General features: G+C 37.2%; 58 protein-coding genes (1 of these 58 running past the window's edge). 43 read left to right on the top strand and 15 right to left on the bottom strand.

Features of this window, described 5'->3' with window-relative positions:
• The coding region (locus tag ICG50_RS11740; RefSeq protein WP_187661091.1) for a hypothetical protein at nt 1–3183 on the bottom strand (3183 nt) is incomplete at its 3' end.
• 160 nt (nt 3184–3343) lie between these two features.
• On the opposite strand from ICG50_RS11740, the gene folE reads away from it, so the two are divergent.
• From folE to ICG50_RS11765, 5 genes are all read left to right on the top strand, one after another.
• Nucleotides 3344–4015, top strand: a complete 672-nt coding sequence (gene folE, locus ICG50_RS11745) for a GTP cyclohydrolase I FolE (protein WP_187661092.1) — start codon at nt 3344–3346, stop codon at nt 4013–4015.
• Nucleotides 4016–4072: 57 nt separating this feature from the next.
• On the top strand, nt 4073–5554 hold the full coding sequence (gene cysS, locus ICG50_RS11750; RefSeq protein ID WP_187661093.1) for a cysteine--tRNA ligase: 1482 nt from the start codon (nt 4073–4075) through the stop codon (nt 5552–5554).
• A complete protein-coding gene (gene yidD / locus ICG50_RS11755) occupies nt 5555–5797 on the top strand; it encodes a membrane protein insertion efficiency factor YidD (RefSeq protein ID WP_187661094.1) in 243 nt (80 codons plus the stop codon).
• Nucleotides 5798–5876: 79 nt separating this feature from the next.
• Nucleotides 5877–6812 (top strand): prolipoprotein diacylglyceryl transferase, encoded by a 936-nt coding sequence (lgt, locus tag ICG50_RS11760; protein WP_187661095.1) that lies wholly within the window; start codon nt 5877–5879, stop codon nt 6810–6812.
• A gap of 98 nt (nt 6813–6910) precedes the next feature.
• Nucleotides 6911–7336, top strand: coding sequence for a hypothetical protein (locus ICG50_RS11765; RefSeq protein ID WP_187661096.1), 426 nt, complete (start codon nt 6911–6913; stop codon nt 7334–7336).
• Nucleotides 7337–7418: 82 nt separating this feature from the next.
• Here ICG50_RS11765 and ICG50_RS11770 read toward each other — a convergent pair whose 3' ends face one another.
• Together ICG50_RS11770 and ICG50_RS11775 are read right to left on the bottom strand one after the other, a co-directional pair.
• The gene (locus tag ICG50_RS11770; protein ID WP_187661097.1) at nt 7419–8462 is read right to left on the bottom strand and encodes an RluA family pseudouridine synthase; all 1044 of its coding nucleotides are present in this window, start codon (nt 8460–8462) and stop codon (nt 7419–7421) included.
• Entirely contained in the window at nt 8455–9072 is a 618-nt protein-coding gene (locus ICG50_RS11775; RefSeq protein ID WP_187661098.1) for a PASTA domain-containing protein, read from the bottom strand. The genes ICG50_RS11770 and ICG50_RS11775 overlap by 8 nt, the downstream gene beginning before the upstream one ends.
• Nucleotides 9073–9304: 232 nt before the next feature.
• On the opposite strand from ICG50_RS11775, the gene ICG50_RS11780 reads away from it, so the two are divergent.
• The 3 genes from ICG50_RS11780 (at nt 9305) to ICG50_RS11790 (ending at nt 12417) form a co-directional block, all read left to right on the top strand.
• Nucleotides 9305–10279: a D-alanine--D-alanine ligase gene (locus ICG50_RS11780; protein ID WP_187661099.1), complete on the top strand. Its 975-nt coding sequence runs from the start codon at nt 9305–9307 to the stop codon at nt 10277–10279.
• 6 nt (nt 10280–10285) lie between these two features.
• Nucleotides 10286–10747 carry a pantetheine-phosphate adenylyltransferase gene (gene coaD / locus ICG50_RS11785; protein WP_187661100.1) on the top strand — a complete coding sequence of 154 codons (462 nt, stop codon included), beginning with the start codon at nt 10286–10288 and terminating at the stop codon, nt 10745–10747.
• A 146-nt stretch (nt 10748–10893) separates the two neighbouring features.
• Entirely contained in the window at nt 10894–12417 is a 1524-nt protein-coding gene (locus tag ICG50_RS11790; RefSeq protein ID WP_187661101.1) for a carboxypeptidase-like regulatory domain-containing protein, read from the top strand.
• A gap of 24 nt (nt 12418–12441) precedes the next feature.
• Here ICG50_RS11790 and ICG50_RS11795 read toward each other — a convergent pair whose 3' ends face one another.
• Nucleotides 12442–13785 carry a DEAD/DEAH box helicase gene (locus ICG50_RS11795; RefSeq protein WP_187661102.1) on the bottom strand — a complete coding sequence of 448 codons (1344 nt, stop codon included), beginning with the start codon at nt 13783–13785 and terminating at the stop codon, nt 12442–12444.
• 95 nt (nt 13786–13880) lie between these two features.
• Complete coding sequence (locus tag ICG50_RS11800) at nt 13881–14483, bottom strand: NUDIX hydrolase (protein WP_187661103.1); 603 nt, start codon at nt 14481–14483, stop codon at nt 13881–13883.
• Between the two features lie 7 nt (nt 14484–14490).
• On the opposite strand from ICG50_RS11800, the gene pyrE reads away from it, so the two are divergent.
• Both pyrE and ICG50_RS11810 read left to right on the top strand, forming a co-directional pair.
• The gene (pyrE, locus tag ICG50_RS11805; RefSeq protein WP_187661104.1) at nt 14491–15132 is read left to right on the top strand and encodes an orotate phosphoribosyltransferase; all 642 of its coding nucleotides are present in this window, start codon (nt 14491–14493) and stop codon (nt 15130–15132) included.
• A 56-nt stretch (nt 15133–15188) separates the two neighbouring features.
• Complete coding sequence (locus ICG50_RS11810) at nt 15189–15581, top strand: SRPBCC family protein (protein ID WP_187661105.1); 393 nt, start codon at nt 15189–15191, stop codon at nt 15579–15581.
• Nucleotides 15582–15843: 262 nt separating this feature from the next.
• Here the strand turns inward: ICG50_RS11810 and ICG50_RS11815 are convergent, their stop codons facing one another.
• Complete coding sequence (locus ICG50_RS11815; protein ID WP_187661106.1) at nt 15844–17769, bottom strand: LTA synthase family protein; 1926 nt, start codon at nt 17767–17769, stop codon at nt 15844–15846.
• A gap of 119 nt (nt 17770–17888) precedes the next feature.
• Here ICG50_RS11815 and ICG50_RS11820 point away from each other — a divergent pair, with 119 nt between their 5' ends.
• The 8 genes from ICG50_RS11820 to ICG50_RS11855 all read left to right on the top strand — a co-directional run bounded on the left by ICG50_RS11820 (nt 17889) and on the right by ICG50_RS11855 (nt 24077).
• The gene (locus ICG50_RS11820; protein ID WP_187661107.1) at nt 17889–19661 is read left to right on the top strand and encodes an AMP-dependent synthetase/ligase; all 1773 of its coding nucleotides are present in this window, start codon (nt 17889–17891) and stop codon (nt 19659–19661) included.
• A 17-nt stretch (nt 19662–19678) separates the two neighbouring features.
• Nucleotides 19679–20737, top strand: a complete 1059-nt coding sequence (locus tag ICG50_RS11825) for a proline iminopeptidase-family hydrolase (RefSeq protein WP_187661108.1) — start codon at nt 19679–19681, stop codon at nt 20735–20737.
• Between the two features lie 123 nt (nt 20738–20860).
• On the top strand, nt 20861–21256 hold the full coding sequence (locus ICG50_RS11830; protein WP_187661109.1) for a hypothetical protein: 396 nt from the start codon (nt 20861–20863) through the stop codon (nt 21254–21256).
• A gap of 210 nt (nt 21257–21466) precedes the next feature.
• On the top strand, nt 21467–21661 hold the full coding sequence (locus ICG50_RS11835) for a hypothetical protein (protein ID WP_187661110.1): 195 nt from the start codon (nt 21467–21469) through the stop codon (nt 21659–21661).
• 48 nt (nt 21662–21709) lie between these two features.
• On the top strand, nt 21710–22021 hold the full coding sequence (locus ICG50_RS11840; protein ID WP_222940205.1) for a hypothetical protein: 312 nt from the start codon (nt 21710–21712) through the stop codon (nt 22019–22021).
• A gap of 106 nt (nt 22022–22127) precedes the next feature.
• Nucleotides 22128–22895 (top strand): DUF4382 domain-containing protein, encoded by a 768-nt coding sequence (locus ICG50_RS11845; protein WP_187661112.1) that lies wholly within the window; start codon nt 22128–22130, stop codon nt 22893–22895.
• 475 nt (nt 22896–23370) lie between these two features.
• Complete coding sequence (locus ICG50_RS11850; RefSeq protein ID WP_187661113.1) at nt 23371–23808, top strand: low affinity iron permease family protein; 438 nt, start codon at nt 23371–23373, stop codon at nt 23806–23808.
• A 116-nt stretch (nt 23809–23924) separates the two neighbouring features.
• The gene (locus ICG50_RS11855; protein WP_187661114.1) at nt 23925–24077 is read left to right on the top strand and encodes a lmo0937 family membrane protein; all 153 of its coding nucleotides are present in this window, start codon (nt 23925–23927) and stop codon (nt 24075–24077) included.
• An 82-nt stretch (nt 24078–24159) separates the two neighbouring features.
• On the opposite strand, the gene ICG50_RS11860 is transcribed toward ICG50_RS11855, so the two are convergent.
• Nucleotides 24160–25965, bottom strand: a complete 1806-nt coding sequence (locus ICG50_RS11860; protein WP_187661115.1) for a serine hydrolase — start codon at nt 25963–25965, stop codon at nt 24160–24162.
• Between the two features lie 153 nt (nt 25966–26118).
• Between ICG50_RS11860 and ICG50_RS11865 the strand changes: the two genes are divergently transcribed.
• Nucleotides 26119–26736, top strand: a complete 618-nt coding sequence (locus ICG50_RS11865; RefSeq protein WP_187661116.1) for a peptidylprolyl isomerase — start codon at nt 26119–26121, stop codon at nt 26734–26736.
• Between the two features lie 17 nt (nt 26737–26753).
• Here ICG50_RS11865 and hutH read toward each other — a convergent pair whose 3' ends face one another.
• Nucleotides 26754–28256: a histidine ammonia-lyase gene (hutH, locus tag ICG50_RS11870; RefSeq protein WP_187661117.1), complete on the bottom strand. Its 1503-nt coding sequence runs from the start codon at nt 28254–28256 to the stop codon at nt 26754–26756.
• 395 nt (nt 28257–28651) lie between these two features.
• Here hutH and thrA point away from each other — a divergent pair, with 395 nt between their 5' ends.
• The 5 genes from thrA (at nt 28652) to ICG50_RS11895 (ending at nt 35445) form a co-directional block, all read left to right on the top strand.
• Nucleotides 28652–31099: a bifunctional aspartate kinase/homoserine dehydrogenase I gene (thrA, locus tag ICG50_RS11875; protein WP_187661118.1), complete on the top strand. Its 2448-nt coding sequence runs from the start codon at nt 28652–28654 to the stop codon at nt 31097–31099.
• Nucleotides 31100–31181: 82 nt separating this feature from the next.
• The gene (locus ICG50_RS11880; RefSeq protein WP_187661119.1) at nt 31182–32108 is read left to right on the top strand and encodes a homoserine kinase; all 927 of its coding nucleotides are present in this window, start codon (nt 31182–31184) and stop codon (nt 32106–32108) included.
• A gap of 19 nt (nt 32109–32127) precedes the next feature.
• Nucleotides 32128–33414, top strand: a complete 1287-nt coding sequence (gene thrC / locus ICG50_RS11885) for a threonine synthase (protein WP_187661120.1) — start codon at nt 32128–32130, stop codon at nt 33412–33414.
• Between the two features lie 8 nt (nt 33415–33422).
• A complete protein-coding gene (locus ICG50_RS11890) occupies nt 33423–34187 on the top strand; it encodes a hypothetical protein (RefSeq protein ID WP_187661121.1) in 765 nt (254 codons plus the stop codon).
• Between the two features lie 73 nt (nt 34188–34260).
• A complete protein-coding gene (locus tag ICG50_RS11895) occupies nt 34261–35445 on the top strand; it encodes a hypothetical protein (protein WP_187661122.1) in 1185 nt (394 codons plus the stop codon).
• A gap of 44 nt (nt 35446–35489) precedes the next feature.
• Here ICG50_RS11895 and ytxJ read toward each other — a convergent pair whose 3' ends face one another.
• A complete protein-coding gene (gene ytxJ, locus ICG50_RS11900) occupies nt 35490–35876 on the bottom strand; it encodes a bacillithiol system redox-active protein YtxJ (protein ID WP_187661123.1) in 387 nt (128 codons plus the stop codon).
• A gap of 206 nt (nt 35877–36082) precedes the next feature.
• Between ytxJ and clpB the strand changes: the two genes are divergently transcribed.
• The 5 genes from clpB to ICG50_RS11925 all read left to right on the top strand — a co-directional run bounded on the left by clpB (nt 36083) and on the right by ICG50_RS11925 (nt 41678).
• Nucleotides 36083–38692, top strand: a complete 2610-nt coding sequence (gene clpB / locus ICG50_RS11905; protein ID WP_187661124.1) for an ATP-dependent chaperone ClpB — start codon at nt 36083–36085, stop codon at nt 38690–38692.
• Between the two features lie 644 nt (nt 38693–39336).
• A complete protein-coding gene (locus ICG50_RS11910) occupies nt 39337–39996 on the top strand; it encodes an endonuclease/exonuclease/phosphatase family protein (RefSeq protein ID WP_187661125.1) in 660 nt (219 codons plus the stop codon).
• Nucleotides 39997–40157: 161 nt separating this feature from the next.
• Complete coding sequence (locus ICG50_RS11915; RefSeq protein WP_187661126.1) at nt 40158–40508, top strand: hypothetical protein; 351 nt, start codon at nt 40158–40160, stop codon at nt 40506–40508.
• Nucleotides 40509–40672: 164 nt separating this feature from the next.
• A complete protein-coding gene (locus ICG50_RS11920) occupies nt 40673–41020 on the top strand; it encodes a hypothetical protein (protein WP_187661127.1) in 348 nt (115 codons plus the stop codon).
• Nucleotides 41021–41099: 79 nt separating this feature from the next.
• Nucleotides 41100–41678, top strand: coding sequence for a nucleoside monophosphate kinase (locus tag ICG50_RS11925; protein ID WP_187661128.1), 579 nt, complete (start codon nt 41100–41102; stop codon nt 41676–41678).
• 74 nt (nt 41679–41752) lie between these two features.
• Here the strand turns inward: ICG50_RS11925 and ICG50_RS11930 are convergent, their stop codons facing one another.
• Nucleotides 41753–42175, bottom strand: a complete 423-nt coding sequence (locus ICG50_RS11930; protein WP_187661129.1) for a hypothetical protein — start codon at nt 42173–42175, stop codon at nt 41753–41755.
• Between the two features lie 212 nt (nt 42176–42387).
• Here ICG50_RS11930 and ICG50_RS11935 point away from each other — a divergent pair, with 212 nt between their 5' ends.
• The 14 genes from ICG50_RS11935 to ICG50_RS12000 all read left to right on the top strand — a co-directional run bounded on the left by ICG50_RS11935 (nt 42388) and on the right by ICG50_RS12000 (nt 54238).
• Nucleotides 42388–43113: a DUF4382 domain-containing protein gene (locus tag ICG50_RS11935; protein ID WP_187661130.1), complete on the top strand. Its 726-nt coding sequence runs from the start codon at nt 42388–42390 to the stop codon at nt 43111–43113.
• Nucleotides 43114–43386: 273 nt separating this feature from the next.
• Nucleotides 43387–45117: a sensor histidine kinase gene (locus tag ICG50_RS11940; protein WP_187661131.1), complete on the top strand. Its 1731-nt coding sequence runs from the start codon at nt 43387–43389 to the stop codon at nt 45115–45117.
• Between the two features lie 24 nt (nt 45118–45141).
• Complete coding sequence (locus tag ICG50_RS11945) at nt 45142–45780, top strand: response regulator transcription factor (RefSeq protein WP_187661132.1); 639 nt, start codon at nt 45142–45144, stop codon at nt 45778–45780.
• Between the two features lie 340 nt (nt 45781–46120).
• Nucleotides 46121–46453 (top strand): DUF4870 domain-containing protein, encoded by a 333-nt coding sequence (locus ICG50_RS11950; RefSeq protein ID WP_187661133.1) that lies wholly within the window; start codon nt 46121–46123, stop codon nt 46451–46453.
• Between the two features lie 85 nt (nt 46454–46538).
• Nucleotides 46539–46880, top strand: coding sequence for a hypothetical protein (locus ICG50_RS11955; RefSeq protein ID WP_187661134.1), 342 nt, complete (start codon nt 46539–46541; stop codon nt 46878–46880).
• Nucleotides 46881–47034: 154 nt separating this feature from the next.
• On the top strand, nt 47035–47451 hold the full coding sequence (locus ICG50_RS11960) for a DUF5004 domain-containing protein (RefSeq protein ID WP_187661135.1): 417 nt from the start codon (nt 47035–47037) through the stop codon (nt 47449–47451).
• A 76-nt stretch (nt 47452–47527) separates the two neighbouring features.
• Nucleotides 47528–48376, top strand: coding sequence for a L,D-transpeptidase (locus ICG50_RS11965; RefSeq protein WP_187661136.1), 849 nt, complete (start codon nt 47528–47530; stop codon nt 48374–48376).
• Nucleotides 48377–48482: 106 nt separating this feature from the next.
• Nucleotides 48483–48959 carry a response regulator transcription factor gene (locus tag ICG50_RS11970; protein WP_341432483.1) on the top strand — a complete coding sequence of 159 codons (477 nt, stop codon included), beginning with the start codon at nt 48483–48485 and terminating at the stop codon, nt 48957–48959.
• Nucleotides 48960–49040: 81 nt separating this feature from the next.
• Nucleotides 49041–49568 carry a DUF4199 domain-containing protein gene (locus tag ICG50_RS11975; protein ID WP_187661137.1) on the top strand — a complete coding sequence of 176 codons (528 nt, stop codon included), beginning with the start codon at nt 49041–49043 and terminating at the stop codon, nt 49566–49568.
• Nucleotides 49568–50026, top strand: coding sequence for a DinB family protein (locus ICG50_RS11980; protein WP_187661138.1), 459 nt, complete (start codon nt 49568–49570; stop codon nt 50024–50026). The genes ICG50_RS11975 and ICG50_RS11980 overlap by 1 nt, the downstream gene beginning before the upstream one ends.
• Before the next feature lies 1 nt (nt 50027).
• The gene (locus tag ICG50_RS11985; RefSeq protein WP_187661139.1) at nt 50028–50408 is read left to right on the top strand and encodes a DUF1801 domain-containing protein; all 381 of its coding nucleotides are present in this window, start codon (nt 50028–50030) and stop codon (nt 50406–50408) included.
• A gap of 102 nt (nt 50409–50510) precedes the next feature.
• Nucleotides 50511–52001: a glycoside hydrolase family 32 protein gene (locus ICG50_RS11990; RefSeq protein ID WP_187661140.1), complete on the top strand. Its 1491-nt coding sequence runs from the start codon at nt 50511–50513 to the stop codon at nt 51999–52001.
• Between the two features lie 22 nt (nt 52002–52023).
• Entirely contained in the window at nt 52024–53352 is a 1329-nt protein-coding gene (locus ICG50_RS11995; RefSeq protein ID WP_187661141.1) for a sugar porter family MFS transporter, read from the top strand.
• A 1-nt stretch (nt 53353) separates the two neighbouring features.
• Nucleotides 53354–54238, top strand: coding sequence for a carbohydrate kinase family protein (locus ICG50_RS12000; protein ID WP_187661142.1), 885 nt, complete (start codon nt 53354–53356; stop codon nt 54236–54238).
• On the opposite strand, the gene ICG50_RS12005 is transcribed toward ICG50_RS12000, so the two are convergent.
• The 5 genes in view from ICG50_RS12005 to ICG50_RS12025 are tightly spaced (at most 49 nt apart) and all read right to left on the bottom strand, a layout consistent with a single transcriptional unit that may run on beyond the window.
• Nucleotides 54225–54725 (bottom strand): 4'-phosphopantetheinyl transferase family protein, encoded by a 501-nt coding sequence (locus tag ICG50_RS12005; protein ID WP_187661143.1) that lies wholly within the window; start codon nt 54723–54725, stop codon nt 54225–54227. The two genes, ICG50_RS12000 and ICG50_RS12005, sit on opposite strands and share 14 nt — an antisense overlap.
• Nucleotides 54722–54976 carry an acyl carrier protein gene (locus ICG50_RS12010; protein ID WP_187661144.1) on the bottom strand — a complete coding sequence of 85 codons (255 nt, stop codon included), beginning with the start codon at nt 54974–54976 and terminating at the stop codon, nt 54722–54724. The genes ICG50_RS12005 and ICG50_RS12010 overlap by 4 nt, the downstream gene beginning before the upstream one ends.
• Nucleotides 54969–56246, bottom strand: coding sequence for a beta-ketoacyl-[acyl-carrier-protein] synthase family protein (locus ICG50_RS12015; protein WP_187661145.1), 1278 nt, complete (start codon nt 56244–56246; stop codon nt 54969–54971). Before ICG50_RS12015 ends, ICG50_RS12010 begins: the two co-directional genes overlap by 8 nt.
• Nucleotides 56247–56295: 49 nt before the next feature.
• Nucleotides 56296–56724 carry a 3-hydroxyacyl-ACP dehydratase FabZ family protein gene (locus ICG50_RS12020; RefSeq protein WP_187661146.1) on the bottom strand — a complete coding sequence of 143 codons (429 nt, stop codon included), beginning with the start codon at nt 56722–56724 and terminating at the stop codon, nt 56296–56298.
• 3 nt (nt 56725–56727) lie between these two features.
• Nucleotides 56728–57671: the 3' portion of a type III polyketide synthase gene (locus tag ICG50_RS12025; RefSeq protein WP_187661147.1), read on the bottom strand. Its footprint extends 109 nt past the window's final position; only the last 944 of its 1053 coding nucleotides appear in the window; its start codon lies off the right edge, out of view; it ends in the stop codon at nt 56728–56730.

The following is a 57671-nucleotide window of genomic DNA, read 5'->3' on the forward strand; positions in this document are numbered from 1 at the left end:
CGTTTCATAAAAACTTACTGAAACACCTGTAACAGCAGATCCTCCCATAATTTCAACTATAGTACTATCTAAATCAAACACCCCAAAGCCGTCATTGTTAGGATCACAGTAATGCAACGCTTGTGGCGTTATGGCAATAGGTCCTTCTGTAACTCTTAATAATTGTATAGTGGTAGCATAACAACCCGTAGCATTGTCTTCCACTCTGATGTAGACAATTTCATTATCTGTTCCAAGGTAGGCTAACGGATCTTGTATAGCATTCGCCGTTACTTCATTTTGGGCATCCAATAGCGTATTGTAGTATGTTATAGTCAATCCGGAAGTGTTGTTTCCGGTAACGACTGCTTCATTAATAGTTAAATCAAACTCTGCTTGATTCGTTGAACCATTGCTGCATTGGAAAATAGGTTCAGGTGTTATTGCCGGCGGAATTGGGTTTACAACCAAATTAAACGAACCAACTGAAAAACAACCTGTAGTATTATTTTGGATGTTTATCCATATCTGTTGAGGATTACTAATATTTGGATAAGCATTGGCTAAAGGACTGGTTGAAGTTTGAGCATCACCTTGAGTCAAATAGTAACTAATCGTTACATTGCTTTGTCCATTGGCAATCTCCGTATCCATACTATTTAAAGTAAATATCTCAGTCTCATCACCCGATGTATTGTAATCACACAATTCATAATCTAAGATTACCGGATTTGGTAACGGAATCGGATTTACAACTAAATTAAATGTTGTAGTAGAATAACAGTTCGGAGAACCTATAGTATAAGCCCTTACATAAATGATTTGAATTCCGGAACCAGTTGTAAGATTACAATAATTTACATTTAAAGGAATTGCAGCACCACTTGTATCTGTTTCGTAAAAATCTACCGCTATGTTTGGATCACCACCCGTTATTTCAGTAATTTTTGTTCCTAAATCAAACAAACAAGATATAGTATCATTGTTGTCATCACAAACTACATAATCAGTGGGTTGATTTATTACCGGTGGAGTAGCTACTGTTACAACCACAGAACCCGTTTGAGCTTGTGAACAAGAAGTACTACTAGCATCTTGTACGTTAATTAAATTATAAGTAAATGAGCCTGCAACGTTAGTTGGAACGTCAATAATAAGACTATTTCCACCTGTAGTAGAATCCGTTATTGGTACACCACTGTTTATAGAATATGTGAAAGTATAGGGCGCTACACCATTGGCTCCTGTAATAATCACTTGTGGTGAAGTTGCATTCAAACAAGTTGCCACATTTCCTGATATTGCTGCTGTTGGTAATGGATTAACAGTTACTGTAGCGGTTCCCACTTGAACTTGTGAACAAGAAGGCGTTCCGGAACTAGAAACATTAAGAAGTGAATACACAAAAGTACCCGCCGATGTTGTCGGGGCATTTATAGAAATGTTATTTCCTGCTACTGTAGTAATGGTAGGCTGAACAACATTATTAATGGAATAAGTAAAAGTATAAGGTGCCGTTCCATTTGCTCCTGTAAAAGTTATCTGAGGGCTAGTTGCATTCAAACAAACAGCAGTGGTTCCTGCAATAGTAGCCGTTGGCAAAGCTCTAACTGTAACAATAGCAGAACCTGTAATAGATCTTGAACAGTTTGTTGCAGGATTTAAAACACTTACTAAAGTATAAGTAGAATTAGCCGTAAGATTAGGTGTCGTAACGGTATTAGTTCCGGCTCCGTTCAAAACAATCGTTTGGTTTGGACCGGCATCAACAGTATAAGTAACCTGTGCATTTGGAGTTCCATTAAAAGTAATTACCGTATTCGTACCGGAACAAATAGAGGTTGTACCGGATATGGTAGCCGTAGGCAAAGGATTTACAATTAATTGGAAAGAAGTCGTACCATAAGTCAACGGATTGGCATTCTCTTCCATTCTCACATATATGGTTTGGCCATTAGTTCCGGTAACATTGGTTGGCCCAATTGCTCCGGTATCATTGTCAGCATCATTTTGAGTTAAGTGATAAGTAACGGTGTAGTCTGCGGCCGGATTTGTCCCTAAAACAATTGGCGTTTGAGGAATAAAATTAAAGACTGCTGAACCACTACCAAAGCTACTTTCACACAATGTTAAGTTTGGTGGCGTAATTGGATCTGCTACACAAGTATCGAAACAAATAGTAAAAGGGAATACCGACACACATCCACTGGACCCATTGTCTGTTAAAGAAAGATACAGGGTTGTACATGCACTAGCTCCTCCAGCCGGACCGGGATATGAGGAAGAATTGACTATCGGATTAATAATATCTTGTGCATCGGCGGCAGAAGTGTGAAATGACAATTCAAAATCACCTGCATTAAGACCGGTACCATTAAAAATATTGGCAGTAGCTGTATTTAAATTAAAATTGGGAATATTAGCACACTGAACTAAATTAGCCGGTAGGTTAATTGGTGGAGGTGCATAAAATGAAACCGTAGCACTTGCTGTTGCATTGGCAACACATCCGGGTTTATTCACCACAACTGTATAAGTTCCGGCTTGTGTAACTGTTATCGATTGGGTTGTAGCTGCAATTGGACCGCTTGGCCCAGTCCATACATAAGATGTGGCGTCATCAATAGTGGCAGTTAAAATAGCTTGACCACCAGCACATATCACTTGGTCATCTAACGACAACGGACAAAGGATATTACAATCAGTTGCTCCCGCTCCACCTGCTCCTGCATTGGTTTGCGTCAATGATATTTGTCCAGCTTGGTTGGCAAAGTTGGTCAACAATACCATATAAACCTCGCCTACCTGAGCATTAGTTATAGTAAAATTCTCTGTGGCTGCTGTAGAGTAACTACAACCAACTTGATTTGTAGTTGACAAATCAGCTGTTGCACAAGTTGGCGCCGGAAAAGGTCCCCAAGCAATAAAATCTACATCTATTCCACCACCGCCATTACTAGTTTGAGAAATAGTAAAATTCAAATTACCAGCAATACTAATTTGCAGATAAAACCAAGCCGGATTAGGAGTTGTACCCAAACAGGAAACTGCTCCAGTACTTGGAACACCGGTTGTATTAGGAAAAGTCAATGCTGCACCTCCCGCACAAAAAGGCTGTGCTCCCGGACAAGTTGATCCTTGAGAAAATGCAGAATGTATTGAGAATAGGCTAATTAAAAGTAAAAAGATGTAATTTTTTTTCATTTCTGACAACATTTTTTAGAGGAGCGAAATTTACATATTTTTAAGAAATATTTATGTTAAATGTGAAATATTTTCAAATATTAACAGTATTAAGCACAGATTAATTATAATTATTTATCTTTGTGGCTTCAATTTTTAACCCAAATTAATGGCGAATTTAATGACAAAAAATGAAATGTTGAACGATGAATTAGGTGAAAATCATATAGCTACCAGCGCCCAAAATCCTGTAAGAAATGATGCTTTTGATTTATCCGATGATAAAAAAATAGAACTGATAAAAAAAGATGTTGAAAGTATTCTCATTACCCTCGGAATGGATTTGACTGACGACAGCCTAAAAGGAACGCCAAATCGAGTAGCCAAAATGTTTGTAAAAGAAATTTTTGGTGGATTAAATCCTAACAAAAAACCAAGTTCATCTACCTTCAAAAACAACTACAAATACGGTGAAATGCTGGTAGAAAAAAACATCACTGTCTATTCTACTTGTGAACACCACTTACTTCCTATTGTTGGTCGTGCTCATGTCGCTTACATTTCAAACGGGACAGTCGTTGGACTTTCTAAAATGAATCGTATTGTAGATTATTTTGCCAAAAGACCTCAAGTACAAGAACGTTTAACCATGCAAATTGTACAAGAATTGCAAAATGTTTTAGGCACTCCAGATGTAGCTTGTGTAATCGATGCCAAACATTTATGTGTCAATTCAAGAGGTATTCGCGACATTGAAAGCAGCACCATAACTTCTGAATTTGGCGGGAAATTTAGTGATGAATTAACCAAACGTGAATTCTTAGATTATATTCGATTAGAAACTAATTTTTAACAGCCCCGATCTCGTCAAAAATTACGAGACAAGTAGCGGGAAATAGCTCCAAAAAAAATGCAACTGTATAAAAATCACACCCTCAAAATATACAATTCTCTTTCGGGAGATAAAGAACTTTTCAAACCTGTTCATGAAGGCAATGTCGGGATGTATGTTTGTGGACCAACGGTGTACAGCAATGTTCACTTAGGCAATGTGCGTACGTTCATGTCGTTTGACATGATTTTCAGATATTTATTGCATTTGGGTTACAAAGTTCGTTATGTGCGTAATATAACCGATGTGGGTCATATCGTAGACGATGTTGATGATGGAGAAGATAAAATTGCCAAAAAAGCAAGAGTGGAACAATTAGAACCCATGGAAATCGTACAACGATATACCGTTGATTTTCATGATGTTTTAAACCAATTCAACTTTTTACCTCCTAGTATTGAACCCACGGCAACCGGACATATTATTGAGCAAATTGAAATCGTTAGACAAATTATCGAGAAAGGTTTTGCTTATGAAACCAATGGCTCGGTGTACTTTGACGTGGTAAAGTTCAATGAAACCAATCACTACGGAAAGTTGAGCGGCAGAAACATTGACGAAATGTTAGCCAATACCCGAGATACCGACGGACAAAGCGACAAAAAGAATCCTCAGGATTTTGCATTGTGGAAAAAAGCCGAACCGGAACACATTATGCGTTGGCCTTCACCATGGGGCATTGGATTCCCGGGTTGGCATCTGGAATGTACCGCCATGAGCACCAAATATCTAGGCGAAACGTTTGATATTCACGGTGGCGGAATGGATTTAAAATTTCCGCACCACGAATGTGAAATTGCTCAAAATGAAGCTTGTACCGGGCATAGTCCTGTGAATTATTGGATGCACGCCAATATGTTGACGCTGAATGGCAAAAAAATGTCGAAATCAACCGGAAATAATATTTTACCGGACGAAATTTACAATGGTGGTAGTCCGTTTTTAAGCAAAGCTTTCTCTGCTAATGTGGCGCGTTTCTTTATGATGCAAGCGCATTACAGAAGTATTTTAGATTTTACGAATGACGGAATTGTAGCGGCAGAAAAAGGCTTTAACCGTTTGTTAGAAGGTTTAGACATCTTGAAAGAACTGCAACCGAGCGCTACTTCAACACTTGATATAGTGACTTGGAAACAAAATTGTTATGACGCGATGAATGATGATTTCAATACGCCAATTTTGATTGCTAACTTATTCGAAGGCATCAAATTTGTCAATTTGGTCAATGATGGTAAGGAAACTTTAACTGCTGAAGATTTGAAGTCGCTTTCAGATACCTTAAACACTTTTGTTTTTGATATATTGGGGATTCGAAATGAAAAACTGGTCGCTAACAATTCAGATAAATTAGAAGGCGTTGTAGAAATGCTAATTACCATGCGCTTAGAAGCGCGTGCCAATAAAAACTTTGCGCTTTCAGACCAAATTCGCGACCAATTGTTAGCGTTGGGCATCCAATTAAAAGACGGTAAAGAAGGAACAACTTTTAGCATTCAATAAATGTGGAAAAAAATTGTAATAGCACCAATCCTGTTACTAATCTATTTCTATAAGATTGTCATTTCCCCTTTGATGCCATCCAGTTGTCGGTTTCAACCCACTTGTTCCAGTTATTTTGTAGAGGCTTTAAAAATTCACGGCCCTTTATATGGAACATATTTAGGCATGAAAAGAATTTTAAGTTGCCATCCGTGGGGGAAAAATGGTTATGATCCGGTTCCTGAAAAAAAATGTTCCCACTAAAGAAAAGGGGAATTGTTTTTCAATTCCAAACAATTCACTATTTTTACCATAATAACTTAACCCCAAAATTTACTACTTTATGATTTGGAATCCATCAGAAGGAATAGAACTCGGCTTCTTCACTGTTCGCTATTACAGCTTGATGTTTGTAATTGCCTTTGGTTTAGGATGGTATATAATGAAGCATATCTACAACAGAGAAAATGAATCCATTGATAAGTTGGACACTTTATTCATTTGGACTGTAATTGCCACTTTACTTGGTGCACGATTGGGTCAAGTATTTTTCTACGATTGGGAATATTTCAGAAATAACCCTTCAGAAATTTTACTGCCATTTAGATTTGAACCTCAATTTGAATTTACCGGATTCAGAGGCTTAGCCAGTCACGGTGCGGCTATTGCTATCATAATTACCATGTACTTTTACAGTAAAAAAATTATAAAGAGACCTATACTTTGGGTACTCGACAGAGTTGTAATTCCGGTTTCCTGTGGGGCTATTTTTGTTCGAATCGGTAATTTCTTTAACTCAGAAATTTATGGTCATATCACATCGGCTGAAAACTTTTTTGGTGTTAAATTTATTAGAGAAGAAGAATTCTGGGAAACCCACAACTTAAAATACATTACAGGCGCAACCAATACTAATGATGGTTATAATTTAATACAACACGATCCTAAATTCACTGAAGTTTTAAATCAAATTCCTTATAGACATCCGGCTCAATTGTATGAAGCAGGCTTGTATGTTTTTGTATTTCTGATTCTTTTCTTTTTATACTGGAAAACCAAAACCGCCGAAAAACAAGGTTTGCTATTCGGTTATTTCTTAATCCTACTTTGGTCAGTCCGATTTTTAGTAGAATATGTAAAAGTAAGTCAAGGTGGAATCGAAGAAAGTTTAAAACTCTTAACTACCGGTCAATGGTTAAGCATTCCCTTTATACTCGTTGGAATCTATTATGTCTTTATGGCTGAAAAGCCCATTGAAGATGAACTAACTATAAAATAAAAAAATCCCCTCAATTCCGAGGGGATTTTTTTATTGAAACATCTTTCATAACTTTAAATATAATATTACTTTAGCAAACTAATTATAAACCTTTTTTTATGAAAAAAATTTCAATTATTGCTTTATTGTTATCAATGACAATTTTATTTAACAGTTGCGGAGTAATGTTTGGCGGTAGTAAATACCAAGGAACAATTGTTGCCAAAGATCATCCGAATGCTGAAATTTACGCTAACGGTAAAAAATTAGGGAATGGCACAGCAACTGCATTATTTAAAAGAGACCAACCCTTAGTTATTGAAGTTAAGCAAGAAGGTTGTGAAACAAAGACACAAACTTTTGAAAAATCATTTAGAACAGGAAACTTCATCTTGAGTGTTTTTTCTTTTGGACTTATCGGATTGGTTGTTGATTTAGGAACAGGTGCTTCCTACAAACCAAACCACAAAAAAAATCCAGAAATTCAAAAAGTAAGTGATAAGGATTATACCTTTAACATTGATTACTCAAATTGTAAAAAATAAATATGTTACTATTAAAAAAAGCCTCAAAAAATTGAGGCTTTTTTTTATTCTATTTTGATTCCTAAAGTTAGTTTAATTAACGCTAGTCTTCTTCGTTGACTTCGTTATGTGATTTTGCGTAATTGCGCCATTTCTCAATACATTCCTTCATGTCTTCCGGTAGTGCTGTGTCAAAACGCATGAACTCTTTGGTGGTTGGATGTTCAAAGCCCAACGTTTTGGCATGTAAAGCTTGTCTGGGCAAGGTTTTAAAACAATTGTCGATAAACTGTTTGTATTTGGTAAAAGTCGTTCCTTTCAAAATCAAATCGCCTCCATAACGCGCGTCATTGAATAAAGTGTGACCGATGTATTTCAAGTGCACCCGAATTTGGTGTGTTCTTCCTGTTTCCAACTTACAGGAAACCAAGGTCACATAACCAAATCGTTCCAAAACTTTATAATGGGTTACCGCGTGCTTCCCAACTTCTCCCTCAGGAAAAACCGCCATTTGCATTCTATCTTTCACATGTCGGGCAATGTTGCCTTCTATGGTACCTTCGTCTTCTTTGACATTGCCCCAAACTAAGGCGATGTATTCCCGTTCCGAAGATTTGTCTTCAAATTGTTTGGCCAAATGGGTCATTGCCGCTTCTGTTTTGGCCACCACTAAAAGTCCGGTAGTATTTTTATCAATTCGATGAACCAAACCGGGTCTTTCGCTGGAATTCATCGGTAAATTATCAAAATGAAACGCCAAAGCATTCACCAAAGTTCCGGTGTAATTGCCATGTCCGGGATGCACTACTAAACCTGCGGGTTTATTGATAACCAACAAAGCATCGTCTTCATACACTATATCTAACGGAATGTCTTCAGGGATAATGTGGTTTTGAAAAGGCGGATGTTCTAACATTACTCGAACCACATCAAAAGGTTTCACACGATAATTAGATTTTACGGGCACATCGTTCACCCAAATATTGCCTTTTTCAGCTGCGGTTTGAATTTTATTCCGAGTAGCATTTTCAATTAACTGCATTAAAAATTTATCGACACGCAATAAAGACTGTCCTTTAGGAGAAACAAATCTATGGTGTTCAAATAATTCTTCTTCTAAATCGGTACTATCGTTGGAATTATTCATCTAATGGCATTATTTCGGTTGAATCAACCGCAGTAGAGTCTAAAACTGTGTCATCAAAAACCACTTTCCCATCGCCTAAAACCAAATCGATTTTAGAGGATTTCAAGACTTTATCGCCGGCTTTTAGCTTTTTCCCATTCATTCTTACTTCTAGTACCATGTCTTTTCCTAAATAGGGTTTATAAGTAATGGTTCCTTCTTTTAAACCAACCGCTTCCAATGTCGGAACCGCTTGACGATAGGTTTTCTCAATTAAATCCGGAACCGAAACCATAGTGTATTTTGAAGCATTGATTTTGATATAAATCTTTCTGCCTTCTTTAACTTTGGCACCGGCTTTGGGCTCTTGCTCAACAATAGTAAGCTTTGGAAATTCTGGTCGGAAATCAACCGTATCTAAAATGATGTAGTCTAAATCTATGGCGTCTAACTTCTCCTCCGCTTGTTCCGCTGAGAGTTTACTTAAATCCGGAACCGTAATTTCTTGTCCGTGATTAGTAGTGTAGGTAATCCAATGGAAAAATAAATAAGCGATAATCGCAAAAATGGCCATGGCGGCAAGCATTTGGGCAAAGAAAACCCGACTGGTTAAATATTTGCGTAAACTCATAGAGAAATTTTATTTGAGCAAAGATATAAAAAAGATACGCTTCGCTCTTAGATTTTTAGATACGCCTTTCATGCGTTTAGAAGCGCTTCGCTGTTAGATAGTTAGAAAAAAAAATCTAAAAGTCTAACCATCTAACCATCTAAGAAGTCTAAAAATCTAAAGGCATAGCCGTATCTAAGAAAAAAATGATAATTTTGTTATCACTAAAACACCAACCTAACTCCATCTACTAATGAAAAAAGTAGCCATCATCATGGGCGGATATTCAAGCGAATATCAAATATCACTTGTCAGTGGCAATGTGGTTTATCAATTTTTAGACCAAAATTTATACCAAGGCTATCGCATTCATATTTTTAAAGAAAAATGGGTTTATGTTGATGACAATGATAAAGAATATCCCATAGACAGAAATGACTTTTCTACTACTGTAAACGGAGAAAAAATCAACTTCGATGTAGTATTTAATGCCATTCACGGTACGCCTGGCGAAGATGGATTAATGCAAGCGTATTTTGAATTATTGGGCATTCCGCAAAATTCTTGTGATTATTACCAAGCGGCTTTGACTTTCAACAAGCGTGATTTATTGTCGGTTTTAAAACCCTACGGAATCAAAACGGCGACTTCTTGTTATTTGAATCTTGGGGATGAAATTAATGTCGATACTATTTTAAAAACGGTTGGTTTACCTTGTTTTGTGAAACCCAATAAATCGGGTTCAAGTTTTGGCATTTCTAAAGTGAAGTCGAAAGAAGAATTCCTTCCGGCGATTGAAACCGCTTATAAAGAAGACAATGAAATCATCATTGAAAGTTTCTTAGACGGCACTGAAGTTTCTGTTGGTGTCATCAATTATAAAGGAAAAGTAACGGTTTTACCTATCACTGAAATTGTATCTGAGAATGATTTCTTTGATTATGAAGCCAAATATTTAGGCAAATCACAGGAAATCACTCCGGCCAGAATTTCAGCTGAAATGACTGAGAAAGTTTCGGCTGTCGCCAAAAAAGCCTATGAAGTCTTAAAGATGAGCGGTTTTTCCAGAAGCGAATTTATCATCGTGAACGGCGAACCCCATATGTTGGAAATGAATACCATTCCGGGTTTAACCACCGAAAGTTTGATTCCGCAACAAGCCAAAGAAGCGGGTATTTCGTTGACAGATTTGTTTACGAATGCCTTGGAATTGGCTTTAAACAAATAACTTTATATGAAAAGAAAAGCAGTTTTCCCAGGTTCATTTGACCCCATCACTTTAGGTCATTATGATATTATCAAAAGAGGTGTTTCTCTTTTCGATGAAGTAGTGGTTGCCATTGGTATCAATGCCGATAAAAAATACATGTTCTCTTTAGAAGAGCGCAAAAAGTTTATAGAGGATTCTTTTAAAGACAATCCTAAAGTATCGGTAATCACCTACGAAGGCTTAACGATTGATTTGTGCCGAAAACTAGACGCGCAGTTCATCTTACGCGGTTTGAGAAATCCGGCCGACTTTGAATTCGAAAAAGCCATTGCGCACACTAACCGAAAATTGTCCAAAATAGAAACGGTATTTCTTTTAACGGCTTCCAACACTTCTTATATTTCCTCAAGCATTGTTCGTGACGTGATTAGAAATGGTGGCGATTACACGGTTTTGGTGCCGGAAAGTGTAGTGGTTAAGAAATAAACCCCGAATTTCACAAATTTAAGTTAACCCCTAAAAGTAAGAAAAACATTTTATTAATTTTGAATCTCGTTTGTAATCAGGCACTAAAGAATTCCTTGTGCCAGCATTGTACTTTTTGCCAATTTTAAATTAATAGCCGTTTTTTTATGACTAGATATAAATTTCTCATCCTCTCCTATCTACTTCTTTTTTGTTATCAAATAACTAGTGCCCAAAATATTTCCGGAAAAATTATCGATTCCCAAACCGGAGAAAGTATTCCCTATGCAACCATAATAGTTAACAATGCGGAAAATCTGGTTTCAAATGCTGAGGGATTGTTTACTTTATCCGAAAACAATAGCAATAGTAATAGCCAATTAACCATTTCTTATCTGGGATATGCTCCTCAAAAACTAACCGTTGGTGATTTAATAAAACAGCAAAACATCATAAAACTCCAACCGGGAATTATTGAACTAAATGAAGTAAGTATTTCCAATAAAAAGCTAAGCCCCTATGAAATCATGGCAAATGTTAAGGCAAATATTACACAGAATTATGCCCGAAACAGTATCCCCAAAAGGGACATGATTTTTTTTAGAGAAACCACCCATTTTAAACCCTCCATTCTTGAAGTCGAAATTGATAAGTCTACTGAGTTTTCAAAAAATGAACTTACAAAGGCGAATGCAAGAATAACCGCTTTTACTTCAAAGCTACTTTCACAACCCCCAAAACAATTTACAGATATTCTTTGCAACCGCTATTCTTGTCTTACCACAAAAGAGGACAAACCCCACTACTTGTCTAAACTGGAGGTTTTAAAAGCAACCAAACTAAAAAACGAAAATAGCTCGACTTCATTAGAAGAATTACAAAAATCAGCCACAGACATTGTTTTGACTTTACTCGATTCTACCAAATATTATAGGGTAAAAAGTGGCCTTTTTGGCTCTAGAGACACTATTTCATTGCGAAAGGATTTTAACAAAAAGAAAAATAAAATTAAAAGCAATCAACTAACATCCACCAAAGAAAATCTCAATTTGTTTTTAATTGAAAACAATATTGCAAATACCACTAGATTTGAGTTTATTCATGATTATGAATCTTATCACTATGTTTTTGAAGGAGCAACTTACACCAGTGAAAATGAATTTGTTTATATTTTAAGTTTCAAGCCAAAGAAAAATAAAGCCAAGTTTAAAGGCAAATTATACATTACTGAAAATGATTACGCCATAATTAGAGCCGATTATAAACTAGAAGAAGGTAAAAAGGTTAATGGATTTAATTTTAAATTTCTTCTTGGAGTTAAATCTCTGGAAAATATTGGTCAAGGAACTGTTATTTATAAAAATAGTCCCTTAGGAAACGGCTATTATTTGCACTATGCCTTACAAGAAAAAGGCCAATATATTTATGTGAACAGGCCTTTAAAATTTATTGAATTAACTAATGAAGATAAAGATGTTGTTGCCTTTGATTTAAAAATAGAAGGAAATTCAAATGAAAAATTTGAATATTTAAATATGAATCGCACCGAAAGTTCCGAGGCAATTATTAAAAATTTAACCGAAGATGATTTCGCTTTTATTAAAATTAAATCATTTGACCCAAAAATATGGAAAGACTACAATGGCATTGAACCTTTGGAGGAAATGAAACAATTTAAAGCAATAGATTGACAGGTTAATTTGAGAAGCTGCGTTTTATTCTTCTTTCTTAACCACCTTGCGCGCGACTTCAATCTTAAACTTCTTCCCTTTCATTTTTTCGTCTCGAATGTTTTGAAGTAAGTCCTTCACTTTATTGAATTTCACTGCGGCAAACGAGATAAAATCTTTAACCTCAATCAACCCCAAATCGCCTTTTTCCAATTTCCCTTTTTGAGAAAAGAAACCCACGATGTCAATTTTGTTCAACTTATTTTTCTTGCCACCGCTGATGTAAATCGTTTGAAATTCGGGTGGCTTGGGTAAAGTGTTGGCGTTGTCGACTTTTAAAACCGGCATATCATAATCGATATACTCGAGCTTTTTTTCACTTTCGTGGATGATTAGATAAGCCGTTCCTGTAGCCAACATACGGGCAGTTCTTCCGTTTCTATGAGTGAATTCGTCTTCTTTAGAAGGCAAATGGTAATGAATTACGTGTTTCATTTCGGGGATATCCAAACCACGCGCTGCCAAATCGGTGGTAACCAAATAACTCACACTACCATTCCTAAATTGGATTAAAGCGCGTTCTCTTTCGTCTTGGTCCATGCCACCGTGATAATACGTGGCATAAATTCCTTTTTCGTTAAGCGAATCGCTGATACGTTCGGCAGCATCTCGGTGATTGCAAAAAATTAGTGCCGATTGCGATTTTAAAGAACAAATCAAATTGAACAAACTGCCAATCTTGTCTTTCTCTTTAGAAACGACCATTTTCATCGAAAGGTTGACTTTCTCTTCTTCGGAAGGAATAAAATCTAATACCGTTGGATGAACTACTTGAGTATATCGCGGAATCTCAATACCCGAAGTCGCCGAAACCAATACGCGTTTGTTTAATTTTGGTAACCGACTAATGATAAAAGACATTTGCTCATGAAAACCGAGTTGTAATGATTTATCAAATTCGTCTAAAATTAGGGTTTGAATTCTATCCACTTTAAACGTTCCTCTATCAATATGATCAGCAATTCGACCAGGAGTGCCAATCAAAACCGCCGGTGGATTCGATAAGTTTTTGATTTCGGTTTCGATAGAATGACCACCGTAGCACACATTGACTTTATAAGCCGTGCCCATTTTTTTCCAAACCTGCTCAATCTGTAATCCCAATTCTCTCGAAGGTACTAAAATCAAGCATTGCACACCTGCTGTATATTCGTCTAACAATTCAAATATGGGCAATAAAAAAGCCAATGTTTTCCCGGAACCGGTTGGTGAAAGCAACAAAACATTGCGGTCGTTTAAAATAGTTTCTTGGGCGGAAAGTTGCATTTCATTTAAGCTGTCGATGCCTAAATTTAGAAGTATATTGTTGGAATGGTGGTGATTTGTCATTCGGCAAAGATTTGAGATTAAGAGGAGGAAGCCCAGTGGGCTTCAGGTATATCGTGTGAGCATTCAAAGTTAACCATTAGGTTGTTAAGAAATACTTATTTCAACAGTTTTTCCTCTTCAAAAAGCAATTTAATATTCTCATACGAATTCTTAAGTGCTTCTTTGATTTGCTCGGGATTGAGCCACGCTACTTTTTCGATGCCTTCGTTGGCTTGTGGTTTTGGTGTGCCTTCAAAGTTGGTGCGCATTTCGAACCAATGCGTGATTTTTAGTTTGTATTTGCCGTTGCGTTTGAAAACGTGATACGTTTTTTGGAGTTTGTGGCTAATGATTAAATTATTTACGCCGGTTTCTTCTTCGACTTCTCGTGTTGCAGTGTCTTCGATTTCTTCATTTTTCTCGATGCCGCCTTTGGGTAAATCCCATTTTCCGTTTCTAAAAATGAACAAAACGTCTCCGGCTTTGTTGTAAACCAATCCACCGCCGGCTTTGCAAACGGGAATTTTTTCTTTAACTTTCTTGAGTATCGCCTTTTCGTCAGGATAATACAAATAAGCTTTCTGAATTTTGTTTTGGAACATTTTGATGATGACTTGCTCAATATCAACACTTTCCAACAAAAACAACTGAAAATCGGTTTCTTTGGCGACTTGGTTGGTTAAAAAAAGTGGTTTATCGTTGACAAAAACTTTATACATTTGTACTATGATTTTTAATAAAGACACAGCCGAAAAAACAGCCGAATTGCTTTTACAAATAAATGCAATTAAATTGAATCCTAAAAATCCTTTTACATGGGCTTCAGGATGGCACTCTCCAATTTACTGCGACAACCGATTAATCCTATCGTTTCCGCCGATAAGAAATTTTGTGCGCGAAGAATTTTCCAAGCATATTGAGAAAGAATTTGGTAAACCCGACGTCATTGCCGGAGTAGCAACCGGAGCCATAGGCATCGGAATGCTCGTAGCCGAATACATGGGATTGCCTTTTGTATACGTTCGTCCGGAACCTAAAAAACACGGCAGACAAAACCAAGTGGAAGGTTTTTTACAAAAAGGGCAAAACGTAGTAGTTGTGGAAGATTTAATCAGTACCGGAAACAGCAGTTTGTTGGCGGTAGAAGCTTTGAAAGAAGCCGGTGCACACGTTAAAGGCATGGTGGCTATTTTTACTTATGGCTTTGATGTAGCCCAAGAAAATTTCAAAAATGCCAACGTTACGTTAAATACCTTAGCCGATTACGAACATTTATTACATTTGGCCGTTGCCAAAAATTATATCACCGAAAAAGAATTGGTAACACTACAAGAATGGCGTAAAAGTCCATCAACTTGGAACGTTTAAATAAATTACGAATTAAGAATTACGAATTAGGAACAACCAAATAACCGAATAACCAAATGAACTTAGAAAGCCCAAAAGTAACGGTAGCAAAATCAGCCGAATATTTGTACAACGCTTTATCCGATGTCAAAAACTTCGAAAAATTAATGCCCGAAAACATTGCTAAGTTTGAAGTATTGGGTGACGATATTTTCAATTTTGGTCTAAAAGGCATGCCCGAAATCAAATTGCGATTAAAAGAAGGTGTACCGCATTCTAAAGTGAATCTGGCCGCAGCCAGCGATAAATTACCGTTTACTTTAACCGCTAATCTCGACAGTGTTTCTGAAAGCTCCACAGGCGTTCAGTTACAATTTGAAGGCGATTTCAACCCAATGATGGCGATGATGATTAAAGGTCCGATTTCAAAGTTTATTGAGACTTTAGCGGAGAATATGCATAAGCTTTAAGAGAGTAAAGAAATTAAAGAATACGAGTAAAAGCTGCTGAAGAGTGGCTTTTTTTTATTCAAAAAATCAATACCATAATCAAGTAACAATATTTATCATCTTTACTCTTTCTTCTTGTTTCTTTCTTCTTGCTTCTTGCCTCTTGCCTCTTGCTTCTATTTAACCGTTGTTAATCGCTTATCCACTACTCTTTCCATGTAATCCTGTACATTTGATATTAAGAGGAGAATGTCCAGTGGACATTCGGCCATTTCTAGTTTGTTTATTTAACCGTTGTTAATCGCTTATCCACTACTCTTTCCATGTAATCCTGGACAAACGCCTTACATCTCAATTCAATCGCATTCATTTCAGCATTGCGTTTGCCAATTAAATTCTTCGCCATTCCTTTATCGTCTTTATCATAAAAACCAATGGCTTTGGTTCCGTCAAACGTGCAGATGTAATTGCCGCTCATGAATTGGTACACATTCGCGCCATATTTAATGGCAAACGGCGGAACAGTCTTTTCATTAATCAAACTTCTGCCCCAACTCCTGAAAGGTTTTTGGTAACCAATCATATCCAGTAAAGTCGGATAAATATCGATTTGTTGGGCTAAATCATTGTTGACCCCAACGTACTTTTTGTTTGGCGAATAAAACAAAATCGGCACCGTATTTCTATTGAATTCTTTTCGGTATTCATCATAAGCAATGGTATTTCCATGGTCGGCTACCAAAACAAAAATCGTATTGTTGTACCAAGGTTGTTTTTTAGCTTCCGCGAAGAAACGCTTCAAAGCAAAATCGGTGTAACCAATACATTCGTTAATTTTTACTTTGCCTTTCGGGAATTTGCCTTCGTATTTTTCCGGAACTTTATAAGGTTCGTGTGAAGATACCGAGAACATGGTCGCCATAAAAGGTTGCTTTTTTTGCGTCAATGTCTTGTTGAAATATTGAAAGAAAGGTTCGTCCCAAATACCCCAAACGCCATCAAAATCGGCGTCATTATTGTATTCTGTTTTGCCGTAATAATGGTCGTAACCCAAAATGTTTCCAAAACCTAAAAACCCCATCGAACCATTGGGTGCGCCGTGGAAAAAGGAAGTATCATACCCTTCGCTTTCTAAAGTAGAAACCAATGACTCTATTTTTTGCTTCGGATAAGGCGAAGACGTAAACGCGTTTTTAAACGAAGGTACGCCCGCAATAATCGAAGAAACACCGTGAATGGATTTCCATCCGTTGGCATGTGCATTGGTAAAAATCAAGCTGTGTTGCGCCAAAGAATCGACAAATGGCGTGTAACCAACATAATCCGGAATCTTGGTTCCTTTGTTGAAAGCACCGTTGTATTCTCGGGCGAAACTTTCGAGGATAAAAATCACAATATTCGGTTTGGTAGACGGATTGTTTTTGTACTGTTTTATCGGCACCAATAAACTATCCACTTGGGTTTTGGAAACCAAATTAACTTTCTTAAACGTATTGGCATTCCAAGTTCTAATAATGGCAAATGGGGTATTTAAAACCACATCGGCTTGACCGGCATTTTGCACGTAACGATTGGCGTCTAATAAGTTAATCGGCCGTGTACTCTTCTTAAAATCACCTCTGATGCCACCAATACAAAGGATCGTAATCAAAAGAAAACTAGCAACGGAAGCGGCAAAATATTTTAGGGTTGGTTTTTCGGTTACATGTTTAACTTTGGTTTTTTTGTAGAGCAAAATCCAGAGATAAGCCAAGGCAAAAAACAGCAAAAATACATGCCAATAATTCAAAAGGAAATTGAAAAGCAAAGCCGTTTTGTTCTGCTCATTTTCCAAAGTATCCAAGGAAGCTCTTGTACTTCGACTGAAGGTATAGCGATAATAAATAAAGTCTATAAAATTGGCGGAATACATCAATAAATTGGTCGAAAAATACAGATAGAACAATACTTTCTGGTAAGCCTTTTTAGTGTTAATCAGCACCGGAAAAACAGAAGCGATAATAAACAACGCATTGGCATACAAAATCGTAGTCGTATCAAAGGCCAAACCATGGTAACAAAGCTTTAGGAAATCGAAAACGCTGTCAACTTCAATTAGACTTTGGTTGTAAACATAAAATAGGATTCGAGCAATAAAATAAAAAAGATAAACCAGTAATAATCGCGTGACCATTACTTTGTATTCGGCTATTCTGGGGAATTTTTTCATGTTGCAAATAAAAACAAACGATGCAAAACTACAGAATTCAATAGTAGGATTACTATATTTTAAATTAATATTGTGTTTAATTACAATAATCCTTAATTTGCATCAAATTAATGACCAAAATGACAAAAATAACCCGCCTTTTTGATTTTGCTTACTACCAACTCGAAAAGAACAATATGCCTAATTGTCTCGTAACCAAATACGATGGAAAATGGGTTTCTACTTCTACGCAGGAATATATCGATAAAGCCAATACAGTTTCCAGAGCTTTGTTGAGATTGAACATACAAGAAAATGACAAAATAGCCATCATCTCTTCGAGCAATAGAACCGAGTGGAATATTATGGATGTAGCAGTCTTGCAAATTGGTTGTCAAACGGTCCCGATTTACCCAACCATTTCTGCGGAAGATTATGCTTATATTTTAAATCACTCCGAATCAAAGTATTGTTTTGTTTCTGATGATGTGGTGTATCAAAAATTAATGTCGGTTAAAAATGAAATTCCATTACTGGAAGACATTTTTTCTTTCAATGAGATTGAAGGTTGCAAAAACTGGAAAGCGCTATTAGTGCTGGGAGAAGACCAAAGCAATCAAGACGTAGTTGAATACCGAAAAAACAATGTAAAACCGGAAGAATTAGCCACAATCATCTATACTTCGGGAACTACAGGAAAGCCTAAAGGCGTAATGTTATCCCATAACAATATTGTGTCAAACGTGCTCGATAGTTCGCCCCGAATTCCATTCGATGAAGGAACCAGTGTAGCTTTGAGTTTTCTACCGATTTGTCACATTTTTGAGCGGGTAATTTTGTATATCTACCAATATTATTCGGTTTCCATTTACTTCGCAGAATCTATTGAAAAACTTTCAGACAATATCAAAGAAGTGAAACCAACGGTATTTTCTGTGGTACCGAGATTACTCGAAAAGGTATACGATAAAATCATCGCCAAAGGAGAAGATTTAACTGGTATCAAAAAGAAACTGTTCTTTTGGGCCATCGATTTAGGCTTGCGCTACGAACCTTATGGAGCCAATGGTTGGTGGTATGAATTCCAATTAAAGATAGCCCGCAAACTGATTTTCAGCAAATGGAAAGAAGGTTTAGGTGGCAATTTAAACGTAATGGTTTCCGGTAGTGCCGCTTTGCAACACCGTTTAATCAGAGTATTTGCCGCTGCAGACATGCCGGTCATGGAAGGTTACGGTTTAACCGAAACTTCTCCGGTAATTTCAGTGAATGACCAACGAAATGGTGGTTTTAAAGTAGGTAGTGTTGGACGAGTTATCAATAATGTAGAAGTCAAAATTGCCGCTGACGGTGAAATTCTTTGCAAAGGACCTAATGTAATGATGGGGTATTACAAAGACCAAAAATTAACTGATGAAGTGATTATTGACGGTTACTTCCACACCGGTGATATTGGCGAAATTGATGCGGATGGATTCCTAAAAATAACCGACCGTAAAAAAGAAATGTTTAAAACTTCGGGAGGAAAATATATTGCACCTCAGTTGATTGAAAATGCCATGAAACAATCTTTGTTTATCGAACAAATCATGGTCATTGGCGATGGCGAAAAAATGCCGGCGGCTTTTATCCAACCTAGTTTTGATTTTATCCAAGAATGGGCTAAAAGAAAGAATCTAAACGTTGGTTCAAGTCCAGCAACTATAGCTTCAAATCCCGATGTAATTGCACGCATTGAAAAAGAAGTGGAAAAAATAAATGAAAAATTCGGCAATTGGGAAAGAATAAAACGCTTCGAACTAACTCCAGAAGTTTGGTCTATTGACGGCGGTCACCTTACGCCTACGCTTAAATTAAAGCGTAAGATTGTGATGGAAAAATACAAAGACTTGTACCAAAAAATTTATAACTAATTTTAAATTATGCAACCATGAAGATAAAACTATTACTCAGCGTCTTGTTAACTATTGTTTTATTTTCCGGTTGTAAGGAAAGTAAACCGGTAAATTCTGTAAAAGACAATTACCTTGATTTCTCACAAAGAGATGACCAATTTACCGGAGGCATCAAAATGATTCCCATCTCTACTCCTGTCGGCGAATTTAAAGTTTGGACGAAAAGAGTTGGGAACAATCCCAAAATTAAAGTACTCTTGTTACATGGCGGACCGGGCGGAACCCATGAATTTTTTGAAAGCTTTGACGGGTATTTTCCACAAGAAAGCATTGAATACATTTATTATGACCAGTTGGGTTCTTACTACAGCGATCAACCTAATGATAATCGACTTTGGACTACAGAGCGTTTTGTAGAAGAAGTAGAACAAGTGCGCAAAGCTTTGAAACTGGACAATACCAACTTCTATTTGCTCGGACAATCTTGGGGTGGAATCTTGGCCATGGAATATGCTTTGAAGTACCAAAAAAATCTAAAAGGCCTTATTATTTCTAATATGATGGCGAGTGCTCCGGCTTATAATAAATATGCTGAAGAAGTATTGGGGCCAAAACTTGACCCAAAAGTATTCACTCAAATAAAAGAATTCGAAAAAAACAAAGACTACAGCAATCCAAAATACATGGAATTGTTGTTGAACCACTATTACACCGAACACATCCTAAGATTTCCGGTAGCTGAGTGGCCAGAATCGATTAACAGAGCGTTCAAACATTTGAATCCGAATGTCTATGTTTATATGCAAGGTCCGAGTGAGTTTGGCATTACCGGCGATGCCACTTTGAAAGATTGGGACATCACGGCTAAATTAAAAACATTAACAGTTCCTACGTTATCCATTGGAGCCCAATACGACACCATGGATCCAAAACACATGGAATGGATTGCCAACGAAGTCCAAAACGGTCGATTTTTATATTGTCCGAATGGAAGCCATTGTTCGCAATATGACGACCAGGAACATTATTTTCCGGGAGTGATTCAGTTTTTAAAAGACGTTGATAACGGTACTTTTAAGAAGGCCAAAAGTTAACAAATTACCAAAAACGTTATTAACAATTCGCTTTATTAAAAAGTTGATAATTAAACACTTGTTAATTTATTACATTCTCACTATATTAATAAATTTATGGTATTAACCAATAAACTATTAATTATGAATGTAAAAAACTTTATTATCGGAGGTATTGTCGGCGGAATTGCTGATTTCCTTTTAGGTTGGCTATTGTATGGAATGCTTTTGAAAGATTACTTTCCAAAGCCTGAAGGTTCCGGAGCGGAAAACATAACTTTTATCTTCTTAGGTTGCATGTGCTTTGGTTTTATGATGTCTTTCATCTTTAACCAAGGCGAAGGAGTTAGTAAATGCGTACCTGGTGTTAAATTAGCTGCTGGTATTGCTTTATTCATGTCGCTTTCCATGAATTTCTTTTACAGTATGTACAGCGAAACCATCAACTGGCAAATAGTTGCGGTAGATGTTTTAGTGTCTATGGTAATTGCCTCTGTAGTCGGTGCCGTAATTGCTGTAGTTAACGGAAAAATGAAGTAAGTATTTTTAATTTCATATTGTAAAAACGCCCGGGATTTGTTTCTCGGGCGTTTTTTTTATGCAAAACAACAGCGTGTGAATTATACAATTTAAAGAACAAATTCTGTAATGCAAAAGCGAATGCTAAGTACAACCTTTGTAGTAGAAATTATGAAGTGAGGTAAAAGCAAGATCTCAAATATAATTTCAATAATCCTTACCAAATTCCTAATGAATATCAAACGAATTTTCGGAGCTGTGCTCACCTTACTCGGCATAGCCTGTCTCATATATGCTGCGCAAATGTTTCTGGCCAATAAAGGAGAAGAACAAGAAATAAAATCACTTATTACTTATGCTGCTTTAGGACTGATATTTTTTATTCCAGGCATAAGTTTGGTTAGAACCACTAAAGACGAAGCTTAAATTATAACCCTTAATATTAAAACTATGAAAGTAATTACAAAAATTAAAATGGCATTACTACTATGTACAGTGGCCATTAGTACGCCGGTATTTGCCAATGCTCCTATCTCCGAGCCACCAGTGGCAACAAAAACAAATAATCCACCAACCGCAGAAGCCAAGGCCAAAGCAGAAGTGCTAATTAAACGTTTGGAAGAAATTAAGACCATGGATAAATCCAATTTGAACAGAGTTGAAAAAAGAGCTTTACGAAAAGAAGTCAAAGAAATTAAAACAACTCTAAAGGCTAGTGGCCAAGGTGTTTACCTCTCGGTTGGTGCCATAATTATCATAGTACTATTATTGATAATACTTTTATAAAATGAAAATCATGCAACATTAAATCGATATTATATAACAAAATTATAATCCAAAATATCGAAATTTGTTTCATTATTAATCTACACAATTACTTAAACACTTAATTATGAAAAAGACAATTTTAACAATGGCATTTATGGCGATTGCAATCACATTAAGCTCTTGTAGTAGTGATAGCTTGGACTCCAACAGTTATGCTTATAAGGTTCGAATGACTGATGCTCCGGGACCATTTAGCGAAGTGAATGTAGATATACAAGCCGTTGAAGTAAAAGGTAGTAACGGTCAAACCGTACTCTTAAATACCAATGCAGGTATTTATAATCTTTTAGACTTTACCAATGGTGCGGATACTTTAATTGCTACCAGTACTTTGAGCGATTCCAGAGTAAACCAAATTCGTTTGATATTAGGTTCTAACAATACTGTGGTTTTAGATGGGGTAACTTACCCTTTGAGTACGCCAAGTGCTGAACAATCGGGTTTAAAATTATTGGTTAACCAAACTTTGTATGCCGATATTGACAACAGTATCTTATTAGATTTTGATGCTAATGCCTCAATCATTGAAACCGGAAACGGAACATTTAAACTAAAACCGGTACTTAGACCGGTATTGACGGCTATCTCAGGAAATATTATAGGAAGTATTACTCCAGTTGGAACATTAGCTATGGTAACAGCAACCTCCACTTCAACCCTATTGTTTTATACCAGTAATGTAGATGCTGAAGGGAACTTTAGAGTAACCGGTTTACCTCCGGGAACTTATACCCTTACCATTACTCCGTTGTCACCACTCCTTCCCGTAACACAAACTAATGTAGTAGTAACTGCCGGCGTTAATACCAATATTGGTGTAATAGCCTTCTAATTAAACTTAAGATTAATTTTTGTTCTTGAATTTTGAAAAGGGGTTAGTCATTTTAGAGACTACTCAAAAGTCACTGGCAAGAAATATTGTCCTCAAAATTTTCTATTGTATAGTGAATAATTTTAAAGGTAGTCATTAAACTAAAAAGGAATAACCACTTTTCATTTTCAAGTCAAAATACTTTAAAAAATCTGTTTGCCTCAATACAACAGTAGTAAAAAGCACCAAAGTTATTTGGTGCTTTTTTGGTAACAACAACCAACAAAATTATGCATAAAAAAAGGAGTTTAATCTAAAAAAAGTCACTATTACAATGGCGATGAATAGAGATTACGATGCACTATTAAAATATTTAAATGAAATTACGATCACTATTACAGCAAGTCAAAGTTCGGAAATAAATAAAACCCCTATTCAAATCCCATAATTTTTTAAATTCTCCTAATTATCAATTGCATTCCATAAAAACAATTCTATGAAAAATATTTATTTAAATTTTGAAAAGTACTTCGAAAGATTGACTTCCATAGCCACCAAAATTATGGGGAATGCTATTTCTTTTCTTTTAGCCTTGATTATAATTTTATACTGGTGGACAACCGGATTGTTCAAAGGCAATAACATACATGATAATATTGGTGATTTTATCTTTGGAACTACTTTTTTGTCTTTGTTTATCATCCAAAAATCATTCAATCGTTATTCGGCCTTAGTTCATTTAAAAATGAATGAATTGATTTCTTCACACGAAACCGCGAACAATGCTGTAATGGATGATAGTTCAAAAACAGAGCACGAAATTATAAAGCTTTCTAAAGAGTATATGGAACAAGAAGAAGTTTTAGAAGAGGCTTTAGAAGAAGAAATTAAGGGACAGTCTTATGGTCCTGACACGAATCCTTTAAACAAATAAATTTTAATCGGATAAGTGTGAATAATACAACTCATACTACAAATTCTATAAGTGTGTTGACTTTTAAGAGATTACCTTTATACTATCTAAAATTAATCAATTAAAACTAAAACATCATGAACAATTTACTTTATACCATAGCCGTTGTACTTCTCATTTTATGGGCCATAGGTTTCTTTGCCTATAGTGCTGGACAACTGATACACATACTGCTTGTTATAGCCATTATTGCTATAGTTTTGAGACTTATTCAAGGAAGAAAACTTTAAAAAATCATTTCCAGCTTTCTTTGTAAAACTATAATTAAAACTCCCCATTATTGAGGAGTTTTTCATTCATTTCAAACAAATATTATAACTTTTTCTTCGCTGTAAAATTCCCATTAGGTTGAATTAGAACTACATTCTTAATAGTTTTATCAGCCTCTTCTATAAAGGTTACTTTAAATCCTTCAAGGGTTTTAAATGAAAACTTATGAGTATCAGTAGCCAACAATTCATATTCCGGCTGACCGGCCACAAACAAACATAAGGTATTTTCATTTTTAATATAAACTTTAACAGTCATGCCCGACAGTTCATAATCGCCTACGTATTTGGCTAAAACTTCTTTGCTTACTTTGATCGTATTAGGTTTGTGTTTAAACTCAATCGGACTTAACATAGCCTCTAATTTTACTTTTACTGAAGCAATTTCTCCGCTTTCATTGGTCAAAAAATTAAAGCGGATTTCTCCATCACTTTGTGCAGTATCTATTTCTTTTTTAATCACTTCAAAAGGTTCAAAAATATCATAATGAGCATGTCGCAAATAGAGTTTTTTAAATTTGAAATTAACAAACAACGAATCATTTTGATTGGTTATGTTAAACTCACCATAACCCTGATTATAATATTTACCGGTATAATCCTGTAAAATATGAGACGGTTTAGTATGAGCTACTTTTGAAGAAGTTGCTTTTTTCTTGACTTCATCTTGCGCTTTTTTGGCTTTTGCTTTGTCTTCATTAAAAATTTTTACGAAATCGGTTTTGTTCACTTTCAAAAGATAATCGGAAATGGTATTCCTAACCAAATCCGGAACGGCAGATCCATCTTGATTGGCCAATACCACTATGCCAATATGGTCACTCGGATAAAGTGTAACATCGGCTGAAAAACCATCGATGTTGCCTCCGTGGCTCACTCGATAATGTCCTTTATACGAATTTAAAAACCATCCATAACCATAATTACCAAAATGAATATCGGGGTTTTCTTTATCCGGTAAGCCAGCGTAAACAACCATTTGAGAACTCATCGCTTCTTGAATATAATCCTCAGGAATAAGCTGTTGCCCTTTAAACTTTCCTTTGTTGAGCCAAGTAATCATCCAATTTGACATTTCATTTACACTACTGTTTATACTGCCGGCCGGACTCATGCCGGAAATATCATAGTAATCCATTATACTGATAACAGTCTCTTTCTTTAATTGGTAACCAAATGCCGCATTGACTGCAGTCTTCATCTCTCCAATAGATGTATTTGACCTTGTCATACCTAAGGGTTTAAAAAAACGCTCTTTGATGTTGTCTTCCCAACTCTTTCCGGTAATGCGTTCTGCAATGACGCCTTGGGTTAAAAACATAAAATTGTTGTACAACCATTTTTCTCTCACACCGGCAAAAGGCTCTTGATGTACTAAGCGTTGCACCAAACTGTCTTTAGAGGTCGTCGGAAAAAAATACCAAGAAAAATCATGACGTGACATACCGGTACGATGACACATCAAATCTTTTATGATAATATTATTATTCATATTGTCGTTAAAAAATTTCAACTCCGGAATGTATTTTCTCGGGCTATCTTCAAATGACAATTTCTCTTCTTTGCGCAACTGACCTAAGATAGCCGAGGTAAAAGCCTTAGAGCTAGAGCCAATAGCAAACAAAGTATTCGCATCCACTGGAATCTTATTTTCATAATCTCTATACCCAAAACCTTTAGCGTAAATGATCTTATCACCTTCTACAACTGCAACCGCAAATCCGGCCGATTTTGTGGTTTCTAATATCTTGTTAAGTTCAACTTCAATTCCTTTCAGGCGTTTGTCTTGCTGTGCCGATGCTGAAGCCGTACAGCCAATAGTTACTAAAAAAAGTAATAGTTTTTTCATGGTTCATGGTTTAGATTAAAGTAATGTTTCTTTTTAAAGAAAACCCTTATTACTATCAAATATACTTTATTTATTGTAGAAAAAGGAAAAAGGAAAAACTGCTGTCTTTTGACTAATTTCTTTTTTTACAATAACTTTACAAAAAAACTTTCCATGCGAATCTTACTTTTTCTTATACTATCACTGTTTGCCTCAAGTTGTAAAGAATCCGAATTTAAGTTGGAATGGACCAAAGAACAAGCACCCAAAACATTTACGGCCAGATTTGAAACCACTAAAGGCGACTTTGAAATGGAAATTACCCGAAGCTGGTCACCTCTAGCAGCCGACAGACTTTACCAATTAATCAAACATGGCTATTACGACAACGCCCTCTTTTACCGTGTCGTACCCGAATTTGTAGCGCAATTTGGCAATACCGATAACTTGAGTATGAAAAATTGGAGAAGTATAAAAATCCCCGACGAACCGGTATTGCATAGCAATAACAGGGGCACAATCAGTTTTGCCCGCTTCGGAAAAGACTCGCGCGATTTAGAGGTTTTTATCAACCTAACAGACAACAAAGTTCTGGATACACTCGGTTTTGAAGCTGTAAAGGGTTTCACCCCATTAGGCAAAGTAAAAAAAGGAATGGATGTAGTCGATAAATTATACTCCGGTTATGCTGAAGAACCCATGACTGACACTAACTTATATCAAAACCGCGACTTGTTTTACCAAACCTACCCCAAACTCGATTTAATCAAAAAGGCTTATTTGATAGAATAATCGCTAAGGGTGATTTTCTATTCTTCCAACTCTATCACAAAACTATTCAAAAACGCTACGGAATTTTCAATGTCGTAATGCAGAATTCGGTCTTCTTTTACCAATGGCACTTCTGCTCTATAAGATTTCAGGAACATTTCAATAAAATCACTAGATTGTAATGGCTGTCTGAAAGCAATCGCCTGAGAAGCATTCATCAACTCAATGGCCAAGATACGCTCCAAGTTTTCCATGATGCGAAGCGTTTTGGTCGCTGCATTCGCACCCATACTCACATGGTCTTCCTGTCCGTTTGAAGAAACAATACTGTCCACACTTGCCGGTGTAGCTAACTGTTTGTTCTGGCTGGCAATACTCGCCGCCGTATATTGCGGAATCATAAAGCCTGAGTTTAATCCGGGATTGTCCACCAAGAATGCCGGTAAACCTCGCAATCCTGAAATCAATTGGTACGTTCTTCTTTCGGAAATGCTGCCTAATTCGGCCAAAGCCAAACCTAAAAAGTCTAAGGCTAAAGCCAAGGGTTGTCCGTGAAAATTTCCACCGGAAATAATTACATCTTCGTTTTTAAAAATATTGGGATTATCGGTAACCGAATTGATTTCGGTTTTGAATACTTTCTTTACATAATCAATCGTGTCTTTTGAGGCGCCATGAACCTGCGGAATACATCGGAAAGAGTAAGGGTCTTGCACATGTGCTTTTGGCTGGGCAATGATTTGACTGTCTTCCAACAGTTCTCGCATTCTTTTAGCCGTTACGATTTGCCCTTTGTGCGGACGAACATAATGAATCAGTTCATCAAACGGTTCAATTCTGCCATCAAATCCTTCTAAAGATATAGCCGAAATGACATCCGCCAAATAAGAATACTTCATGGCTTTCAACAAGATATAAGTCCCATAAGCACTCATGAATTGGGTACCGTTTAACAGTGCCAAACCTTCTTTAGATTGCAAAACAATCGGTTGCCAACCCATTTTTTCCAACACCTTTTTCGAAGGCTGACGAAATCCGTCATAATACACTTCGCCTTCCCCTAACAACGGTAATGACAAATGAGCCAACGGGGCTAAATCACCACTTGCACCAAGCGAACCTTGGGTATAAATTACAGGCAGAATGTCGTTATTGTAAAAATCTACTAAACGCTCTACAGTTTGCAATTGTACTCCGGAATGTCCGTAACTCAAAGACTGTATTTTAAGCAATAACATCAACTTTACAATTTCCTGAGGTACTTCTTCTCCGGTGCCGCAAGCATGTGATTTCACTAAGTTTTCCTGAAGCTGAGACAAATTCTCATTGGATATTTTCACATTACACAACGAACCAAAACCAGTATTAATCCCATATATCGGAGATTCATTAGCCGCCATCTTTTGGTCTAAATAATCACGACACTGTTGAATGTTGATTTTGGCTTCTTCTGAAAGGGATAACGTTTTGTGCTCAGAAATAATCTGTTGTAAAGTCTCTAAAGTCAATACTTCCGTACTGATGTAATGCGAATGCTCCATTTTTGGTAAGGATTAAAAGCCCAAAATTCCGCAAACGATTGTTAAAAAGCAACAATTTAACCGAGTATTTTTTGAGAATTCATTAAAAAAATCAGCCATAACATATCGATATAAATAAAATCCTATTGGTTATAAAGAAATATTGCGATATTCTTAAAAATTTAAGGAAACCTTTTTTAATTCTCAAAATGTTATACATTTGAAAAACATGATGTCACAAGCAGCCAAATATTCATTCTCTTCTACAACCAAAGCTTTGGTTGCCATTTTTGGTACAACAACATCAACAACTACAACCCCGTTTGGGGTATAATTTTCACATATAATTCGAATTCATGGACTTTCTATTGAGAGCAAATTCATAATTTACCATTCACAATTCACAATTAAAAATCATGATAGTATTAAAATTTGGCGGTACTTCGGTTGCCAATGCTGAAAACATTTCGAAAACCATAGCCATTGTCGCCAACAAATGCAAAGAGCACCAACTCGCCGTAGTCGTTTCAGCCTTTAGTGGCGTAACCGATTTATTGATTTTAGCCGGAAAAACTGCCGGAGACAAAGACAAAGGCTACAAAGATATCGTCAGTCAAATCGAGAAAAAACACAAAGACGCCATAGACGAATTGATTCCTCTGAGCGATCAAAGCGAAATCATCGATACGATTAACAGCAATATTAACCACTTAAAAACGTTATTGGACGGTTGTTACCTTTTGGGTGAATTATCGAGCAGAACGGCTGATATCGTGGCTGGTTTTGGCGAATTGTTGTCTTCACAGATTATTGCGGTAGCGTTAAAACAAAAAGTAAGCAATTCAACCTTTAAAGACAGCCGAGAAGTAATTAAAACCAATTCCAATTTCGGAAAAGCCGCGGTTGATTTTGAGGTAACCAATCAATTGATTGCCGATTATTTCAAAAATAATACTACGCAAGTAACCTTATTTCCCGGTTTCATTGCTTCTTCTTTAGACGGAAACACTACTACGCTTGGTCGAGGTGGTTCTGATTATACTGCAGCCATTATAGCGGCAGCGGTAAAAGCTGATGTTTTAGAAATTTGGACCGATGTAAACGGTATGTTCACCGCCAATCCGAAAAGCGTGAAGCAAGCCCAACCGATAGAAACCATTTCTTATCAGGAAGCGATGGAGTTGTCTCATTTTGGAGCCAAAGTTTTGTATCCACCAACAATTCAGCCGGTTCTAAAAGACAGCATACCGATTTTTATCAAGAATACTTTTGAACCGGAAGTCTACGGAACGTTGATTTCCAATACACCTGAAGCGTCAAGCAATCCGATTAAAGGAATTACCCATATTGACAATATTGCTTTATTGACCTTGGAAGGTTCCGGAATGGTAGGCGTTGCCGGTTCGTCCAAACGCTTGTTCGAAGTGTTATCCAATGAAAACATCAATGTAATTTTTATCACACAAGCGTCTTCGGAACATTCTATTTGTGTCGGAATTTTAAATGCCGATGCCGATAAAGCCAAAACGGCCATCGACAAAGCATTTGAAATGGAAATTGCGCAAGGCAAAGTAGATCCGTGTATAGTTGAAAAAGATTTGTGTATCGTAGCACTCGTAGGCGAAAGCATGAAAAATCACCAAGGTATCAGCGGTAAAATGTTCAGTACATTGGGCAAAAACAACGTCAATATTCGTGCGATTGCACAAGGTGCTTCCGAAAGAAACATCTCTGTAGTGATCAATGAGAAAGATGTCAAAAAAGCTTTAAATACGTTACACGAACGCTTCTTTGAAGACAATACCAAACAACTAAACTTATTCGTAATGGGCGTTGGTAACGTAGGCGAAAAGTTCATCGACCAAATCAGCCAACAAAAGAAATTCTTAAAAGAAAATCTGAAAATCAATGTGCGAGTTATCGCTTTATCCAATTCCAGAAAAATGGTTTTTGATGAAGAAGGCGTCAATTTAAAAGATTGGAAAGAAACTTTAAGTCAGGGTGAAACTGCCAATCCAAACGACTTCATTTCTCGTACTAAACAATTGAATTTACGCAACAGTATTTTCGTTGACATCACAGCCAATTATGACATTGCCAGCATTTACGACCAATTCTTGGGACAAAATATTGCAGTAGTAACCTGTAATAAAATCGCGTGTTCTTCAGAATACAACAATTATAAAAACCTTAAAAACTTATCTCGAAAATACAACGCGCCGTTTTTGTTTGAAACAAATGTTGGTGCCGGTTTACCCATCATTGACACCCTAAAACACTTAATTGCATCGGGTGATAAAGTCAATAGAATCAACGCCGTTTTATCCGGAAGTTTGAATTTTATTTTCAATAATTTCAGCGACACTTATAATTTTCATGATGTAGTCAAAGAAGCCGGTGTTCAAGGGTTTACGGAACCTGACCCGAAAATTGATTTAAGTGGTGTTGACGTAGCCCGAAAGATCTTAATCCTTATTCGCGAAAGCGGTTACGAAATGGAAATGGAAGACATCGTCAACAATTCTTTCCTACCTAAAGAATGTATGGAAACCACCAACAATGAAGATTTTTTCAAATCCTTAACAAAGCACGCGAGTCATTTTGACAATCTTTTGGCAGAAGCTAAAGCCAAAGATAGCCGATTGAAATTTGTAGCCTCTTTCGAAAACGGAAAAGCCAGCGTTGGGTTACAATTTATTCCTTCTGACAGTCCGTTTTACAATTTAGAAGGAAAAGACAATATCGTGCAATTTTACACCGACCGCTATGTCGACCAACCGTTATTAATCAAAGGCGCCGGTGCCGGAGCAGCGGTAACCGCCTCAGGGATTTTTGCTGATGTGGTTAGGATTGGAAATGTATAATTAAGGCGCTAAGACACTAAGGTTCTAAGGTACTAAGAAAACCTCAGAAACTTAGAACCTTAGCGTCTCAGAACCTTAGGAAATGAACGAAATAAAAATATTCTGCCCTGCCACCATCGCCAATCTTAATTGCGGATTTGACGTGTTAGGTTTGTGTTTAGATGGCATTGGCGACGAAATGATTATACGAAAGACTGCTGAAAAAGGCATTCGCATTACCAAGATAATCGGTGCCGACTTGCCTTTAGAAACCGAAAAAAATGTGGCCGGTGTTGCCGCGCTTGCCATTGTAAAAGCTGCTGATCCCGATATTGGTTTCGAAATTGAAATCCATAAAAAGATTAAAGCCGGAAGTGGCATTGGAAGTTCTTCAGCCAGTGCGGCCGGAGCCGTTTTTGGTATTAATGAATTACTGGGAAAACCTTTTACACGCCATGAATTAGTTGATTTTGCCATGAAAGGCGAAGCCTTAGCCAGTGGTTGCGAACATGCTGATAATGTCGCGCCTTGTGTGCTTGGTGGCTTTACTTTAGTTCGCGGCTACAATCCGTTAGATGTGATTAAAATTGAAAGTCCGAGTGAAATTTACGCCGTAGTCTTGCATCCGCATATCGAAGTAAAGACTTCCGATTCAAGAGCGGTGCTTTCGCCAACTGTACTTTTAAAAGACGCCATAACCCAATGGGGAAACGTTGGCGGATTAATTGCCGGATTGTATACCAAAGATTACGAACTGATTGGTCGCTCTTTACAAGATGTGATTATCGAACCATTGCGCAAACAATTAATCCCTAATTTTGAGAATGTCAAAAATGCTGCTCTGCAAAATGGCGCGCTTGGCTCAGGAATCTCCGGTGCCGGACCTTCGATATTCGCTTTGTGTAAAGGACAAGAAGCCGCCGAAAAAGTAGCTTACGCGATGAGCAACAGTTATCAAGATACCGGAATTGCTTTTGACATGCATATTTCAAAGGTAAACGACGAAGGAGTGAAAATAATTACGAATTAGGAATTAGCAATTACGAATTATGCAGTATTTCAGTTTAAATAAAAATGCCCCAAGAGTCAGCTTCGAACAAGCTGTAGTGCTTGGTTTGGCGTCCGACAGGGGTTTATACTTTCCGGAAAGCATTACACCGCTTCCCCATTCTTTTTTTCAGAATATTGAAAACCTTACGCAGGAAGAAATCGCTTTTGAAGCCATCAAGCAATTCGTTGGCGACGAAATTCCGGAAGCCGAACTCAAACGCATCATAGCCGAAACTTTATGCTTTGATTTTCCTTGTGTTCCGTTGGAAAAGGATATTTTTTCTTTGGAACTCTTTCACGGACCAACCATGGCGTTTAAGGATGTTGGTGCCCGATTCATGTCGAGATGCTTGGGTTATTTCAACCGCAATGACGATAAAAAAGTAACCGTTCTCGTAGCGACTTCCGGCGATACCGGCGGTGCAGTGGCTAGTGGTTTCCTCGACGTAAAAGGCGTTGAAGTAATTATACTTTATCCTTCCGGTAAAGTGAGCGAAATACAAGAACGTCAATTGACTACGCTTGGAAAAAACATAAAAGCTTTAGAGGTAGATGGTGTTTTTGACGATTGTCAGGATATGGTGAAACAAGCTTTTTTAGACCAAACATTAAACCATAAAAATTTAACCTCAGCTAACTCGATTAACATTGCGCGTTGGCTCCCACAAATGTTTTATATTTTCTTTGCGTACCAACAATTGAAAAAATATGAAAAACCGATAATTCTTTCGTGTCCGAGTGGGAATTTTGGGAATATTTGTGCCGGTATTATGGCCAAAAGATTGGGTTTACCCATCGCCCATTTTGTAGCTTCGACTAATGCTAATGATACGGTGCCGAGATTTTTAGAAGCCGGAAAGTACGAACCCAAACCTTCTGTCGCTACGATTTCTAATGCGATGGATGTTGGAAATCCATCCAATTTTATCCGAATTCAAGAACTGTATCATTATGATTTAAATGAATTCGAAAAAGACTTTTCTTCTTATTCATTTACTGATTCAGAAACAGAAATCGCTCTTAAAGATATTTATAACCGAACACAATACATAGCAGAACCTCACGGTGCCGTGGGCTATTTGGGTTTGAAAAAAGAAATGGCAAAACAACCGAAAAGCATTGGCGTATTCTTGGAAACCGCACATCCTATCAAATTCTTAGATGTAGTTGAACCTTTATTGGACTTAAAATTGCCTATTCCAACCCAAATAGAAAGTGTGTTGGGTAAAGAGAAAGTATCGACTAAGATTAAGACTTATGAAGATTTGAAAGCGTTTTTATCTTAAATCATTTAATGAACTTAAAAGCCTATATAATTGTTTTCGTGCTGTCTTTGGGTTATTTCGGAATGGCACAAAACGATAGTATTACAGCTATTAAAAAAGTATTGGATGAGTCGGATTTGACTATCATCACTTATCTTACTGAAAACGACAGCACCATTTATTATAATGAGGATGAGTCGCTAACCCGGTATTTCAGTATTGAATTGATTGACCAAAAGCTTTACCACTCAAAAAAGAAAAAGGCGGTATCTTTTCTCACAGCTGATACTTTAGCCCATAAAAAGATTAACGGCACTATTAAACTTCCATGTCAAAAGAAGACCGTAACCTTTACCGATCTTCCCTCAGAAGAAGAAACCCATCGTATTTATGAATATATCGGGCAAATCAATTTTCTTAATGCATATGTCGTTTATGGCATGTATTGGGAAGATTATGACTTTACGCTCATCGACAAAACCAGCGGTGAGAGAACTACAACATTTGGCAATTATCCGAATATATCAGCCGATAAAAAAAAGATTATTTGCCTAGGTGCGAATGTTTATGAAAATACCGCAGATTTAGATTTCTTTGTAATCGATAACAAAAAGATAGTCCAAAAAATGAACACCGGTTTCAAATATTGGATGCCGGCCGGAGAAAATACCGATATGTTTTGGAGCAACGATGGCTACCTCTATTTGCCTATGGTAGCCACAAATAATTTTTGGAAACCCGATGGAAGTTTGAATGACCAATGGCAATACATCAGAATAAAACCTATTCCGTAAATTCGCTTTGATTCTTAAATCCGCTTTCAAAACAAAGTGATTTCTCTTATATTTGTTCAAAACAAACCTATCTATGAAAAAAATTACTTCTCTAGTAGCCCTACTCCTTATTGTTTCTGCTTGTGGCGTGCGCCAAACCCGTGACTTGTTAACTTCCGGTGACTATGACGGTGCCATTCAAAATGCAGTCGAAGGATTACGCGGAAACAAAAATGCTAAAGGCAAACAAGACAACGTTTATATGCTCGAAGAAGCATTTGCCAAAGCTAAAGAGCGCGATTTGCGCAACATCGATACTTGGTTTAAAGATGCTAATCCGCAAAACTTAGAGAAGATTTATGAAACATATGTACAGCTCAATTCACGTCAGGAACGCATTCGACCAATTTTACCGGTGCGTTTGTTAAAAGAAGGTCGAGAAGCTAAATTCCCTTTCGACGATTATTCTGACCAGATGGTAAGCAGTAAAAATGCCTTGGCTAAATATTTATACAACAACTCCAAAGCCTTGCTGGCCAACAAAGACAAAATGGTTGTTCGTCGTGCCTACGATGATTTAGTGTATCTGAGAAACTTAAGTCCTGGATTCAAAGACACCGACAAACTGATTGAAGAAGCCCAATTCAAAGGCACTGATTTCGTTAACGTATATACTAAAAACGAAACCAACATGGTCATTCCGATTCGTTTAGAAAATGATTTGCTCGACTTCAGTACACTGGGTTTAAATGACAAATGGACGGTTTACCACAGCAACCGCGTAAAAGGCATCGATTACGATTATGGTTTAGTAGTGAACTTCCGCCAAATCAACATTTCTCCGGAACAGATCAGAGAAAAGGAAATTCAAAAAGAAAAACTGATTAAAGTTGGACTAAAAAATTTAGTAGATGCTAACGGCAATGTGGTTAAAGATAGCTTAGGGAATAACATAAAAGTCGACGACATGAGAACCGTTCGTGCCAAAGTATATGAGTTCTCACAGTTTAAAGCTTGTCAAGTAACCGCTAAAGTGGATTATATAGATTTCAGAAACAATCAACTGTTGCAAACTTTTCCTTTAGCCAGTGAATTTACTTTCAATTATATGTATGCCAAGTTAAGAGGCGACAGACGAGCTTGCGAACAAGACTACTTTCAATACCTAGACCGACGAGCGGTACCTTTTCCAAGTAACGAACAAATGGTATTTGATACCGGAAACGACTTAAAAGCCAAACTAAAAGACATCATAACCCGAAACCGATTCAGGAGATAAACAAAAAGCCGTCAATTACAGACGGCTTTTTTATTTTAAAATTGTTAAACGAAATCAACCAACTTCGAAGCGGTTATACTTTCATGCGAACGGTCGTAAACGGCTTTACCGTCTTTAATCACGATTAGTTGTGGCGATTGGTGGTATACGCCGAAACGATTGGCTATTTCATTAGAAATATCGCGGTGTTCCAACAAATCTAAGTAATACGGAATCACTTTTTCCTCCAAATCAAACTCTTGTTCAAACTGTCGCAACGCCATTCTGCTGATGCTGCAACGGGTACTGTGTTTAAAAATCGCAACCGGTTTTTCAGTTGACTCATTCACAATCTCGTTTAGCTGACCTAAATCGGTTAAGGCACGCCAAGCCATTTTGGATTTTTCCTTTGCTTCTCCCGAATCCCCAAAAATATTCTTAAATAAACTCATAAACTTTCCGCTTTTAACTATTGCTTTACCCTCATTTTCAAGACATAACGTCATCACAAACGCCAAAATGTCTAACAAGAGCACAAAGATAACTAAAAAAATCAGCCATTTTGTCGGCTTAAACTCATTGGAATATAAATTGACGACAATTGATTGAAGTTTTCAAAACTTTTATTCAAACACAACACAAAGGAGAACAATACACTATGAACACAAACAATTTTACAATCAAATCACAAGAAGCCATTCAGCAAGCGCAACAAATCGCCCAAAGCTTCGGTCACCAGCAAATCGAAAACGAGCATCTCGTAAAAGGAATACTCGAAGTCGATGAAAACGTGACGCCTTTTATCTTAAAAAAACTCAACGTCAATGTTGATTTATTCAAAAAGATACTCGACAGCACTTTGCAAAGCTTCCCGAAAGTTTCCGGTGGCGATATTATGTTGTCCCGTGAAGCCAACACGGCTTTGACTGAAGCGAATATCATTGCCAAGAAAATGAACGACGAATACGTTTCGATTGAACATTTGGTATTGGCTATTTTTAAGTCGAAGAGCAAAGTCGCCCAAATCCTAAAAGACCAAGGCGTAACGGAAAAAGGCTTAGAAGCTGCTATTGCCGAAATCAGAAAAGGCGAACGCGTTACCTCAGCTTCTGCTGAAGAAACGTATAATGCGCTAAACAAATACGCTAAAAACCTCAACGAACTCGCTCGCAACGGTAAGCTTGATCCCGTAATTGGTCGCGATGAAGAGATTCGAAGAGTATTGCAAATCTTGACGCGTCGTACTAAGAACAACCCAATGCTTGTGGGTGAACCCGGCGTGGGTAAAACCGCTATAGCTGAAGGTTTGGCTCACCGAATCGTTGATGGTGACGTACCCGAAAACCTGAAAGACAAAATCGTTTATTCGCTCGATATGGGTGCGCTGATTGCCGGTGCTAAATACAAAGGGGAATTCGAAGAGCGCTTAAAATCGGTGGTGAAAGAAGTAACCTCAGCCGAAGGTGACATCGTCTTGTTTATTGACGAAATCCACACCTTAGTTGGTGCCGGCGGTGGTGAAGGCGCCATGGATGCCGCTAATATCTTAAAACCGGCTTTGGCTCGTGGAGAGCTGAGAGCTATCGGCGCCACGACTTTGGATGAATACCAAAAATACTTCGAGAAAGACAAAGCACTGGAACGTCGTTTCCAAAAAGTAATGGTCGATGAACCGGACACTGAAAGCGCTATTTCTATTCTTCGTGGGATTAAAGAGAAATACGAAACCCACCACAAAGTGCGTATCAAAGACGATGCGATTATTGCGGCGGTAGAGTTATCCCAACGGTATATTACTAATCGATTTCTTCCGGATAAAGCCATCGACTTAATGGACGAAGCGGCTTCTAAATTGCGCATGGAAATCAACTCCAAACCCGAAGAACTCGATGTCTTAGACAGAAAGATCATGCAGTTGGAAATCGAAATTGAAGCGATTAAGAGAGAGAATGATGAAACGAAACTGAAAGGTTTGGGCTTAGACTTAGCCAACTTAAAAGAAGAACGCAACGAAATCTTTACCAAATGGAAATCAGAGAAAGATGTAGTCGATGCTATTCAAGCGGTCAAACAAGAAATTGAAGACTTTAAGCTCGATGCCGAACGTGCCGAGCGCGACGGTGATTATGGGAAAGTCGCCGAAATCCGTTATGGAAAAATCAAAGACGCTCAAGAACGTCTAGAGGCTTTACAAACCCAATTGGCCGAAAACCAAGCCGGCACTTCATTAATCAAAGAAGAAGTAACTCGCGAAGACATAGCCGAAGTGGTGGCGAAATGGACCGGCGTTCCCGTGACCAAAATGCTCCAAGGCGAAAGAGAAAAACTATTGCGTTTAGAAGACGAATTGCACCACAGAGTTGTGGGTCAAGAAGAAGCCATTGAAGCGATAAGCGATGCTGTACGCAGAAGTCGAGCCGGATTGCAAGACATGAAAAAACCTATTGGGACTTTCCTATTCCTGGGAACCACCGGTGTGGGTAAAACCGAATTGGCGAAAGCTTTAGCCGAATACTTATTCGATGATGAAAATGCCATGACGCGTATTGACATGAGTGAGTACCAAGAACGCCACAGTGTGAGTCGATTGGTAGGTGCGCCTCCGGGCTATGTAGGCTATGACGAAGGCGGACAGTTGACCGAAGCCGTGCGCAGAAAACCGTATTCGGTTATCTTGTTAGACGAAATCGAAAAAGCGCATCCGGATACGTACAACATCTTATTGCAAGTGTTGGATGAAGGCCGATTGACGGATAACAAAGGACGTTTGGCCGACTTTAAAAACACCATTATCATCATGACTTCCAACATGGGTTCTGCTATTATACAAGAGAAATTTGAGAACCTTAAAGGAAGTGTTGAAGCCGCTACCGAAGCCGCTAAAACCGAAGTGCTTGGTTTATTAAAACAAACCGTGCGTCCTGAGTTTATCAACCGTATAGACGAAATTGTAATGTTTACACCATTAACGGCAGCCAATATCAAACAGATTGTTGGTTTACAATTGCAAAGCGTAACCAAAATGCTCGCGCATCAAAACATTACGATGGATGCCACACCGGAAGCCATTGCGTACTTGGCCGAAAAGGGTTACGACCCGCAATTTGGTGCCCGACCGGTGAAACGTGTTATCCAACGCGAAGTCTTGAACCAATTGTCTAAGGAAATCTTAGCCGGTAAAGTAACTACGGACAGCATCATTTTGTTAGACTGTTTTGACGGACAGTTGGTGTTTAGGAATCAAGTGGCTGAGTCGCTGAGTAAATAAGGTGCTAAGGCGCTAAGGTTCTAAGGTTTAAACCCTGATGGTTGTTAAAACTGTTGGGGTTCTCTTTTAGGGTTTTATAAAGAGGGAAAAGGGAAAAGGCAGATAACTGACCACTAGCCACTCATAAAAACAAGTGCATGTTTTTCACAACCGAAAAGTATGCACTCATTTCGTGTGCATAATTATTACAAGGGAAAAGTATGCACTCATTTCGTGTGCATAATTATCACAAGGGAAAAGTATGCACAATGGGTTTTGGGTTGGTGTGAGGAGTTGTTAACCACTGATGCCCTGCGAACTGAACACTGATCACTGATTACTGACCACTGAATACTTACTGCACGTTTACTGCACGCTTATTCGACGTTAATAGAACGTTAATAGGACGCAGTAGCATTTTAGTGGCTTTCATAACGTTACCATGACGTTGATTGGGATTTGATTGGGCTTAGTAGAATTTGAAAAATGGCCTTATAAAACCTATTATAAGAATTTTATGTTAATAACTTGATGTAAATTACCCATTGATGGGGATGGATTGGTGGAGGGGAATTGGTTAAATTTGGGAAGACTGCTGATAGTGATTATACTTATCGGCCCGTTACCAGTAACTTTCAGAAAAATCGCAGTAGAAGAGAAACTAAATGAAAATTCTAACTTGGAATATTGAAAGACCGAAAGCAGAAAATCAATTAATTCTTGATAAACTTGCCGAATATGACGCAGAAATTATAATCTTAACAGAAACTAATTCTATAATTAAACTCGGTCAAGAATATACGTTTGTTGCAACAGAAACTTTGAAAAATGGTTATGATGGTGTTCAATATAAAGCTGGCGAAAACAGAACCACAATTTGGACAAAATACAAAATTAGAATACAACATAAAACATACGATGGCTTTACTTCAGTTAGCGTCGAAATTGAAACTCCAAATGGTTTGCTTAATGTTTACGGAACTATAATCGGAGTTTTTGGCGGAATTGGAGAACGCTTTAAAAGTGATTTAGAAAAACAGCTTTTAGACTTTGAAAATCTACCAACAGAAAGTCCAATTTGCGTCGCTGGAGATTTAAACGTTACTTTTACGGGAAGAGTTTATCCAAGTCACGACGCCAGAAATAAATTAAATTCAGCATTTGAAAAATTAGAACTTAAAAATTTGACCGCCGAAATTGAAAATAACGTTGACCAAATTGTGATAAGTAAAAGTTTTATTAAAAATAGAAACGTGAAAATAGAAACTTGGAATCACGATAGAAAATTGAGCGACCATATTGGAATTTGTATAACTTTAGAATAAAAAGCTACTGGTAACAGCCGTTTCTCGCAATTGCGAATTTTGTGGTAAGTTCATGTTTACGTTTCGCAAGAATTTTTATCTTTAACAGAAAATATAAAGTTCCGAACTTCGCAACTGACGAGAAGCGGCGACACGTTAGCTAAATTGCCAGAAAAAAAGTAATGAAACGACAAAAATTTAGGTTTAAAAAAGAGTTTTATACTATTGATGGAATATGGAATGTTCCGGGATATGTAATTAATTCGGGTTATGGCTATGATTTTAAAACTTATTGTTGCAAAAACTGCGGTGAAATTTTTGTCGAACAAATTGAATCCAAAAGAAAACAGAATAGTGACGCTGAAAAAATGATTGATGATAGTTGTCCAAATTGCAATGTTAACTTAGTCAATAACTTAGTTGATTATCCCGAAAATATATTTTACGAAAATAAATTATTTAAAAACAATAACGAAATTGATAAAATACACTTTAAAAATACTGAAATAGTAGAAGTGTATTCATTAAATTAAGTACAGTAGCTATCAGCAGTTGGTTATAACTGCACTTGGGCTTACTTCGAATTTCCTCCGACCCCGAAACGTCGGGGCAAAAAGGAGTTTTATATTTGGACTCATTAGTAATAAATCTATTCTAACTTTTTATTCATAAATTGTTGAACTTTAAAATATGATATATGAAACTACTTATTATATCCCTTTTTACTGTCTTAAATTTTTCCGTTTTTGGGCAAGATGCTATTACACTAAGTTTTAAAAATGACTATGAAGATGTTTATCATCTTTCCTTGATAATATTCACTCCCGATGGGAAAGGTCAAACAAGAGTAAGTAATGTTGACCCGAATACTATTAAAGAATATAATTTCCCCGTTGGCACGGAAATTTATGTTGCTGACAATAAGCAGGAAGAATTTGCCATGAAAGGAAATGACATAAGAAAAACAAATGCAAAACCATGGCTAGTGGTATCTAAAGCTGATAACAATAGGATTGTTTTATTGACTAGTATTAAGCTAAAGTAAACTTTTCCCATTTATAAATGCCCAGCGCATAACAGCCGTTGTAAGTCGCGACATGTTATGGACAATCAATAGGAAACAAATGCAAAAAATCCACATCCTTTTTTTTAATCAATATATTTCAAAATCTAAAGCTATAAAAGCAATTAGTGAAAAGTATAATCTTTTCATTTGCAACTTTGGTGAACAGTTAAGAAAACAATTAATGGAAGAGGAAAACGAACTTGTTATTAGGATAAAATCTTTTATGGATAATGCTAATTTAATTCCTGATCATCTTATGGTAGAATTTTTTAAAAATAATATTAAAAGACAAAACCAAGATACTTTACTAATTGAATTTCCTAAAACTACTAAACAATTTTTGACACTAAAAAAAGTGCTAACTGATTTGGACATGGAAATTCAAATTATATGGCATATAAATCAAAAAAATACTGAGGAATATATGATTCAATACTTCAAAAATCCAAAGGCAAAATTATGGCTTGATAAATATGGTGATGAAGTCAGAGAAAAATGGTTTCAGGATTTTGAAAAAAACCAAATTTTTATTGCGGAAATGCAGAAGTTGACAAAGAATGAGAAGTGGAAAGTAATAGAAGTAGATTATGAAACGGAAATAGACGAAGAATTAATTACTAAGAAGATTAATGCCTAGAGCATAACAACAGTTTCCAACAATTCCTACCCTTATTTTATCCCGAATTCCCTAACTCCCTACTCCTTATACTCCTATTCCGTATAATCCTTACTCCTTTCCCCTTGTATAAACATCTTTAAACTAGTAAAGTGAATGGTGAAAGGCACGGCTTTCCAATGCTTTTCTTCCTCCGTTTCGGGGCTGGTATATTGGTACCAAAGCGTGTACGACGCATTGTCAAATCCCTTTTCAAAAATTGGCACCCCGGTTTCATCGCATTCAATGCCCCAGGTTACCGCTTTTTTGGGTTGTTCATGCAATTGGTAAAAACCACTGCCATTGCCGTTTAATTCTACTGTAGGTTCAGCTCCTTTAAAAAAATACGTTCCGGTAATCGGATAATCAATGTTGGTGGTTAGATAATGAATCCCGTCTTTGGCTTCAATTTTAGTCTGCGCCAACGTGTCAAAAACAAAAAGCAACAGCGCCACAAGGAGTAATTTTTTTGACTTCATAAGTTTTAAGTTTACTTTAAAATAAAAATAGAAACTAATCCAAACCGTTCATCGTTGCGATACAATTAGTTATGAACAGTTTAAACCTCTAAATGTTGATTTCTTCGATAAAAACAAAGCTTTCTAATTTCAGAATTTTAAAAAAATATTATTTTGTGGTAGGGTATTTTATCTTTGCAGTGTTCTATAGCAAATCTAAAAATCTATATGGTATGAAAAAATTAAAAAGCTTATTAGGAATTATTGCCTTACTACTCATCATGGCATCTTGTTCAAGTGACAGTGGCAGCAACGAAAACAATGTAAACATTGTGGCCAGAGCAACTTATTCTCCGGCAGCAAACAAAACTACATTAAACAGTGATGTGGTGTTGTCAACATTCAAAATCAACATTAGAGAAATTGAATTCGAATTAGCTGAGGGAAGCGACGACGACGACGATGATTCTGATGGTGATACAGACGATGACGGATATTACGACAGTGACGAAGAATTCGAATTGTACGGTCCGTTTGAATTAGATTTATTAAATCAAAACGCTCCGGTAACTTCAGTAACTGTTCCTAACGGAACGTACGAAGAAGTGGAGTTCAAACTACACAAAAGCACCAACAGCGCTTCGTCAATGTTTAACAAATCAATTGAAATTACAGGAACCATAAACGGTACACCTTTCATTTTCTGGCACACTATTGATGAAGACTTCGAAATTGATTATGAAGACAACAACCAAAACTTGGTAATCAGCAACAATTCTTATGATTTAGTTTTCAACTTCGATTTAAATCAAGTATTAAGTTTAGTAGATTTAAGTGGTGCTGTTGACGGTGATGGTGATGGTGTAATCGAGATTGGACCAAACGATACCGATGGTAACCAAGCCTTGGCCAACCTTTTAGAGGACAGCATAGAAGATTCTTGCGACCTAGACGATTAAGTTTTTTGAGATTAGAGTTAAGTATGGCCCCAACGACATTACAATCGTTGGGGCTTTTTTTAGCCCCTTACTGAAAACCAATCCTTTTAAAAACTGAGCAATTCCTTTAACTGTAGAACATATTCTACAGTCAATATTTAAATGTATTACACACTAATCACTTAAAGTGGCCTACTTTTGTATCATAAATTAAATTAAAAAATTAATTTTGCCGCCCCCAACTCTTTAACATTTGTTTATACCTACAACAAACAAATAGTAAAAAGCTCCATATTGAACTCAATCCATCTTAAAAAATTAAAGTTTGAAGATCGAAAAGTTGTGCATTATACCCTGCTGGGGTGCATTATTCTTTTACAACTTCTGGCCCTACTCCTTTGGTACAATGAAACTGCCAATGAGGACAAAATTACAGCATCATTTGATGCTATCGATCAAGCCAGTCAAGTAAATCAATTCACCGGAAGGGTGAATAGCGCCATTATTAAATCACAAGAATATTTTAATAATTACATTACTACTAAAGACCCAAATTCGTTGAACAACTATTTGGGTTCGTTAAAAGAAACGAGTTTATTGATTGACAGTTTGACACTATCAACCAAGAATAGAGACGATTTTAAAAACTTATTGGCCCGAAAAAACAAAGCCACTGCCGATATACTGTTGCTGAAATCATCCATAGATTCTATCATCGATCGACAAATTCATCCCAATCAGGAAGAAGTGGCGGCGCCTTTTAGATTTGACAGTCTTAACTATAACAAAGTGCTGGACAGTATTGATACCAATACCTCTATTAAAATTGACAGTATCTCCCGAAAAGGATTATTAGGCAGACTACTTGCTGCTTTTTCCGGTAAAATTGAAATTCAAAAGGAACAGCTGAATACGGTGGTGACCATGAAATATAAAGACAAAATCATAACGGGTACACTCGAGGAGCAAATGAAATATTTGTTTATGGCCAGTAATAAATACTACGCTGTAGAGTTCAACAAATTAAAAGCAGCCTTTCAAAACCTGAGAAAAAAAGATATTGAGTTGGTGAAATTCAACAGCGAATTGCTAATGCTAAGCCAAAGCACACTGCCCGACTTCACAACTGCTGCCAATGATTTAAAATTCAACAGCCAACAAAGACTAAAAGACCAATTTGAAACCAACAAAGCCATTCGAAATTACTCGATTGTAGCGGTTATTTTCTTAATGTTTGTTATCTCACTCATCCTATTCGGATTCACACGCTTGGCCTTTGAGTATGAAAAAAGGCTGACTGTCGCACAAGAGAAAATTCGACAAAGCCTAAATTTTAAAAATAGAATTATGGGAATGATTAGCCACGAGATTCGTTCGCCGCTTAGTCTTATTTCTATTTACAGTAAAATGATAAGTGCTTCAGTGAAAGACAAGGAAGTGAAAGAAACTTTTAAATCGGTTGAATTTACTACTAACTCATTATTATTATTGTCCAATCAGATCTTAGAATATTCTAAAGATGAAAATCGAAAACCGGCATTACAACACAAGAATTTTTATCTGAAAAATGAAATCGAACAAATCATCAATGCCATGACTTCTTTAGTAGAAAGCAAAGGCAACAAGTTGAGTTTAAAGTCTGATTTAAAAACCGATTACGAAGTCTATTCGGACGCGACAAAGATTCACCAATTGTTTTACAACATCATTGGCAATGCCAACAAGTTTACCGATAAAGGCCAAATCAAGGTTAGCTTAGAGCAAGACCATGTCTCTGACTATGAAGTAAATCTAAAAATCTCTATTGAAGATAACGGCATAGGAATTGCTAAAACTGATTTGGAGAATATTTTCGAATCTTATTACCAAGGTACCGTTTCAGCTAAAGTTAATGATTTAGGCGTTGGTTTAGGCTTAAATCTCTGCAAAGAAATAGTTGCGCTTTTTGAAGGTGAAATCACCGTCGAGAGCGAAGAAGGCAAAGGCACTAAGGTGATGTTTAATTTGATTTTAAGCAAAGTCTAACCTATAACGTAACGCAGAATCCAAATGAAACCAACACAAAACTTTACCTTTTTAGTGGCCGATGATCATAGCATCGTGAGACAAGGCGTTTCTTTATTAATTAAAGAGTTGTTTTTTAATGCCAAAATCCACCAAGCCGGTAATTTTAAAGAAACGCTCAAAGTCCTCAAAGAAACCCCTATTGATTTGCTTATTCTTGATATCAACTTTCCCGACGGCAACAGTTTAAACATTCTTGCCGACATTAAAATCATACAACCCGAAATTAAAATACTAATCCTATCAGCTTATGACGAAGACATCTATGCGCTTCGCTATTTGAATGCCGGCGCTTCAGGCTATTTGAACAAAGGCAGTAGTGAGGAAGAAATGAAACAAGCTTTAAAAAGCATGATGCTCTCTGGGAAGTACATTACCCAAAACATCAAAGACCGAATTTTAGATTCCTATATTTCGAAAAAACCGATCAATCCCTTAGAACTACTTTCCAATAGAGAGGTTGAAGTCGCCCGACTATTAATCAAAGGCTATGGCAATATGGAAATTGCTGAACAGTTGCAAGTAAAGAAATCAACCGTGAGTACTTTTAAGAATAGAATCTTTGAAAAATTAGAGATTAACAACCTAGCCGATTTGATTGATTTTTTTCAACTGTACAATTAAAGAAAATTGGTTTTCCTTTTGAAAATCAGTTTACTAATCTAACCAATTTGTTCGAAAAGCAACCTCTACAGGTTGCTTTTTTTTGTAGAAGCAATTCTACAACAAACCCTCGCCAATTCTACAAATAACTCCTTTTCATTGCTTTAGATTTGCCGATGTGAAATCATGGTCGGATAGAAGTCAAACCATGAAAGTAGTAAGTAGTTTTAAACAATGATTGTGGGTTCCTTAAACCCTATTGTCTTGAAATAGTAGCTAACACTATAAGAGTCGATAGGGTTGAAAGGATTACTGAAATAGTCAAATTAAAATTATAAATGAGATTTTGGAGCCGTTAAAAATGATGCATAAAAATACCGTTTCAGTAGTGAGTTATTTGACCATTATAGGCTGGATGATCGCTTATATGGAATTTAGAAAAGGTGCAAAATCCTCTTTAGTGAAATTTCATCTAGAACAATCATTCGGATTGGCTATTTTAGTGATTTTGACCAATATAGTAATGGCTATTCCTATCTATTTTGATTCCTTTTTTATCCTATTATTAATTATTAACAACATGGGATTGGTTATACTTTGGATTGCCGGATTGATAAGTGCTTATTATGGTGTGAGACTGCCATTGCCAATTATCGGATTTTATTTTAAAGATAAGTTTCGTTTTATCCAATAGTTAACCATCCCATTTTTTTTAAGAATAGCTGAGGTATTTTATGTTAGATCAAATTAACAAACTAATTGCTTTAAACCTCATGCTTATGTTCACTGCTGAACATAAGATATTGAATCTGACCGATTTTAAAAATGAGCAAGGACATCCACTTCCCGGTGGCAAAATGTTGGCAGAAATAATGCGACAAAAGGAATTAATCAAACCTTGTTCAGAAGAAGAAGTGAGTTACAAATTAACCGAATTGGGACAATACATTGCCGAAAGTGGCGGTTGGCTCAACCATGTGGAAAAGATAAAAGGAGTCAAAAAAAATACCCCAAAAGAATTTAAAAAACCCAAAAATGAGGTCAAAAGATTGAACCTCGAGTTAATTCTCGCCGGAATCATCATTGCTTTTTTATGCATGTTGATTGTCTCTTGCATTTAACCTGTTTGCCCTTCCACTAAAGTGAAGTTTTTTTTAACTTCCTAAGCTCTAATAACCTTCACTATTAGAGCTTTTTTTTGTAAAAACCGTGTTGTCTTGAATTTACAACTTTACAATATTTTTATATCTTAGCCCTAATGAAAATCTAATACATATGAAAACGCGATTCCTACTGCTGGTATTCCTATTTGCATTTGCTACAGCGCAAAGCCAAACTATAGATGAAGCTTTTATTACCGGCAAGTGGAAAGTCAAAAAAGCCACTGCACTCAAAGAAGCCGAAAAAGCAGAAACCAAAGAACTGGTAACCGGCTTTCAAAAAGGAACTTATAACTTTAATGCGGACCACAGTTTCACCTTTGAAACCAAAAGCTCGGCTGAAATGATGGAGAAACTCGAAAAATTATTCCGAAATAACAAATGGATATTCGACAAAAAGAAAAAACAAATCAAAGTCGGACTCAAAAAAGAAGGTTACTCAAACATGACTTTTTTAGTTAGCGTTAAAGAAAAGAAAATCATTTTTGTGATTGAAGATGCCCAAATAGAATTGGTCATGAAAAAGCAATAGCAAATCTGTCAATCTCGCAACAATTCCTTTAAATTATATAACACTAAACACTTTCCTATAATCGAATTTTACTACTATGAAAAAGTATCTCATAGTTGTAATCATCGGTTTAGTTATTTGGTCTTGCAAACAAGAGCAACAAACGGCAACTCCCAAAAAAACAGTACCCGAAAGACGCCAACCTAAAGCAGTAACTTACCAATGGCAAAATCCTAAAGTATGGTTGTCCAAAACTTCGGACAGTAGCGCTATTAAAATTGCCTTAGCTGTCAACCGAACCGACAAAGCCAATTTTGTCAAAATGGATTCAATAGTAGTTCCCACTGACTTTACAGGTGATCTTGAATACTATCTTCCGTTTCCTTTTGAAGTCAAATCATTGAATGAGGTAAACAAAATCATTTTCTTTTCTTATCCAACCCAAACCTTTGCTGCTTACGAAAATGGCCTATTGATTTATACAGGTCCGACCAATATGGGCAGAAAAGCAGACCAAACACCAACCGGATTGTTTTTTACCAATTGGAAAGCAGAGGAAACCACCAGCACTTTCAACGATGAGTGGGATTTAAAATGGAATTTCAATATCGCCAATAAACTAGGCATTGGTTGGCATCAATACGAACTACCGGGTTATCCGGCTTCTCATTCCTGTTTGCGTTTACAAGAAAAAGATGCCCGATTTCTATATGAATGGGCAGAACAATGGGTATTGTTAGATGACGATACGGTATCAGTTAAAGGAACGCCTGTAATTGTTTATGGTGCCTATGCCTTTGAAGCGACCAAACCATGGTCACAACTAGTTGCTAATCCCAAAGCACTAGCTATATCAGAGGAAGAAATTACAAAACAGGCGTTGCCTTTTTTAAAAACTATTTTGACTGAACAACAAAAAAGAGTCAAATACCAAGGGAAAAAATAAAGCATAAATCACTTACCACAATTACAAAAGAAGCATTCCGAAATGGGATGCTTTTTTATGAGCTAAGATTATTTTACTTATTTTTGGATAAACCAATACCAAAATTGTGCTCAAACTAAAACCGTATAGAGAAATCCTCAATTATGCCGTTTCGATGGCTGCCTTACTGCTGTTGCTGCGCTGGCTTGAATTCCGACTCTTAGTTCTAGAACACCGGCTCGAAATCTACATTAGTATCATTGCGTTGCTCTTTTTGCTGTTTGGCATTTGGTTAGCGAATAAAGTCACCAAACCCAAAGTGGAAACCATAGTAGTCGAGAAAGAAATTCGGGTTCCCATAGAAAACTTCATGCTAAACGAAACCGAATTACAACTAAGAAACATCAGCAAGCGAGAACTGGAAGTACTGACTTTAATGGCCCAAGGCATGAGCAATCTGGAAATTGCCCAACAATTATTCGTTTCCCTCAACACCGTCAAAACCCACAGTGCCAAACTCTTTGAAAAATTAGAAGTCAAACGAAGAACCCAAGCGATAGAAACCGCCAAAAAATTACAGCTCTTGCCTCCTACTTTAGGATGATTTTTTAAAAATCACCCAAAAGGATGAGTGATGATATTGAACAAATACTAACCTTTGTTACCTAATCAAAAACTAATTATTATGAAGAAAATCATTATTACCAACGGACTTATTGCCGGCGCCATTGTAGCGACCTTCATGGTTTATGGAACGTATAAAATGAACCAAGAAGACTTTGAACCAAGCATGATTCTGGGTTACGCCGGAATGCTAATTGCCTATGTTTTTGTCTTTTTAGGGATTAAAAATTATCGCGATAATTACAATAATGGCGCGATTACTTTTGGAAAAGCATTTAAAATCGGTATGCTAATTTCATTGATTGCCGCAACCATTTATGTTGGCGTGTGGTTGATAGAATACTATTGCTTCTTCCCTGACTTTATGGAGAAATACGCCACTGTAATGGAGAAAAATTGGCAGAAAGAAGGCTTAACTTTAGCAGAAATCAAAGCTAAAACTGAGGAAATGAACATGTTTAAAGAACTATATAAAAATCCGATTTGGGTAATCCTGATTACTTATTCCGAAATATTGCTGCCAATCGGAGTTTTAGTTCCAATTATCAGTGCGCTAATCTTAAAAAGACAACAGAAAATAGCTCAATAATGAAAGAAACCAGGCGCATCATAAGTCTGTATCAAAAAGGCTACAACGGCAGTCCGTGGATTGACATTACGCTTACTGCCGTTTTGGAGAATATTACTGCCGAGCAAGCGGCCAAAAAAGCTTTACCCAATGGCAATACAATTTGGGAAATTTTAAACCATCTCATCGCTTGGCGTAGCAATGTATTGCAACGTGTTCAGGGAAAAGTGTTGGTTACACCCAAAAACAATTATTTCGAACCAATTAAAGACACTTCGGATACTGCTTGGAATGACACTTTAGAAAAATTGGAAGAAACCCAAACCGCTTGGCTGAAATTCTTAAGCGATTTAAAAGAACGTGATTTGGAAAACATTTATCCCAACAATGAAATGACTTACTATGAGCACATTCAAGGGATTCTCCAGCACGATTGTTACCATTTAGGGCAAATAGTAATCTTGACCAAAATGGTTTAGTATGAACAACAATGAAGTCAATACTTATCTTGAGCAATTAGAACATCCGTTAAAAGCAGAAGTTTTACAGTTGCGCAATTATATCAAAACTGATTTTCCGTCACTGACAGAAATCATCAAATGGAATGCGCCAAGTTATCAGTACAATCAACTTGATTTCCTGACTTTTAATTTGGCAAAGCCAAAAGACATAAAACTCATTTTACACCGTGGTGCTAAAAACAAAGAAGCATCTTTAACTCGACTCATTGAAGATCAAAGTGGTTTGCTTCAATGGGCTGCCAATGACAGAGCCATAATTACTTTTACCAAATCAGATGAGATTACAAACCATCAGGAAAACCTAAAATCCATCATTCAAAATTGGATTACCAAACTATAAAGCTAAAAAACGCCGATTCAAATGAATCGGCGTTTCGTTTTTATTATTATTTTTAGAAATTATTTGCATATTTTTTTAATAAAATCATAATTTATAGCCACAATGAAAATTAAATTCTCCATACTCCTTTGTTTGCTGTTTCAAAATATTTTGGGACAAACCGATAAAAACTATGCTGAACCCTATCGACCACAATTTCACTTTACACCTCCCGCCAAATGGATGAATGATCCAAACGGCTTGGTTTATTTCAATGGCAAATACCATTTATTTTACCAATATTTTCCCGAGAGAACAGTCTGGGGACCAATGCATTGGGGACATGCCGAAAGCACTGATTTACTTCATTGGAAGCAATTGCCCATTGCCCTATATCCCGATGAATTAGGTTGGATTTTCTCCGGAAGCGCTGTGATTGACAAAGACAATACAGCCGGTTTTGGTAGTAATGCTATGATAGCCATTTTCACCTATCACAATGACGAATTATGGAAAGCCGGACAAAAAAACACAGAAAGTCAAGCTATTGCTTACAGCAATGACGAAGGCAAAACTTGGACAAAATACAAAGGCAATCCCGTGTTAAACAACTCGGGGGAACAAGATTTCAGAGACCCTAAAGTTTTTTGGCACCAAGAAACATCTAAATGGATTATGGCATTAGCGGTAAGTGATAAAATTAAATTATTTTCCTCTACAAACTTAAAAGAGTGGCAAGAAGAAAGTGTTTTCAAACCTGAAAATGACACCGAGAATTTAGGCGTTTGGGAATGCCCCGATTTGTTTCCTTTGATGGCAGAAGATTCTCAGGAAACCCTGTGGGTGTTAATCGTGAATCACGGAGACAAAGCACCCAATGGCGGTTCGGGAACACGCTATTTTATTGGCAACTTTGACGGCAAAACATTTACCCAATCTCAAAAAGCGCTATGGTTAGACAATGGTACAGATTACTATGCAGCCGTAACTTTTTATAATGCTCCCCAAGACAAAAAAATAGTTTTGGGATGGATGAGCAACTGGCAATATGCAACGAAAGTACCCACAGAAGTTTGGCGCAGCGCTATGACTTTACCTCGTAAATTAGGAATGGTTAAAGCCGACGACGGCTACCGATTGACTCAAAAAATGATTCCACAGTTTGCCACTTTAACCAAACCCGAATGGGAACTCGAAAAAGTAAACACGCCATTTGAAAAAAAGAACCTCAATTTATCGCAAGCCGAAGTTACCTTTTCGATGGACCAACCTAACGATGCAATTATTACGTTGACCAATACCAAAGGAGAACTATTTACTATTACTATTACTGAAGACATGGTTGTCACAGACCGAAGTAATTCGGGAAAAACAGATTTTGACAAGACTTTTAGCAGAAAGCCTCAAGTAATGCCGTTAGGTGAAAAAAAGGTAACCCGTGTCCAACTCATATTGGACAAATCATCTGTTGAAATCTTACTCAATGACGGACTATACTCAATGACCAATCTCTTTTTTCCAACGGAAGAGTATTCCATTCTGAACATTATTACCAAAGACAAAAAACCACTCAAAAACCTAAAGATAAAATCGGTTGCCCGAATTTGGGACTAAAACCGCCTAACTCCTAACCAAGATGAACTCAAGAAAAATATTTTATTGGTCTATTATTGTCGCCTTAGCCGGATTCTTGTTCGGCTTTGACACCGTTGTTATTTCCGGAGCCGACAAGCAATTACAAACCCTTTGGCAAACTTCCGATTTGTACCACGGTCTAGTCGTTATGTCTTCTGCGCTATGGGGAACAGTAATCGGAGCCATTTTTGGATCGATTCCAACCAACAAATTAGGACGCAAAAGAACCTTAATTATCATTGGTGTTTTGTTCTTTGTTTCGGCAGTTGGAACTTCTATGGCCAATGATACTTTGGTTTTTGCCTTTTTCAGATTCCTTGGTGGATTGGGTATTGGCGCTTCAACCATAGCGGCACCAACCTATGTTTCCGAAATTGCTCCGGCCAAAGACCGCGGCAAACTGGTGGCTTTGTACCAATTCAATATAGTATTCGGAATTCTGGTGGCTTTTACTTCCAATTATTTTCTGCAAGACATAGGCGAAAACGCTTGGCGTTGGATGTTGGGCATTCAAGCCCTTCCGGCGTTGATTTATACAGTTTTGGTTTTTGGCGTACCCGAAAGTCCACGTTGGATTTTAGAATACAGAAAAGACAAAGAAAAAGCCATCGAGATTTTGAAACAAATCAATCCTGAAACTGATATTGAGGAAGAATTGAAAGCCATAGCAACCGAAAAATCAAAAGAAACTGCGGACGAAAGCATCTTTATGAAAAAATACAGAAAGCCTTTACTGTTGGCGTTTTTCATCGCTTTCTTCAATCAGGTTTCCGGAATTAATGCGTTTTTATATTACGCGCCGCGCATCTTTGAATTGGCCGGAATGGAACAATCAGCTTCATTTTTAAGCAGTATAGGTATTGGTTTTGTCAACTTGATTTTTACCTTAATTGGCGTCGCATTGATTGACAAATTTGGTCGAAAAACGTTGATGTATATTGGTTCTGTGGGTTATATCATTTCGCTCGGCTTAGTTTCGACTGCCTTTGTATTAGAATGGAAAGGAATGTTTGTCCCGGCGTTTTTCTTCTTGTTTATTGCAGCGCATGCTATAGGTCAAGGTGCGGTAATCTGGGTTTTTATCTCCGAAATATTTCCAAACAAATTAAGAGCGGCCGGGCAATCGTTTGGTTCTTCGGTGCATTGGATTTTAGCCGCGTTGATTCCGTCGTTCATTCCGTTTTTGTTCAAGGAAATCGGACCCGCAACTGTATTCATTTTCTTTTGCCTGATGATGGTTTGGCAATTGTTTTGGGTGATGTTCAAAATGCCGGAAACCAAAGGAGAAACACTAGAGAATTTAGCCGAAAGTCTATCCAATAAAGAATAAAATGAATAAAAAATTAGTTTGCTTTGGCGAAGTGTTATGGGATGTGTTGCCCACAGGAAAGATTGCCGGTGGCGCACCAATGAACGTTTCCATACGTTTGCAATCCTTAGGTGTTGATACCAAAATGATTTCTAAAATCGGGAATGATGCTTTAGGGAAAGAACTTTTAGCGATTATTAAAGAAAAAAAGGTTGATACTTCACTAATTCAAATCGATGACCACTTGTCAACCGGAGAAGTTTTGGTGACTTTAGACGCCAATGGAAGTGCTTCTTACGACATTGTTTATCCGTCGGCTTGGGACAAAATTGAAGTAACTGATGACAACCTAAATGCGGTTAGAGAAGCCGATGCGCTAATCTTTGGTTCGTTAGCTTGTCGCGATACGGTTTCGAGAACTACGCTTTTGACTTTATTGGAAAATGCCCAATACAAAATCTTCGATGTCAATATCAGACCGCCATTTTACAGTATAGATTTTTTGGAACAAATGATGAAACTGGCCGATTTTATTAAGCTGAATGATGATGAATTATTCGAAGTGGCGCATGCTTTAGGTTCGAACAGTGACAACATAGAAGACCACATTGTATTCCTTTCCGAACTCACCAACACCAATACTATTTGCGTAACTAAAGGTAAAGATGGTGCCATTTTATACTTTGACAATCAGTTTTATAAACACAAAGGATTTGAAGTTACCGTAGCCGATACTATTGGTGCCGGCGATAGTTTTTTAGCCGCTTTATTATCTCAAGTTTTATATTCGGAAGCGCCTCAAAATGCGGTTGAATTTGGTTGTGCCGTTGGTGCTTTGGTAGCATCACACAAAGGTGCCAATCCCAACATTTCTTTGGAAGAAATCGCTGATTTTATAAAACACTAAACTGTTTTTCTGTCGATTCCAAATAAGCGATTCGGGCAAATCTCCCGTGATGCGTGATTGATGCCGGATGCAATTTGCCTTCGACTATGTCAAACCAATGGGGAATGCCGTTTTTCTTTTGGACGGCATCCCGACTCTCCAAATGCTGAATCGACTCAAACTTATCTCTTGAAGTAACGGCGATAGTATAAATAAAATCGGGCGTGATTTGCGTTTGGGTGTAATATTTATAATGACCAAAAACAACTTCATCTGCCTCGCAAACAAAGCATTTCGGATTAAAAAATCGCTCTCCGGTTTGGCGGTTGTAAATTTTATAAGCCGCTTCTTTCCTACTCCATAAATGCCAAACCATCTGTTCGGGATTATCAGAAGTCAGGATTAGCTCTTGTTCCTTTTCAGTAAAGAGTTTGTCCAAAAAACCTTTGCGTTGCCAGTTGCTCTCTTTTTTGGCTTTCGCCAAATCTACGATGTCGTTCCCAATCATTTCTCGGCCAACTTAGCTTCAATAATTTCTATCGTCGCTTTGATACTGATCATTTTTTCCATAGCCAAATTGTCAATATCAATGCCGAAAGCATCTTCGACATCCAAAACGATATCCACCAAATTCGCGGAATTGATTTGCAAATCGGTAATAAAATCGGTGTCTTCTGTCAGATTCTCAAACGCTTCCTGATTGTTTACAAAAGGCTTTACAATGGTTTTTAATCTTTCGATTATGTCTTCTTTAGTCATAGTGGTATTTTTTAAACAGTACACAGGCGTTTACATCGCCAAATCCAAAACTCGCTTTGGCTACTATAGTTAATTCTTTTTTAATCAGTTGTTGCGGAATGCGACTTTCGCCAATAATCGCCGTAATCTCGGAATGCAAATCTTCACAATTGGTATTCGGGAAAATAAAACCGTGGTGCAATTGCAACACCGAAGCCACGCTTTCCACACTACCGGAAGCCGACAAACAATGGCCGACCATCGATTTTAACGAATTGATATATGGAAAATTATCGCCGCTTAAATGCAACGCTTCACTCCAATTTTGGATTTCCAAACCATCTTTGGCGGTCGCAGTCAAATGCCCATTAATAGTATCGATTTCATTTGGTTTAATATTCGCATTTTTCAACGCTTCTGTAATACATCGCTTCACCGCTGTGGCATTGGGCGCAGTCATAGTTCCGCCACCACGTTGTCCGCCCGAATTGATATTGCCACCTAAAACTTCCGCATAAATCTTGGCACCACGAGCTAAAGCACTTTCCAAATCCTCTAAAACCAAAGCACCGGCACCACTACCGGGAACAAATCCTGAAGCTGTGGCCGACATTGGTCTCGACCCTTTTTCGGGCGTATCGTTGTGTTTAAAGGTACAAACTTTCATCGCGTCAAATCCACCCCAAATATAAGGTCCGGAATCGCTGGTACTTCCTGCCAAAATACGCTTGGCTTGCCCTAATTTGATGCGTTCATAAGCCATCAAAATGCTTTCGGTTCCGGTGGTACAAGCAGAAGAATTGGTCGTGACTTGATTGCCCAAACCTAATTTTCCACCGAGATAAGCACTGACTCCACTGTTCATCGTTTGCGCTACGGCAGTACTGCCTAATCTTCGGGTTTGGAGTTCGTCAATTTTATAAATGCTTTCGCGAAATTTATCAATTCCGGAAGTTCCTGTGCCGAAAATCGTTCCGCTATCCCAGTCGGGTTCGGCGTTAGTTTCCATAGACAAACCGGCGTCTTTCCAAGCATCGATTCCGGCAATGACGCCGTATAAAATTCCTGACGAATTGAAATTTCGGAGTTCTAATTCGCTGAAGTATTGCAAAGAAAGTTCGGTTGAGATTTCAGGTTTTCCGGCAATCTGACAAGAAAACTGTAAGCGTTCCAACTCGGCGTCGTGCTTAATCCCCGAAACCCCGTTTTGAATGGCATGGGTAAATGCGGGAAGCCCAACTCCGTTTGGAGCGACTATGCCTAGACCTGTGATGACAACTCTTTTGTTCATGTTAAAATTAATTTCAATGACAATAACAATGGCAATTTCAGTGAGGAAATTATTTGATTATACCTGCGATGATTCCTTTGCAAACTTCTTCTCCTTTATCATTTATCATTTTCACTTGGCATTTTAATTTGCCGAAACGGAAATACATTTTCTCTGAAATCACGGTTACTTTTTCATTGGGATAAACCGGTTTTATAAATTCTATTTCACTTGAAGTTAAAGCGATTACACTATTTTTAGTAAATTCATTATTCAACAAATAAATCCCCAAACACACAACCCCGATTTGCGCCATGACTTCGGTTAAAATCACGCCGGGCGTTACCGGATTATCTTTGAAATGACCTTTGTAAAAATCTAAGTTTTCGTCAAAAGTATAGCTACCTTCTACTCCGTTTTCATTAATGCGAATGAGTTCATCCACAAACAAAAACGGTTTGGCATAAGGTAAACTCGATATGATTTCTGCTATTGTCATATTTTAAAATGCTAATAAAATGCGTTGTGCTGAAAATCCCGGACCGAAACTCAGCATTAATCCTTTTTCGCCTTTTGGCGGTTTATTGTCCATAATGCGTTCTAAAACGTACAATACTGTTGAGCTCGACATGTTGCCGTACAATCGCAACACTTCTTTCGTGTCGTCTATATTTTTGCCTAAATCACCGAATAAATCTTCCACCGTTTGCACTATCTTTTTGCCACCGGGATGAAAAATTAAATGATCGATATCTTCCATCTTCAAATTGTTTTGTGCCAAAAAAGGATGAATAATATCCGGAAAATGAGCTGAAATAGTTTCAGGTACTTGGATATCTAACACCATTTGCAAACCCATATTCGTTAGTTTGAAACCCATCATGTGAATGTTGTCGTAGAAATGGTACATCGATTCATCCAGGATTTCCGGACCTTCATCAGCTTCGTGCGACGACAACAAAACACAAGCTGCGCCATCGCCAAAAATAGCCGCACTCACAATATTCGCCATTGAGTAATCATTGAGTTGAAAAGTCGCCGTTGGGCTTTCGACTGCAATTACGGCTGCTCTTTTCCCGGGATTGGCTTTGAGGAAATTTTTGGCATAAATCATTCCCGAAATTCCGGCCGCACAACCCATTTCGGTAACAGGCAAACGCACAATGTCTTGGCGGAGCTTTACTTTGTTAATCAAATAAGCATCGAGTGAAGGAATCATGATTCCGGTACAGCTGACTGTGATAATGTAATCTAAATCCGTTGGTTCCCAATGCGCTTTTGCTAAAGCTTTAACCAAAACCTTTTCGCCTAAATCAATCATTTCACGCACATAAATATCGTTTCTCGATTCAAAAGAAGTATTGGTAAAAACTTCAATCGGATCCATAATAGAATAGCGTTTGTCGACCATCGCGCCTTCGAATATTTTTTTGACTTTCCGAATAA

Source organism: Flavobacterium buctense, assembly GCF_014486695.1.
GTDB lineage: Bacteria > Bacteroidota > Bacteroidia > Flavobacteriales > Flavobacteriaceae > Flavobacterium > Flavobacterium buctense.

Bases quoted from the DNA above. Each gene is read 5' to 3' on its own strand.
- folE (WP_187661092.1), top strand. From the start codon at position 3,344: ATGACAAAAAATGAAATGTTGAACGATGAATTAGGTGAAAATCATATA.
- cysS (WP_187661093.1), top strand. From the start codon at position 4,073: ATGCAACTGTATAAAAATCACACCCTCAAAATATACAATTCTCTTTCG.
- yidD (WP_187661094.1), top strand. From the start codon at position 5,555: ATGTGGAAAAAAATTGTAATAGCACCAATCCTGTTACTAATCTATTTC.
- lgt (WP_187661095.1), top strand. From the start codon at position 5,877: ATGATTTGGAATCCATCAGAAGGAATAGAACTCGGCTTCTTCACTGTT.
- ICG50_RS11765 (WP_187661096.1), top strand. From the start codon at position 6,911: ATGAAAAAAATTTCAATTATTGCTTTATTGTTATCAATGACAATTTTA.
- ICG50_RS11770 (WP_187661097.1), bottom strand. From the start codon at position 8,462: ATGAATAATTCCAACGATAGTACCGATTTAGAAGAAGAATTATTTGAA.
- ICG50_RS11775 (WP_187661098.1), bottom strand. From the start codon at position 9,072: ATGAGTTTACGCAAATATTTAACCAGTCGGGTTTTCTTTGCCCAAATG.
- ICG50_RS11780 (WP_187661099.1), top strand. From the start codon at position 9,305: ATGAAAAAAGTAGCCATCATCATGGGCGGATATTCAAGCGAATATCAA.
- coaD (WP_187661100.1), top strand. From the start codon at position 10,286: ATGAAAAGAAAAGCAGTTTTCCCAGGTTCATTTGACCCCATCACTTTA.
- ICG50_RS11790 (WP_187661101.1), top strand. From the start codon at position 10,894: ATGACTAGATATAAATTTCTCATCCTCTCCTATCTACTTCTTTTTTGT.
- ICG50_RS11795 (WP_187661102.1), bottom strand. From the start codon at position 13,785: ATGACAAATCACCACCATTCCAACAATATACTTCTAAATTTAGGCATC.
- ICG50_RS11800 (WP_187661103.1), bottom strand. From the start codon at position 14,483: ATGTATAAAGTTTTTGTCAACGATAAACCACTTTTTTTAACCAACCAA.
- pyrE (WP_187661104.1), top strand. From the start codon at position 14,491: ATGATTTTTAATAAAGACACAGCCGAAAAAACAGCCGAATTGCTTTTA.
- ICG50_RS11810 (WP_187661105.1), top strand. From the start codon at position 15,189: ATGAACTTAGAAAGCCCAAAAGTAACGGTAGCAAAATCAGCCGAATAT.
- ICG50_RS11815 (WP_187661106.1), bottom strand. From the start codon at position 17,769: ATGAAAAAATTCCCCAGAATAGCCGAATACAAAGTAATGGTCACGCGA.
- ICG50_RS11820 (WP_187661107.1), top strand. From the start codon at position 17,889: ATGACAAAAATAACCCGCCTTTTTGATTTTGCTTACTACCAACTCGAA.
- ICG50_RS11825 (WP_187661108.1), top strand. From the start codon at position 19,679: ATGAAGATAAAACTATTACTCAGCGTCTTGTTAACTATTGTTTTATTT.
- ICG50_RS11830 (WP_187661109.1), top strand. From the start codon at position 20,861: ATGAATGTAAAAAACTTTATTATCGGAGGTATTGTCGGCGGAATTGCT.
- ICG50_RS11835 (WP_187661110.1), top strand. From the start codon at position 21,467: ATGAATATCAAACGAATTTTCGGAGCTGTGCTCACCTTACTCGGCATA.
- ICG50_RS11840 (WP_222940205.1), top strand. From the start codon at position 21,710: ATGGCATTACTACTATGTACAGTGGCCATTAGTACGCCGGTATTTGCC.
- ICG50_RS11845 (WP_187661112.1), top strand. From the start codon at position 22,128: ATGAAAAAGACAATTTTAACAATGGCATTTATGGCGATTGCAATCACA.
- ICG50_RS11850 (WP_187661113.1), top strand. From the start codon at position 23,371: ATGAAAAATATTTATTTAAATTTTGAAAAGTACTTCGAAAGATTGACT.
- ICG50_RS11855 (WP_187661114.1), top strand. From the start codon at position 23,925: ATGAACAATTTACTTTATACCATAGCCGTTGTACTTCTCATTTTATGG.
- ICG50_RS11860 (WP_187661115.1), bottom strand. From the start codon at position 25,965: ATGAAAAAACTATTACTTTTTTTAGTAACTATTGGCTGTACGGCTTCA.
- ICG50_RS11865 (WP_187661116.1), top strand. From the start codon at position 26,119: ATGCGAATCTTACTTTTTCTTATACTATCACTGTTTGCCTCAAGTTGT.
- hutH (WP_187661117.1), bottom strand. From the start codon at position 28,256: ATGGAGCATTCGCATTACATCAGTACGGAAGTATTGACTTTAGAGACT.
- thrA (WP_187661118.1), top strand. From the start codon at position 28,652: ATGATAGTATTAAAATTTGGCGGTACTTCGGTTGCCAATGCTGAAAAC.
- ICG50_RS11880 (WP_187661119.1), top strand. From the start codon at position 31,182: ATGAACGAAATAAAAATATTCTGCCCTGCCACCATCGCCAATCTTAAT.
- thrC (WP_187661120.1), top strand. From the start codon at position 32,128: ATGCAGTATTTCAGTTTAAATAAAAATGCCCCAAGAGTCAGCTTCGAA.
- ICG50_RS11890 (WP_187661121.1), top strand. From the start codon at position 33,423: ATGAACTTAAAAGCCTATATAATTGTTTTCGTGCTGTCTTTGGGTTAT.
- ICG50_RS11895 (WP_187661122.1), top strand. From the start codon at position 34,261: ATGAAAAAAATTACTTCTCTAGTAGCCCTACTCCTTATTGTTTCTGCT.
- ytxJ (WP_187661123.1), bottom strand. From the start codon at position 35,876: ATGAGTTTATTTAAGAATATTTTTGGGGATTCGGGAGAAGCAAAGGAA.
- clpB (WP_187661124.1), top strand. From the start codon at position 36,083: ATGAACACAAACAATTTTACAATCAAATCACAAGAAGCCATTCAGCAA.
- ICG50_RS11910 (WP_187661125.1), top strand. From the start codon at position 39,337: ATGAAAATTCTAACTTGGAATATTGAAAGACCGAAAGCAGAAAATCAA.
- ICG50_RS11915 (WP_187661126.1), top strand. From the start codon at position 40,158: ATGAAACGACAAAAATTTAGGTTTAAAAAAGAGTTTTATACTATTGAT.
- ICG50_RS11920 (WP_187661127.1), top strand. From the start codon at position 40,673: ATGAAACTACTTATTATATCCCTTTTTACTGTCTTAAATTTTTCCGTT.
- ICG50_RS11925 (WP_187661128.1), top strand. From the start codon at position 41,100: ATGCAAAAAATCCACATCCTTTTTTTTAATCAATATATTTCAAAATCT.
- ICG50_RS11930 (WP_187661129.1), bottom strand. From the start codon at position 42,175: ATGAAGTCAAAAAAATTACTCCTTGTGGCGCTGTTGCTTTTTGTTTTT.
- ICG50_RS11935 (WP_187661130.1), top strand. From the start codon at position 42,388: ATGAAAAAATTAAAAAGCTTATTAGGAATTATTGCCTTACTACTCATC.
- ICG50_RS11945 (WP_187661132.1), top strand. From the start codon at position 45,142: ATGAAACCAACACAAAACTTTACCTTTTTAGTGGCCGATGATCATAGC.
- ICG50_RS11950 (WP_187661133.1), top strand. From the start codon at position 46,121: ATGATGCATAAAAATACCGTTTCAGTAGTGAGTTATTTGACCATTATA.
- ICG50_RS11955 (WP_187661134.1), top strand. From the start codon at position 46,539: ATGTTCACTGCTGAACATAAGATATTGAATCTGACCGATTTTAAAAAT.
- ICG50_RS11960 (WP_187661135.1), top strand. From the start codon at position 47,035: ATGAAAACGCGATTCCTACTGCTGGTATTCCTATTTGCATTTGCTACA.
- ICG50_RS11965 (WP_187661136.1), top strand. From the start codon at position 47,528: ATGAAAAAGTATCTCATAGTTGTAATCATCGGTTTAGTTATTTGGTCT.
- ICG50_RS11975 (WP_187661137.1), top strand. From the start codon at position 49,041: ATGAAGAAAATCATTATTACCAACGGACTTATTGCCGGCGCCATTGTA.
- ICG50_RS11980 (WP_187661138.1), top strand. From the start codon at position 49,568: ATGAAAGAAACCAGGCGCATCATAAGTCTGTATCAAAAAGGCTACAAC.
- ICG50_RS11985 (WP_187661139.1), top strand. From the start codon at position 50,028: ATGAACAACAATGAAGTCAATACTTATCTTGAGCAATTAGAACATCCG.
- ICG50_RS11990 (WP_187661140.1), top strand. From the start codon at position 50,511: ATGAAAATTAAATTCTCCATACTCCTTTGTTTGCTGTTTCAAAATATT.
- ICG50_RS11995 (WP_187661141.1), top strand. From the start codon at position 52,024: ATGAACTCAAGAAAAATATTTTATTGGTCTATTATTGTCGCCTTAGCC.
- ICG50_RS12000 (WP_187661142.1), top strand. From the start codon at position 53,354: ATGAATAAAAAATTAGTTTGCTTTGGCGAAGTGTTATGGGATGTGTTG.
- ICG50_RS12005 (WP_187661143.1), bottom strand. From the start codon at position 54,725: ATGATTGGGAACGACATCGTAGATTTGGCGAAAGCCAAAAAAGAGAGC.
- ICG50_RS12010 (WP_187661144.1), bottom strand. From the start codon at position 54,976: ATGACTAAAGAAGACATAATCGAAAGATTAAAAACCATTGTAAAGCCT.
- ICG50_RS12015 (WP_187661145.1), bottom strand. From the start codon at position 56,246: ATGAACAAAAGAGTTGTCATCACAGGTCTAGGCATAGTCGCTCCAAAC.
- ICG50_RS12020 (WP_187661146.1), bottom strand. From the start codon at position 56,724: ATGACAATAGCAGAAATCATATCGAGTTTACCTTATGCCAAACCGTTT.